51 protein-coding genes (1 of these 51 only partly in view) are annotated in these 56,111 nt (G+C 54.1%); 14 read left to right on the top strand and 37 right to left on the bottom strand.

The genetic code is table 11. The features are described 5' to 3' along the window. Positions 1–268, top strand: a 268-nt coding sequence (locus tag ACF8D4_RS07060; protein ID WP_392466727.1) for a hypothetical protein, incomplete at its 5' end; no start/stop codon positions are given. 112 nt (positions 269–380) lie between these two features. Here ACF8D4_RS07060 and secA read toward each other — a convergent pair. Both secA and ACF8D4_RS07050 read right to left on the bottom strand, forming a co-directional pair. Then, positions 381–3,104 carry a preprotein translocase subunit SecA gene (gene secA, locus ACF8D4_RS07055; RefSeq protein WP_025010898.1) on the bottom strand — a complete coding sequence of 908 codons (2,724 nt, stop codon included), beginning with the start codon at positions 3,102–3,104 and terminating at the stop codon, positions 381–383. Positions 3,105–3,162: 58 nt separating this feature from the next. Continuing rightward, the gene (locus ACF8D4_RS07050; RefSeq protein WP_028781130.1) at positions 3,163–4,062 is read right to left on the bottom strand and encodes a M23 family metallopeptidase; all 900 of its coding nucleotides are present in this window, start codon (positions 4,060–4,062) and stop codon (positions 3,163–3,165) included. 28 nt (positions 4,063–4,090) lie between these two features. On the opposite strand from ACF8D4_RS07050, the gene ACF8D4_RS07045 reads away from it, so the two are divergent. Then, positions 4,091–4,543: a DUF721 domain-containing protein gene (locus ACF8D4_RS07045; protein WP_025010897.1), complete on the top strand. Its 453-nt coding sequence runs from the start codon at positions 4,091–4,093 to the stop codon at positions 4,541–4,543. Between the two features lie 8 nt (positions 4,544–4,551). Here the strand turns inward: ACF8D4_RS07045 and lpxC are convergent, their stop codons facing one another. From lpxC to mraZ, 15 genes are all read right to left on the bottom strand, one after another. After that, complete coding sequence (gene lpxC / locus ACF8D4_RS07040) at positions 4,552–5,472, bottom strand: UDP-3-O-acyl-N-acetylglucosamine deacetylase (protein ID WP_025010896.1); 921 nt, start codon at positions 5,470–5,472, stop codon at positions 4,552–4,554. A 185-nt stretch (positions 5,473–5,657) separates the two neighbouring features. Beyond that, positions 5,658–6,830: a cell division protein FtsZ gene (gene ftsZ / locus ACF8D4_RS07035; protein WP_025010895.1), complete on the bottom strand. Its 1,173-nt coding sequence runs from the start codon at positions 6,828–6,830 to the stop codon at positions 5,658–5,660. Between the two features lie 35 nt (positions 6,831–6,865). Continuing rightward, on the bottom strand, positions 6,866–8,101 hold the full coding sequence (gene ftsA, locus ACF8D4_RS07030; RefSeq protein ID WP_025010894.1) for a cell division protein FtsA: 1,236 nt from the start codon (positions 8,099–8,101) through the stop codon (positions 6,866–6,868). A 3-nt stretch (positions 8,102–8,104) separates the two neighbouring features. Continuing rightward, positions 8,105–8,869 carry a cell division protein FtsQ/DivIB gene (locus ACF8D4_RS07025; protein WP_101058279.1) on the bottom strand — a complete coding sequence of 255 codons (765 nt, stop codon included), beginning with the start codon at positions 8,867–8,869 and terminating at the stop codon, positions 8,105–8,107. Positions 8,870–8,965: 96 nt separating this feature from the next. Then, on the bottom strand, positions 8,966–10,435 hold the full coding sequence (gene murC / locus ACF8D4_RS07020; protein WP_101058280.1) for a UDP-N-acetylmuramate--L-alanine ligase: 1,470 nt from the start codon (positions 10,433–10,435) through the stop codon (positions 8,966–8,968). Next, positions 10,432–11,535 (bottom strand): undecaprenyldiphospho-muramoylpentapeptide beta-N-acetylglucosaminyltransferase, encoded by a 1,104-nt coding sequence (gene murG, locus ACF8D4_RS07015; RefSeq protein WP_037437115.1) that lies wholly within the window; start codon positions 11,533–11,535, stop codon positions 10,432–10,434. Before murG ends, murC begins: the two co-directional genes overlap by 4 nt. Next, complete coding sequence (gene ftsW, locus ACF8D4_RS07010; protein ID WP_096142774.1) at positions 11,532–12,749, bottom strand: cell division protein FtsW; 1,218 nt, start codon at positions 12,747–12,749, stop codon at positions 11,532–11,534. The genes murG and ftsW overlap by 4 nt, the downstream gene beginning before the upstream one ends. Continuing rightward, complete coding sequence (gene murD, locus ACF8D4_RS07005) at positions 12,739–14,058, bottom strand: UDP-N-acetylmuramoyl-L-alanine--D-glutamate ligase (RefSeq protein ID WP_392466735.1); 1,320 nt, start codon at positions 14,056–14,058, stop codon at positions 12,739–12,741. Before murD ends, ftsW begins: the two co-directional genes overlap by 11 nt. A gap of 6 nt (positions 14,059–14,064) precedes the next feature. Next, positions 14,065–15,147, bottom strand: a complete 1,083-nt coding sequence (gene mraY / locus ACF8D4_RS07000; protein WP_071237737.1) for a phospho-N-acetylmuramoyl-pentapeptide-transferase — start codon at positions 15,145–15,147, stop codon at positions 14,065–14,067. Next, positions 15,148–16,524: a UDP-N-acetylmuramoyl-tripeptide--D-alanyl-D-alanine ligase gene (murF, locus tag ACF8D4_RS06995; RefSeq protein ID WP_392466738.1), complete on the bottom strand. Its 1,377-nt coding sequence runs from the start codon at positions 16,522–16,524 to the stop codon at positions 15,148–15,150. After that, a complete protein-coding gene (gene murE / locus ACF8D4_RS06990) occupies positions 16,521–17,990 on the bottom strand; it encodes a UDP-N-acetylmuramoyl-L-alanyl-D-glutamate--2,6-diaminopimelate ligase (protein WP_101058283.1) in 1,470 nt (489 codons plus the stop codon). The genes murF and murE overlap by 4 nt, the downstream gene beginning before the upstream one ends. Next, positions 17,987–19,723 carry a penicillin-binding transpeptidase domain-containing protein gene (locus tag ACF8D4_RS06985; protein WP_109247715.1) on the bottom strand — a complete coding sequence of 579 codons (1,737 nt, stop codon included), beginning with the start codon at positions 19,721–19,723 and terminating at the stop codon, positions 17,987–17,989. Before ACF8D4_RS06985 ends, murE begins: the two co-directional genes overlap by 4 nt. Then, the gene (ftsL, locus tag ACF8D4_RS06980) at positions 19,720–20,034 is read right to left on the bottom strand and encodes a cell division protein FtsL (RefSeq protein WP_025010887.1); all 315 of its coding nucleotides are present in this window, start codon (positions 20,032–20,034) and stop codon (positions 19,720–19,722) included. The genes ACF8D4_RS06985 and ftsL overlap by 4 nt, the downstream gene beginning before the upstream one ends. Positions 20,035–20,042: 8 nt before the next feature. After that, positions 20,043–20,984, bottom strand: a complete 942-nt coding sequence (gene rsmH, locus ACF8D4_RS06975) for a 16S rRNA (cytosine(1402)-N(4))-methyltransferase RsmH (protein WP_025010886.1) — start codon at positions 20,982–20,984, stop codon at positions 20,043–20,045. A gap of 29 nt (positions 20,985–21,013) precedes the next feature. Further along, positions 21,014–21,472: a division/cell wall cluster transcriptional repressor MraZ gene (mraZ, locus tag ACF8D4_RS06970; RefSeq protein ID WP_025010885.1), complete on the bottom strand. Its 459-nt coding sequence runs from the start codon at positions 21,470–21,472 to the stop codon at positions 21,014–21,016. Between the two features lie 603 nt (positions 21,473–22,075). On the opposite strand from mraZ, the gene ACF8D4_RS06965 reads away from it, so the two are divergent. Then, on the top strand, positions 22,076–22,375 hold the full coding sequence (locus ACF8D4_RS06965; RefSeq protein ID WP_044733543.1) for a hypothetical protein: 300 nt from the start codon (positions 22,076–22,078) through the stop codon (positions 22,373–22,375). Positions 22,376–22,406: 31 nt separating this feature from the next. On the opposite strand, the gene ACF8D4_RS06960 is transcribed toward ACF8D4_RS06965, so the two are convergent. From ACF8D4_RS06960 to ACF8D4_RS06910, 11 genes are all read right to left on the bottom strand, one after another. Next, positions 22,407–23,987 (bottom strand): nicotinate phosphoribosyltransferase, encoded by a 1,581-nt coding sequence (locus ACF8D4_RS06960; RefSeq protein ID WP_144134393.1) that lies wholly within the window; start codon positions 23,985–23,987, stop codon positions 22,407–22,409. A gap of 12 nt (positions 23,988–23,999) precedes the next feature. Further along, on the bottom strand, positions 24,000–24,866 hold the full coding sequence (prs, locus tag ACF8D4_RS06955; protein ID WP_208189737.1) for a ribose-phosphate diphosphokinase: 867 nt from the start codon (positions 24,864–24,866) through the stop codon (positions 24,000–24,002). 152 nt (positions 24,867–25,018) lie between these two features. Beyond that, positions 25,019–25,732: an NUDIX domain-containing protein gene (locus tag ACF8D4_RS06950; RefSeq protein ID WP_208135266.1), complete on the bottom strand. Its 714-nt coding sequence runs from the start codon at positions 25,730–25,732 to the stop codon at positions 25,019–25,021. Between the two features lie 89 nt (positions 25,733–25,821). Then, on the bottom strand, positions 25,822–27,327 hold the full coding sequence (gene glpK / locus ACF8D4_RS06945) for a glycerol kinase GlpK (protein WP_144167666.1): 1,506 nt from the start codon (positions 27,325–27,327) through the stop codon (positions 25,822–25,824). 26 nt (positions 27,328–27,353) lie between these two features. Further along, positions 27,354–27,824, bottom strand: a complete 471-nt coding sequence (locus ACF8D4_RS06940; RefSeq protein WP_096142780.1) for a nuclear transport factor 2 family protein — start codon at positions 27,822–27,824, stop codon at positions 27,354–27,356. A gap of 180 nt (positions 27,825–28,004) precedes the next feature. Further along, positions 28,005–29,351 (bottom strand): outer membrane protein transport protein, encoded by a 1,347-nt coding sequence (locus ACF8D4_RS06935; protein ID WP_062793509.1) that lies wholly within the window; start codon positions 29,349–29,351, stop codon positions 28,005–28,007. Positions 29,352–29,859: 508 nt separating this feature from the next. Continuing rightward, the gene (gene leuD / locus ACF8D4_RS06930; RefSeq protein ID WP_208133928.1) at positions 29,860–30,465 is read right to left on the bottom strand and encodes a 3-isopropylmalate dehydratase small subunit; all 606 of its coding nucleotides are present in this window, start codon (positions 30,463–30,465) and stop codon (positions 29,860–29,862) included. A gap of 1 nt (position 30,466) precedes the next feature. Next, on the bottom strand, positions 30,467–31,876 hold the full coding sequence (leuC, locus tag ACF8D4_RS06925) for a 3-isopropylmalate dehydratase large subunit (RefSeq protein WP_392466749.1): 1,410 nt from the start codon (positions 31,874–31,876) through the stop codon (positions 30,467–30,469). Then, on the bottom strand, positions 31,876–32,970 hold the full coding sequence (gene leuB / locus ACF8D4_RS06920) for a 3-isopropylmalate dehydrogenase (protein WP_028781115.1): 1,095 nt from the start codon (positions 32,968–32,970) through the stop codon (positions 31,876–31,878). Before leuB ends, leuC begins: the two co-directional genes overlap by 1 nt. Beyond that, the gene (gene leuA, locus ACF8D4_RS06915) at positions 32,967–34,535 is read right to left on the bottom strand and encodes a 2-isopropylmalate synthase (RefSeq protein ID WP_044733534.1); all 1,569 of its coding nucleotides are present in this window, start codon (positions 34,533–34,535) and stop codon (positions 32,967–32,969) included. The genes leuB and leuA overlap by 4 nt, the downstream gene beginning before the upstream one ends. A 254-nt stretch (positions 34,536–34,789) precedes the next feature. After that, complete coding sequence (locus ACF8D4_RS06910) at positions 34,790–34,993, bottom strand: hypothetical protein (RefSeq protein WP_208142416.1); 204 nt, start codon at positions 34,991–34,993, stop codon at positions 34,790–34,792. A gap of 20 nt (positions 34,994–35,013) precedes the next feature. Between ACF8D4_RS06910 and ACF8D4_RS06905 the strand changes: the two genes are divergently transcribed. Next, positions 35,014–36,777, top strand: coding sequence for a diguanylate cyclase domain-containing protein (locus ACF8D4_RS06905; protein WP_221051593.1), 1,764 nt, complete (start codon positions 35,014–35,016; stop codon positions 36,775–36,777). Here ACF8D4_RS06905 and recQ read toward each other — a convergent pair. Beyond that, entirely contained in the window at positions 36,759–38,546 is a 1,788-nt protein-coding gene (recQ, locus tag ACF8D4_RS06900; protein ID WP_372239372.1) for a DNA helicase RecQ, read from the bottom strand. The genes ACF8D4_RS06905 and recQ overlap by 19 nt on opposite strands. A gap of 204 nt (positions 38,547–38,750) precedes the next feature. Here recQ and ACF8D4_RS06895 point away from each other — a divergent pair, with 204 nt between their 5' ends. Continuing rightward, entirely contained in the window at positions 38,751–39,215 is a 465-nt protein-coding gene (locus tag ACF8D4_RS06895) for a thioesterase family protein (RefSeq protein WP_025888143.1), read from the top strand. 106 nt (positions 39,216–39,321) lie between these two features. After that, complete coding sequence (rarD, locus tag ACF8D4_RS06890) at positions 39,322–40,206, top strand: EamA family transporter RarD (RefSeq protein ID WP_025888142.1); 885 nt, start codon at positions 39,322–39,324, stop codon at positions 40,204–40,206. A gap of 54 nt (positions 40,207–40,260) precedes the next feature. Here the strand turns inward: rarD and ACF8D4_RS06885 are convergent, their stop codons facing one another. The 5 genes from ACF8D4_RS06885 to radC form a co-directional block, all read right to left on the bottom strand. Next, on the bottom strand, positions 40,261–40,791 hold the full coding sequence (locus tag ACF8D4_RS06885) for a PH domain-containing protein (RefSeq protein ID WP_044733530.1): 531 nt from the start codon (positions 40,789–40,791) through the stop codon (positions 40,261–40,263). 115 nt (positions 40,792–40,906) lie between these two features. Beyond that, positions 40,907–42,226, bottom strand: coding sequence for an amino-acid N-acetyltransferase (gene argA, locus ACF8D4_RS06880; protein WP_028781111.1), 1,320 nt, complete (start codon positions 42,224–42,226; stop codon positions 40,907–40,909). Positions 42,227–42,705: 479 nt separating this feature from the next. Further along, complete coding sequence (gene rpmG, locus ACF8D4_RS06875; RefSeq protein ID WP_025010872.1) at positions 42,706–42,879, bottom strand: 50S ribosomal protein L33; 174 nt, start codon at positions 42,877–42,879, stop codon at positions 42,706–42,708. A 6-nt stretch (positions 42,880–42,885) separates the two neighbouring features. Next, a complete protein-coding gene (gene rpmB, locus ACF8D4_RS06870; RefSeq protein WP_028769274.1) occupies positions 42,886–43,122 on the bottom strand; it encodes a 50S ribosomal protein L28 in 237 nt (78 codons plus the stop codon). A gap of 122 nt (positions 43,123–43,244) precedes the next feature. Next, on the bottom strand, positions 43,245–43,922 hold the full coding sequence (radC, locus tag ACF8D4_RS06865) for a DNA repair protein RadC (RefSeq protein ID WP_025010870.1): 678 nt from the start codon (positions 43,920–43,922) through the stop codon (positions 43,245–43,247). A gap of 128 nt (positions 43,923–44,050) precedes the next feature. Between radC and coaBC the strand changes: the two genes are divergently transcribed. The 5 genes from coaBC to folE all read left to right on the top strand — a co-directional run bounded on the left by coaBC (position 44,051) and on the right by folE (position 49,263). Continuing rightward, on the top strand, positions 44,051–45,247 hold the full coding sequence (gene coaBC, locus ACF8D4_RS06860) for a bifunctional phosphopantothenoylcysteine decarboxylase/phosphopantothenate--cysteine ligase CoaBC (protein ID WP_186295592.1): 1,197 nt from the start codon (positions 44,051–44,053) through the stop codon (positions 45,245–45,247). Further along, positions 45,244–45,702, top strand: a complete 459-nt coding sequence (gene dut / locus ACF8D4_RS06855; protein ID WP_025888140.1) for a dUTP diphosphatase — start codon at positions 45,244–45,246, stop codon at positions 45,700–45,702. Before coaBC ends, dut begins: the two co-directional genes overlap by 4 nt. Before the next feature lie 24 nt (positions 45,703–45,726). Continuing rightward, the gene (slmA, locus tag ACF8D4_RS06850) at positions 45,727–46,320 is read left to right on the top strand and encodes a nucleoid occlusion factor SlmA (RefSeq protein ID WP_025010868.1); all 594 of its coding nucleotides are present in this window, start codon (positions 45,727–45,729) and stop codon (positions 46,318–46,320) included. Positions 46,321–46,449: 129 nt separating this feature from the next. Beyond that, positions 46,450–48,420, top strand: coding sequence for a S9 family peptidase (locus tag ACF8D4_RS06845; protein ID WP_028781153.1), 1,971 nt, complete (start codon positions 46,450–46,452; stop codon positions 48,418–48,420). 192 nt (positions 48,421–48,612) lie between these two features. Then, complete coding sequence (folE, locus tag ACF8D4_RS06840) at positions 48,613–49,263, top strand: GTP cyclohydrolase I FolE (protein WP_025010867.1); 651 nt, start codon at positions 48,613–48,615, stop codon at positions 49,261–49,263. Positions 49,264–49,363: 100 nt separating this feature from the next. Here the strand turns inward: folE and pyrE are convergent, their stop codons facing one another. Beyond that, positions 49,364–50,005, bottom strand: coding sequence for an orotate phosphoribosyltransferase (pyrE, locus tag ACF8D4_RS06835; protein ID WP_025010866.1), 642 nt, complete (start codon positions 50,003–50,005; stop codon positions 49,364–49,366). Between the two features lie 104 nt (positions 50,006–50,109). Then, positions 50,110–50,823, bottom strand: a complete 714-nt coding sequence (gene rph, locus ACF8D4_RS06830; RefSeq protein WP_025010865.1) for a ribonuclease PH — start codon at positions 50,821–50,823, stop codon at positions 50,110–50,112. A gap of 180 nt (positions 50,824–51,003) precedes the next feature. On the opposite strand from rph, the gene ACF8D4_RS06825 reads away from it, so the two are divergent. The 3 genes from ACF8D4_RS06825 to ACF8D4_RS06815 all read left to right on the top strand — a co-directional run bounded on the left by ACF8D4_RS06825 (position 51,004) and on the right by ACF8D4_RS06815 (position 53,730). Continuing rightward, complete coding sequence (locus tag ACF8D4_RS06825) at positions 51,004–51,867, top strand: YicC/YloC family endoribonuclease (RefSeq protein WP_392466761.1); 864 nt, start codon at positions 51,004–51,006, stop codon at positions 51,865–51,867. A 256-nt stretch (positions 51,868–52,123) separates the two neighbouring features. Beyond that, the gene (locus tag ACF8D4_RS06820; RefSeq protein WP_186265257.1) at positions 52,124–53,353 is read left to right on the top strand and encodes a site-specific integrase; all 1,230 of its coding nucleotides are present in this window, start codon (positions 52,124–52,126) and stop codon (positions 53,351–53,353) included. A 74-nt stretch (positions 53,354–53,427) separates the two neighbouring features. After that, a complete protein-coding gene (locus tag ACF8D4_RS06815) occupies positions 53,428–53,730 on the top strand; it encodes a hypothetical protein (protein WP_186265256.1) in 303 nt (100 codons plus the stop codon). A 27-nt stretch (positions 53,731–53,757) separates the two neighbouring features. On the opposite strand, the gene ACF8D4_RS06810 is transcribed toward ACF8D4_RS06815, so the two are convergent. Continuing rightward, a protein-coding gene (locus ACF8D4_RS06810) for a DUF499 domain-containing protein (RefSeq protein ID WP_335924162.1) crosses the window boundary here: on the bottom strand, positions 53,758–56,111 show its 3' portion. The gene runs 478 nt beyond the window's last position; only the last 2,354 of its 2,832 coding nucleotides appear in the window; its start codon lies off the right edge, out of view; the stop codon is at positions 53,758–53,760.

The raw sequence follows: 56,111 nt of genomic DNA, 5'->3' as shown, positions 1-56,111 counted from the left end.
TTCTCATCAGGTCAGGGCTGCGTATTCTACACATCCCTTTTTCAGCGTCAAGCCCTTTTTTATCTGGTTTCGAGCGAGTGATGTTTTTAACTTCACACCGTTGAAACCAAGGCTTGTTGCCGCGTTACCGGCTTTGAATTTGAACAGATATTTGTTCTCGTTCGCCGTGTCAGTGGGTGCGCATTATAGGGAGCCAAAACTTTTGCGCAAGGGCTTTTTTCAGTATTTTGCGATCTTTTTTGAGGCCATAGGGTTAGTCACACGTTAAGCACTTTTTACCCCCAGAGTTATCCACATTTGTGAGTTTGTGGAGCAAAAAACGCGTTTTTAAAGCAACAAAAAAGGCAATCCGGAGATTGCCTTTAATGACTTACAGTGTGTTAGCTCAGTTTGCCATGACACTGTTTGTATTTTTTACCTGAGCCGCAAGGACAAGGATCGTTGCGTCCAACTTTCTCACCATCACGCACAACTGGAGTATGTGCAGCAACTTCAGCATCGTGTTCGGCTTCATTCAAAGCTTCAGATGTGGCGTGCTGATATTGATGTTGGATCCGTGCTTCTTCTTCACGACGACGGGCTTCCATTTCATCTACATCTGATTGAGCCTGTACCTGAACCTTGGACAGAATACTGATCACATCGTGCTTGAGTGACTCCAACATCTGCTGGAACAGCTCAAAGGACTCACGCTTATATTCCTGTTTGGGGTTCTTCTGAGCATAACCACGCAGGTGAATTCCCTGACGCAGGTGGTCCATGGCAGCCAGGTGCTCTTTCCACAAACCATCCAGAGTCTGCAGCATCACGGCCTTTTCGAACTGGCGCAGCACCTCAGGGCCTACCATCTGCTCTTTGGCTTCATAGGCCTTGAGCCAGGATTCGATGATCCGCTCACGCAGGGTCTCTTCGTGCAGGTCTTCTTCTTTATCCAGCCACTCCTGCAGCGGCAAGTCCAGAACAAATTCCTGCTTGAGTCGCTGCTCGAGGCCGGGAACGTCCCAGAGCTCTTCAACTGACTGTGGTGGAATGTATTGATCGATAACGCCTGTGATCACGTCTTCCTGAATAGTCTTGATGGTATCTTCAATGCTTTCGGCATCCATCAGTTCGTTACGCTGAGCGTAAACCACCTGACGCTGGTCGTTGGCGACATCATCAAATTCCAGCAACTGCTTACGAATATCGAAGTTACGGGCTTCCACTTTGCGCTGGGCATTCTCAATCGCACGAGATACCCAAGGATGTTCGATGGCTTCGCCTTCTTCCATGCCCAACTTCTTCATCATGTTGGCAACGCGATCTGAAGCGAAGATCCGCATCAAGCTGTCTTCCATCGACAGATAGAAACGTGATGAACCCGCATCACCCTGACGGCCGGAACGACCACGCAACTGGTTGTCGATACGACGGGACTCGTGACGTTCTGTGCCCAGAATGTGCAAACCACCGGCAGCAACCACGGCATCGTGACGCTCTTGCCAGTCGGCACGGATCTTGGCGATCTGCTCCTCGGTTGGGTTTTCCAGTTCCTCAACTTCCGCTTTCCAGCTGCCACCCAAGACGATATCCGTACCACGACCGGCCATGTTAGTGGCTACGGTTACCGCTCCACTACGTCCGGCCTGAGCAACAATTTCAGCTTCTTTTTCGTGGAATTTGGCATTCAGTACCTTGTGAGGGATCTTTTCCCGGTCCAACAGGTTGGACAGCAGTTCAGACTGTTCGATGGAAACTGTACCGACCAATACCGGCTGACCGCGCTCACGGCAACCCTTGATGTCCTGGATAATGGCGGCGTACTTTTCTTTGGCGGTGAGATACACCAAGTCAGCCATATCGTTACGGATCATAGGCCGGTTGGTGGGGATCACTACGGTATCCAGACCATAGATATGCTGGAATTCAAAGGCTTCGGTATCGGCAGTACCTGTCATACCGGCCAGTTTTTCATACTGACGGAAGTAGTTTTGGAAGGTGATAGAAGCCAGGGTCTGGTTTTCATTCTGGATCTTCACGCCTTCTTTGGCTTCCACCGCCTGATGCAAACCTTCAGACCAACGGCGCCCCTGCATGGTACGACCTGTGTGCTCATCGACGATGATCACTTCGCCGTCCTGCACAACGTAGTCAACATCACGTTCAAACAGGGTGTGAGCGCGCAGCGCGGCGTTGACATGGTGCAGCAGAGAGATATTGGCAGCCGAGTAGAGCGAATCCCCTTCGGCCAGCAGTCCGGCCTGGATCAACAGGAGTTCAATTTTTTCCTGGCCACGTTCAGTCATGTGAACTTGCTTGGCCTTTTCATCAACACTGAAGTCACCCTCACCGACATAGTCGTCCGAGTCTTCTTTATCCTGGCGGATCAGATTAGGGATCAGTGTGTTGACCTTGATGTAGAGCTCAGAGCTGTCTTCCGCGGCGCCGGAGATGATCAGCGGTGTACGGGCTTCATCAATAAGAATGGAGTCGACTTCGTCTATCAGAGCATAATGCAATGGACGCTGTACCCGCTCCTGTGGTGAAAACGCCATGTTGTCGCGCAGATAGTCGAAACCAAATTCGTTGTTGGTACCGTAAGTGATATCTGAGTTATAGGCAGCTTTCTTTTCCAGCTGACCAAGACCGGCGACGTTAACCCCAACCGTCATTCCAAGGAATTCAAACAGTGGGCGGTTAGTGTCGGCGTCACGGCGAGCCAGATAGTCGTTCACTGTAATAACGTGAACGCCCTTACCGGTCAGTGCATTGAGATAGGCCGGCAGCGTGGCGGTCAGAGTCTTACCTTCACCGGTGCGCATCTCGGCAATGCGGTTGCTGTCCAGCACCATACCACCTATCAACTGCACGTCGAAGTGGCGCATCTCGAACACCCGCTTGGAAGCCTCTCGCACAGTGGCAAAGGCTTCGGCCATGATGTCGTCAAGGGTTTCCCCTTTTTCGAGCCGATCACGGAACTCCTGGGTTTTGGCCTTGAGCTGCTCATTGCTGAGTTGCTCATATTCACCTTCGAGCGCGTTGATCTTGTTGACTATCTTGCCCAGGGTTTTAAGGGTGCGGTCGTTACGACTACCAAATACTTTTGTCAGTAATTTACCTAACATCTGAATCACTTATTCTGTTGTAGGCCAAGCCTCTTGCGAGTCTGGCGGCCAGTTCCAATTAACCTGCTTTGCGGTAGACGTACTTCTTGGGATCTATCTGCTGTCCACCCCGCAACACTTCGTAATGCACATGAGGTCCTGTCGAACGCCCAGTGCTTCCCATGGTGGCAATTTTCTCGCCCTTGGCGACCACATCACCTACAGTTACTGACAAAGCTTTATTATGGCCATAGCGGGTGCGCAATCCGTTACCGTGATCTATCTCCACCAACTCACCATAGCCAAACATATTCCCGGCCCATGTCACCACACCACCACCGGTGGCGATCACATCGGCTCCTTCTGTACCCGCAAAGTCTATGCCTTTATGCACAGTTCTGCGGCCATTGAAAGGATCATTACGTAAACCGTAGGGCGAAGATAACCAACCTTTATTGATTGGCCGCCCTGATATATAACGCTCTTCATCTATATGGAGATTGGAAGCCACTGTTTCAAGCAGTGACAACTGAGCATTATTGCTATCAATTCCTGATGCCAGCCGATCCATATCAGAGATCAGCTGCTCCAGCTCTATGCTGGTACCCAGCTCGCTCAAACCACCCAGACCTACCTCGGCGCCGAAATCGAACTGTTCTTCAAGTTGGTAATTCTGGGCAAGAGTTTGCCCGAGAGCCTCAAGCCGGGTCAGTTTGGCCTGCATTCTGGCGACATGCGCCACCAGAGTTGCCAACTGAGTCTCTGTTGCTTGCTTGAGTTCTTTGACTTGTTTCTGTTGCTGCTCACGAGCCTGACGCTCGTTGTCGACGTTAGCCTGTTGCGACTCAAATCGCTCGGCGTTGTAATGATAGAGCCCAGTGCCCGCAGCGAGGAGCAAAATAGGCAACAGCAACCAGCGTTTGCCCGGTTGCCAGCGCGTCACGCCATTCCGACCTTGAATAAAAACTGTTACACTCATAGCCTAATTCAGCCATCTTATTATCGTAATGAAGAAGCTCCCTCAGCACCTCAGCCAATTACTGCATCAGTCGGGACGTTTGCCCGATCTGGCCGAGAAAGCGGAGCTTTTGTTGTATCTGAACCAGCATGTCAAACAACTGCTGTCAGGCCCTGTCAGCGAACAGCTGAAAGTTGCCAATCTGCGCCAAAGTGTGTTGGTTATTGAGACCCCTTCCGCCGCTTGGGCCGCCAGGATTAACTTTCAAAAAACCAAACTTCTTGCCCAACTTCAGGCAGAAACGCTCCCAATGCTTACCGCTATTGAGGTTAAAGTCAACCCGGCACTGGCAACATCGGGGGCAAAACCCCAAGTGGTTCACAGACAGCTGAGTGAAACTGCAGCTTCACATATTAATGCACTGGCCGAACACACCGAGGGCGAGCTGGGCCAGAAACTAAAACGGCTGGCTGCATTAGCCAGCCGTAAAAGGCAGTCCTAGTTTTACGATTAAGCCATCACGACATTGGATGGCATCATAAAGCTGACAGGCACATCCGCTTCTTTTTCGAAGCTGACCAACTCCCAGGCATCCTGCTGGGCAAGCAATGCCCGCACCAGCTGGTTGTTCAGGGCATGCCCCGTCTTGTAGGCACAGAACTCTCCGACTATGGCGTGACCCGCCACATACAGGTCACCAAACGCATCCAGAATCTTGTGCTTAACAAATTCATCCTCATAACGCAGGCCATCGGGGTTGAGGACACGATATTCATCAAGCACAACCGCGTTTTCCATACTGCCACCCAATGCCAGGTTGTTGGCACGCAGATACTCGATATCACGCATAAAACCAAAGGTTCTGGCACGACTGATATCTTTCACAAAGGCAGAAGAGGAAAAATCCATCACCATATGCTGTTGACTACGGGCGATTTCAGGGTGATTGAAATCGATGGCAAAATCGACTCTGAAACCTTTGAAAGGTCGCAGTTCAGCCCACTTATCACCGTCTTCAACACGCACTGTGCGCTTGATTTTCAGATATTTCTTGGCCGCTGACTGATCTTTGATCCCCGCGCTTTGCAGCAGGAATACAAAAGGGCTGGCACTGCCATCCATGATAGGGATCTCGGGAGCATCCACTTCAATAACGGCATTGTCGATTCCCAAACCCGCGAGTGCAGCAAACAGATGCTCAATCGTTGAGATGCGAACACCTTCATCATTGACCAGAGCCGTACACATAGTCGTTTCACGCACCTGCTCTGCCTTGGCAGCAATCTCCACTGCCGGCTGCATATCGGTGCGCACGAGTACGATCCCTGTATTGACTGGTGCGGGCTTGATAGTCAAAGTCACCTTATTGCCGGAGTGCAAACCGACACCGGTGGTCTTTACCATTTTTTCAACAGTTCTTTGAAAAATCATTTAGTTACCCGTATTCATCTCAACAAAAAGCCCTGCCTTTGACGATAAAATCGACACTCGACACTCGTCAGGCGCGGCTGGTCGGATATCCTAGCATAAATTGGTAATTTCACAAAAATTTACCTGCCTTTGCTTAACAGAAACAAAGGAGATCACCCAATTTACACCAGCGATAACCGCCAGTATCAGTCGGCTTGCTTACGCAAAAACGCCGGAATATCCAAATAATCAAGCTCGTTCTTGTGCGGGTTGGGCGCAGGCTGTGACGCAGGAACCGCATTGCTCTTGTGAGATACAGGCGCAACGGCTTCTTCCTGAGGCACGTAAGCTTCGACCTTAGGCTCTGGTACAGGTTCCTGACGTGGAGCAGGTTTGGATACCAGCTGAATGTCAGGTTTTCTTTCCGAACCTATGCCGGTAGCAACTACAGTGACTCGCAGCTCATCGCTCATTTCCGGATCGATAACAGCACCAACTACCACTGTCGCGTTGTCAGAAGCGTAAGCCTTGACGTGGTTACCCACAGTCTCGAACTCTTCGATGCTCATATCCATGCCGGCAGTGATGTTGACCAGTACGCCGCGGGCGCCTGCCAAGTCGATATCTTCCAGCAGCGGACTGGCTACGGCCGCTTCGGCAGCTTCTTCGGCGCGGTCTTCACCACGAGCCACCCCTGTGCCCATCATGGCGTTACCCATTTCGGACATAACGGTTTTCACGTCGGCGAAGTCGACGTTAATCAGACCGGGACGGGTGATCAGCTCAGCGATACCCTGCACCGCGCCCAAGAGTACGTTGTTGGCGGCAGCGAAGGCATCCAGCAGTGATGTACCACGGCCCAATACCTTGAGCAGCTTCTCGTTGGGGATAGTGATCAGCGAGTCAACATGTTTGGCCAGCTCTCCAATACCCTGATCGGCATAGGCCATACGCTTCTTGCCTTCGAATGGGAAAGGCTTGGTGACCACGGCCACTGTCAATATCCCTTCTTCGCGGGCAATCTGCGCCACCACAGGAGCAGCACCTGTACCCGTACCACCGCCCATACCGGCAGCGATGAAGATCATATCCGAGCCCTTGATGGCCTCACGGATATTTTCACGATCTTCTTCGGCAGCAGCGCGACCGACTTCCGGGTTGGCACCGGCGCCCAGGCCCTTGGTGACATCACGTCCCAGTTGAATTGTGGTGCCCGCGGCAGACTTACGCAGTGCCTGGGCATCTGTATTGGTGGCAACAAACTCAACACCTTCGATGTTGTGTTTCACCATATGTTCGACGGCATTACCACCGCCACCACCGACGCCGATGACCTTTATCACCGCCTCGTCAGAATGAGTATCCATGATCTCAAACATGGTTGAATTCTCCGTATTACCTGCGTTTACGTAAGTTAAAACTCACCTTTAAACCAACTCTGAACCCGATTCCAGAGACTGGTCACCCCTTGACGCTCGGGTCGTTCAAACTGACGTTCGATAACCCTGCGCGCGCCGTAATGTAACAGCCCAACACCTGTGGAGTAGATGGGCTGATCCACATATTCATACAAACCTTTCACCGGCAGCGGTGATGCCACCCTGACCGGCATGCCGAACGTGGCTTCGGCAACATCCACAGCCCCTTCGATAGAGGCTGTGCCACCGGTCAACACTATGCCGGCGGCAATTTGATCTTCTAGGCCACTGTCCTTGAGCTCTTTGAATACCAACTCGAACAGTTCCTGATATCTGGGTTCAACCACTTCGGCCAGAGTATGACGCGACATGGTTCTTGATGGCCGACCACCTACGGACGGAACCTCTATGCTGTCCTCACGGCTCACCATGGAGCTGCGGGCACTGGCATGCTGCACTTTAATCTGCTCGGCATGCGACAGCGGCGTGCGGAAAATTTTGGCGATATCACTGGTTACCTGATTGCCGGCCACCGGCACCACGGCGCAGTGACGCAGAGCGCCATTGGTATACACAGCGATATCTGTGGTACCGCCACCGACATCCACCAGACAAACACCCAGATCTTTTTCATCATTGGTCAGTACCGCATCGGCCGAAGCGATACCGGAAAACACCAGGTCGTCCACCTTGAGGCCACAGCGCTCAACACTCTTGGTGATATTCTTGGCCATATCATTGGCGCAGGTGACTATATGCACCTTGGCTTCCATCCGCATGCCGGACATGCCAATAGGGCTGCGGATCCCTTCCTGAACATCTATGGCATATTCCTGCGGCAGTACGTGCAAAATGCGGCGCTCGGTGGGGATCTTCACCGAACGGGCCGTGTGAATGACGTTGTCCACGTCTTCCTGGGTCACCTCTTCATCATTGATGGAGACCATGCCGTTTTCGTTCTGACAATCGATATGCTTGCCGGAAATGCTCAAATACACCGAAGACACCTGACAGTCTGCCATCAGCTCGGCCTGATCCAGGGCCCGCTGCACACTGCGCACGATAGAATCGAGGTCGTTGACCCCGCCTTTATCCATGCCGCGTGATGGATGATTACCCAGACCGACGACACTGATTTCGCCATCGGGCAAGACTTCACCTATGATCACAGCGACCTTGGATGTCCCTATGTCCAATCCGACGATCAGATTTCTATCTTGGTTCTTGGTCATTAATTAACGGCTCTCTTCTTGTGCGTCTTCCCAGCCTACTGCCAGACCCGTGTCATAGCGTAGATCCACTCTGGCGACACTCTTTTCCTGTTTAACCAACTCGGGATACACGTTGATAAAACGCTGTATCCGCGCCATCTTGTCCTCTCGTCCCAACTCCAGCATGATGCCGTTGCCCAAAGTCGCCTCCCAGGCATGTCTCGGGCTGAGACTCAATCTATCCAGCTTGAAGCTGTTTATCCGCAGCAGTTCATCCATCTGCCGAAAGGAGATTAATACCTCCTTCGCCATAGGTTCAGGTCCCGCCAGCCAAGGCAGATTTTCCAGCCCGGGTTGCGGTGGCGCCAGGAACACCTCGCCGTGTTCATTGAGCCATTCATCCTGATTCCAGTGCGCCACGGCGACCTGCTCCTGCAGATAAACCTTCAGCTTGGCCGGCCATTCGCGCCGAACCGAGGCCCTGTATACCCAAGGCAGGGCCTCCAGCGCCTGCTGCACCTCGGCCACATCAGCGCTGAAAAAGCTACGCTGCATCAAGTCCTGCAAGGCGCCACGGATTTCCGCATCCGTGGTGTACTGGCGCTCGCCTTTTATCGCCACTGCCTCAATGGGCAAGGCCTCGGCATCATTCAGCACCAGTCCCAATTTCCAAGCCGCCAAGCCGAATGCCGCCAGTACCAACAGCAGAAAGCCAATCCCGCTGCAGAGATACCAATTGACTCCGGCTAGCCTTGCCCGGCCCTTGTGCAACCTGTCCTTCAGCGCCATGGTCCTGCCCGTTAGCTTGGCGGAAAACCGGCCATTATATAGGGCTGGTTTTCTTGGTCAAAAGATACTGTTTTCAAGCTATTAAGCGGCGAAAATCTATTCAGCAATCGTATCTTTCTTATCATCACTAAACCCCAGTTTGCTGCTCGCCAGTTGGCGCGCCAGGGCGCCTATATTGCCTGCGCCTTGGGTCATCAGCAGATCGCCGTCCTTGAGCACATCCGGCAGTATCTCCTGCAACTGCTCCGGCGTAGCGACATAGATAGGGTCGACCTGACCACGCAATCTGATGCTGCGGCACAACGCGCGGCTGTCTGCTCCCGCGATAGGTGCTTCACCGGCGGGATAGACCTCCAGCAGCAATAGGCCATCGACCTGAGACAATACTTCGACAAAGTCCTCGTACAGATCCCGGGTGCGGCTATATCTGTGTGGCTGATAAGCCATCACCAGGCGCTTATTAGGCCAACCGGCACGAGCCGCCTTGATAGTGGCGGCGACTTCGCTGGGATGATGGCCGTAATCATCAACCAGCATCACCTCGCCCTTGGGAGTATCGAAGGCCCCCAAGTGCTGGAAGCGGCGGCCAATTCCCTGGAACTCCGCCAGCGCCTGCACTATGGCGGCATCATCTATATCATCTTCACTGGCCACGGCAATCGCCGCCAAGGCGTTCAGCACATTGTGCCGTCCAGGCAGATTCAGCAGTAGCTCCAAGTCATCCCGCCCCTTGCGACGCACGGTGAAACGGCATTGATGCCCTTCCTGGCTAAAGTTGAGTGCCTGCACATCGGCCTCATCACTGAAGCCATAGGTCACCATGTGGCGACCAATACGCGGCATGATCTCTTTCACCACAGGATCATCGATACAGAGCACGGCCACGCCGTAGAACGGCAAGTTATGCAGGAAGTCCACAAAGGTGGTTTTTAACTTCTCAAAATCGCCGCCATAAGTATCCATATGGTCGGCTTCAATATTGGTTACCACACTCACCATGGGCTGCAGATGCAGGAAGCTGGCATCACTCTCATCGGCCTCGGCGATAAGGTAACGGCTGTGCCCCAAGCGAGCATTGGTGCCGGCACTATTAAGCAGGCCACCTATTACAAAGGTCGGATCCCGCTCGGCCTGGCCATAAACACTGGCGATAAGGCTGGTTGTAGTGGTTTTGCCATGGGTGCCGGCAATCGCCACCCCATGACGGTAACGCATCAGCTCGGCCAGCATCTCGGCACGGCGCACTATCGGAGTGCGGCTGGCTCTGGCGGCCGCGACTTCCGGGTTATCCGCTTTAATCGCGGTGGAAACCACCACCACATCAACGTTCACCACAGCCTCGGCACTGTGGCCGATAATGATGCGAGCACCCAGAGCCGCCAAACGTTCAGTCACGGCATTTTCGGCAATATCCGAACCACTGACCTGATAACCTTCGTTAACCAGAACCTCGGCAATGCCCCCCATGCCAGCACCACCTATGCCAACAAAGTGAATGCGACGCACCCGGCGCATTTCCGGGATCATGGCGCGAAGCTGGGCGTATTTCTCTGCTCTGTTATTCATCTATTTCCTTTCTCTGCCAGTTCGATACAGACTTGGGCGACTTTATCGGTCGCATCCAGCACGGCGGCCGCTCTGGCTCTTTGCCCCATCAGGGCCAATTCATTTCTATCACTGCCAAGCAAGGCCAGCTTATTCGCCAGCCTGGGCACATCGACAATCGGCTGCGGCAACAGGAAGGCCGCACCCGCATCCACCAACACCTGGGCGTTGCGGGTCTGGTGATCATCCACCGCATGGGGATAAGGCACCAACAGGCTGGGCAGGCCAACGGCCGCCAACTCGGAAACGGTTAACGCTCCGGCGCGGCAGATGACCACATCGGCCCAGCGATAGGCGGCTTCCATATCATCGATAAACTCGGCCACTTTGACTCTGCCGTCTTGTCCCAGCTGCTGATATTCGGCTTCCACCGGCGCCTGATTGCCCTTACCCACCTGATGCCAAACCGTCACCGACTGTGACTTGCTGACCTCGGCAACCACGGCCGGCATAAGGTCGTTGAATACCTTGGCCCCCAAGCTGCCACCGACGACCAGAATTTTCAGCGCATCCTGATGCTGGGCTCTGGGCTGCCCACCCAGAGTGATAAGCTCCTGGCGAATAGGGTTGCCCACCACTTCGGCCTTACCCGGCTCGAAGGTGTTGGCAAAGGCGCACAGCACCTTAGTGGCGATACGGGAAAGCAGCTTATTGGTCATCCCCGGAATGGCATTTTGCTCATGCAACACCAACGGAATACCACTGAGCTTGGCGGCAACGCCGCCCGGACCGCTGGCAAAGCCACCCATGCCCAACACCACATCCGGCCGAAATTCGCGGATGACCCTGCGCGCCTGAATAATCGAGCGCAGTACCTTGAAAGGCGCTGCCAGCTTGCGCACTATGCCGTTACCGCGCACGCCCTTGATGTCAATAAAATCTATGTCAAAGCCGTGTTGAGGCACCAAGCGCGCCTCCATCCGGTCTGCCGTGCCCAGCCAACGCACCTGCCAGCCCTGCTGTGCCAGGCGTCGGGCCACTGCCAACGCCGGGAAAACGTGACCGCCGGTACCACCGGCCATCACCAAAATACGTTTGTTATTCACATTATTACCTTTCATGACTTCAGCCTCCCCTGTACCGCCTGGATCAGGCTGAGACGCCGCTCATGATCTATCCGGATCAGCATCATGACAGCAGCCGTCATCACCCAGAGACTACTGCCGCCATAGCTGATAAAGGGCAGTGTCAGCCCCTTGGTCGGCAAAATGCCGATACTGGCGCCCACGTTCACCACAGTCTGGAAACAGATCCAGATCCCTATGGCGTAAGCCAGATAACCCTCAAATGCCCGATCCATGGCCAAGCATTGACTGCCGAGACGAATTGCCCGCAGCGCCACAAACAGCAGTACCGCCAGCACAGCGATAATGCCCATAAATCCAAGCTCTTCCCCTATAACGGCAAAGATAAAGTCAGTGTGCGCCTCCGGCAGGTATTCCAGTTTCTGGATACTGTTGCCAAGCCCCTGACCAAACCAGTCGCCGCGGCCATAGGCCATCAGCGACTGAGTCAACTGGTAACCACTGCCGAACGGATCCTGCCAGGGGTCGAGGAAGGAAGTTACCCGCCGCATCCGGTAGGGCTCCCGCAGAACCAAAGCCACAAAGGTCATAACCCCTGCAAGGATCAACGCAAAGAAGTCCAGCAAACGGGCGCCGGCCAAAAACAGCAGCCCGACTGTGCCAACAAACAGCACCACCACAGTTCCCAGATCCGGTTGCATCAGGATCAAGAAGGCATAGACGGCAAAAACCGCAATCGGTTTGTAAAAGCCCTTGGCGTTTTCACGCACTTCCTGATGCCGCCGTACCAGATAACCGGCCATGTAGACCGCAAAAGCAAACTTGGCTATCTCGGCTACCTGAATTCTCACCGGCCCCAGAGACAGCCAACGGGTCGCCCCGTTTACCGTGGTGCCTACTATCAATACCGCCACCAACATGACGCCGACCAGCAACAACATCAGTGGACTCAGTTGCTGCCAGCGCTGCATCTCTACCTGCAACACCACTGCGGCTATCACCACGCAACCCACCAGATAAAACAGATGCCGGGTCACAAAGTGAAACGGATTACCTGTCAGGCTCTGGGCTTCCGGCATAGAAGCCGACATCACCATCACAAAGCCAAAGGCGATAAGCGACAAAACGGCAAGCAGCAAACGCCGGTCATACAGTTGCATGCCCTGCGATTGCTTCTCACCGAACCAGTTGGGCCAGCGCCATTTGAGGCTGGTCCCGAACAGGCTGAGTTGTCGCTCCTCACTGCTCATCCAGTGCCTCCACCAGTTGGCGGAAATCATCGCCCCTGGCCATAAAGTTGCTGTACATATCCAGGCTGGCGCAGGCCGGTGACAATAAGACTATGTCTCCGGAACTCGCCAGCTCGGCGGCCTTGCTTACAGCTTCTGCCATGGAGCCGACCTTGATGGCGCCCTCTTTCAATGCCGCTATCTTGTCACCGTCTCGCCCCAGGGTAATAAGGTGAGTCACTGTACCCAGCGCACTGGCTAGCGGCCGGAAATCGGCTCCTTTACCATCGCCACCTGCGATCAGGATCACATCACCGAGATAGTCACTGAGCCCTTCGAGCGCAGCCACGGTAGCGCCCACATTGGTGGCCTTGGAATCGTTGAGCCAAGTGGCGCCATTCTTGACGGCTACCAGTTCACATCTGTGCGGTAGTCCCTTGAACTCGCGAGCCACTCTGGCCATGGCTTCCTTATCCACTCCGGCCGCATCGGCCAACGCCATGGCGGCCAGCAAGTTGGAATGGTTATGGCTGCCAAGCAGCGCCACATCCATTAGATTCATGATTTCACTGCTGCCGTGGAAAATCTTGCCGTCGGTGATCCCCCACTCATCCCCTTCGGGGTTACCCAGACCAAAGCTGTTGTTGTTCATGGGTGACATGGGCTGCGTTTGCGGATCATCCCGATTGAAAATCGCCAGTCGACTCAGTTCATAGAGCCGCAGTTTGGCCTGGCGATAGGCTTCCAGGTCGCTGTATCTGTCCATGTGGTCTTCAGAAATATTCAGGCAAGTGGCCACCAAACATTTGAGACTATGGGTCGTTTCCAACTGGAAACTGGACAGCTCCAGCACATAGTGACTAACGTTTTCGCCCAAAAGCTCCAGCGCCGGTACCCCTATGTTGCCGCCGATAGCCACCTGCTTGCCACCGGCTTTGAGCATTTCACCGACCAGAGTCGTCACAGTCGACTTGCCATTGGAGCCGGTAATCGCCAGCACACATGGACCCTTGTCGGCGATGGCGCGGGCAAACAGTTCCACATCGCCGATCACTTCTATGCCCATATCCAACGCCGCCCTTACTTCGGGGGTATCCATGGGGATCCCTGGACTGATGATGATCTGCTCGGCCTGCACCAGACCACGGCAATCGAAACCACCGAAGCAAAACTCCAGATCCGGAAACTCATTTTTCAGCGCCTCAGCACCGGGTGGATTGCGGCGGCTGTCCATCACCATAGGGGCATGCCCCTGAGCCACCAGATAGCGCACCACAGACAAGCCTGTGGCCCCCAATCCCAACACTATGTGCGAACAGCGACTCATCATGACTGTTTACCTCAACTTCAGGGTGGCCAATCCCAGCAGAACCAGGAACAAAGAGATAATCCAGAAACGCACTATCACTCTGGGCTCGGGCCAACCTTTCAATTCATAGTGGTGGTGTATGGGGGCCATACGGAAAATCCGTTGGCCACGCAGCTTATAGGATCCAACCTGAAGGATGACTGACACAGTCTCCATTACGAATACACCGCCCATAATCACCAGCAAGATTTCCTGGCGTACCAGCACAGCCATGGTGCCGAGCGCAGCGCCCAGTGACAACGAGCCCACGTCGCCCATAAACACTTGTGCCGGATAGGTGTTGAACCAAAGGAAACCAAGACCGGCACCGACTATCGCGGTGCAGACAATCACCAGTTCACCGGCGCCAGGCAGATGCGGAATATGCAGATAGCCGGCAAATTGCGCATGGCCGGAGAGGTAAGCAATAAGCGCGAACGCCGCCGCAACCATAACGGTCGGCATAATCGCCAAGCCATCGAGGCCGTCGGTCAGGTTAACCGCATTGCTCGAACCCACTATGGTGAAATAGGCCAGTACCACAAAAAATAGCCCCAGCTGCGGCATCACATCCTTGAAGAAAGGCACCACCAATTGGGTTTCACCCGGCAGGGCCGCGGTGGCGTAGAGATAAAAGGCCACAGCAATTGCCGCCAGCGACTGTAAAATGTACTTCCAACGGGCCACCAGCCCCTTGGGATCCTTACGCACCACCTTGCGGTAATCATCGAGGAAACCGATGAGGCCAAAGCTGCCCAGAACGAATAACATCACCCAGACATAACGGTTACCGAGATCGCCCCACAGCAGGACACTGATAAAGATCCCCGCCAGCACCAGCAATCCACCCATTGTTGGGGTGCCACGCTTACTGAAATGTGACTCAGGGCCATCGTTACGCACCACCTGGCCTATCTGCAAAAGCTGCAAACGTTCAATCAACTTGGGCCCCCACCAGAGCGCGAAGCTGAGGGCGGTCAACAACCCCAGAATCGCTCTGAAGGTCAAATAGGAAAACACGTTAAACCCGGTATAAAACTGGGTTAGATACTCCGCCAGATACACCAGCATCTACACTAACTCCCCACGCCCGAAGGCTGATTTAAGGGCCTCGACCACACGCTCCATACGCATGCTGCGTGAACCCTTGACCAATACAGTGACACTCCCTGACAACTGATTGATATATTTGATTAAACTTTCCACCAAACGCCCTTGGGTATCCGGATGTTCCGTACCAAACCCCTGGCTGGTGTTCTGGGTTAATTGACCGCAGCAAAACAGGGCATCTATCCCGGCCTCCCGGGCATACTCACCCAGCTCGCGATGCAAAAGGGGGGCATTGTCGCCTAATTCCCCCAAATCGCCCAGTACCAGAATGCGATTTCCGTGAATTTCGTGAAGCCAGTTGATCGCAGCCTTGACCGAGGCCGGATTGGCGTTATAGCTATCGTCGATCAGCTGCACTCGCCCAAGCTCAGTGGGCAGCATGCGTCCCTTGACCGGCTGCATCTGTTGCAAGCCAGAGATAATGCTTGCCATATCCAGGCCCAGCGCCAGGCAAACCGAAGTTGCCGCCAGGGCATTGGCCACCTGGTGTCGGCCGGCCAGCGGCAGCGCCAGCGAATACTCCTGTTGCTGCCAGCAAAGAGTGCAGCGATAACGCCCCGAGGCATCGGCCTGTAAATCTTTGGCTGTCAACTCGGCTGCTGCGTCAATGCCATAGCTTAACTGACGGTAGCCTAACGCAGCCTGACGCATTACCTCGGCGTATCTGTCATCGGCATTGATAATGGCGCAGCCGTCCGGGGCCAAGTGATTGAAAATCTCGGATTTGGCCGCCGCCACACCGGCCTCTGAGCCAAACCCTTCGAGGTGGGCGCTGGCAACATTGTTCACCAGGGCAACATCCGGGCGCACTATGGCCGAGGTGTAATCAATTTCACCCTTGTGGTTGGCACCAAGCTCAAATACCGCGTATTCGTGTTCAGGCTCCAGTCGCAAGGCTGTCAGCGGCACGCCTATATCGTTGTTGAAGTTACCGGCGGTGTAGAGCACCTTGGCATGTTGCGACAATATGGTCGCCAACATCTCCTTGACGCTGGTCTTGCCGTTGGAGCCAGTCAAGGCAACACACTTGAGTGATACCAGGCTGCGTACCATAGCCGCCAGTTGCCCCAGGGCCTGGTGAGGGTCGGCCACCAGCAGCTGCGGCACATCGAGTGCCAACTCGCGGCTGACCAGGAGCGCTGCGGCGCCATTTTTGACCGCCGTTGGCGCAAACTCATGGGCGTCGAAGCGCTCACCCTTGAGGGCGATAAACAAACCTTTGGTGCCTATATCGCGGCTATCTGTGCTGACACTCTCAACCAGCTGCTCTGCGGCAGTCGCTGGAATCAACTTGGCATTTAGCGCCGTGGCTATCTGTTGCAGAGTTAAAGGGATCATGCCTTGCCTCCGCTAAGTTCCAGCGCCAAGGCCCGCTCATCGTAGTGATGACGGCTTCCTGCCACTTCCTGATAGGTTTCATGCCCCTTGCCGGCCAGCAAAATCACATCTCCCGCCTCGGCCTGGGCGCAAACCTGTTTAATGGCTGTCACCCTATCGACACAGGAGAATGCCGCCTCGGGTTGAGTCAGCCCGGCCATGACTTCATCAATGATGGTTTGCGGCTCTTCGCTGCGAGTATTGTCACTGGTGACCATCAAGCGGTCGGCAAAAGCCTCGGCAGCGCGGGCCATCTGCGGCCGCTTGCCCCTGTCACGATCGCCGCCGCAGCCAAAGACACACCAGAGGCTGTTGTCGGTATGCAGCCGCAGCGCCTTGAGCGCTTGCTCCAGCGCATCCGGGGTGTGGGCATAATCCACCACCAGCGAAAAACCTTTGTTCGACGGGAAACACTCCATCCGTCCGGGCACGGGCTTCAGGGCCGGTGACAGCGACAGCAGCTTTTGCAGCGGATACCCCATGGCATAGAGCGCCGTCAGCGCCGCCAACAGATTGGAGAGATTGAATTCGCCCAGCAGCGGGGTCTCCAGCACGCCTTTGCCTTCCGGCCAGTGGATCTCGGCGCGCACGCCCTTGGCGTGATATTGAGGATTAACAGCAACAACTGCCGCTCTGGGATCTTGCTTAATGCTATAGCCGAGCAACTTGGCCTTGGGCAGCTCCTCGAACCAGGCCTGCCCTGTGGCGTCATCCAGGTTAATCACCGCGTGTTTGAGACAGGCAAACCGCATCAGCCTCAATTTGGCCGCAGCATAAGCCTCCATGGTCAGGTGGTAATCCAGATGATCCCGGCTCAGGTTGGTAAACACAGCCACTTCAAAGGGCGCGGCTTCTACCCGCCCCTGCACCAAACCGTGGCTGGACACTTCCATGGCGCAGACGCTGACATCCATCTGCTCAAAAGCCTTGAGCTGGGCCATCACGGCCAAGGCATCACTGGTAGTATTGGTCGCTTCCTGGAGCTCCCCCAGCAAACCGTTCCCCAAAGTGCCCATAACACCGGCCTTTTCGCCGAGCAAAGACACCCACTGGGCGACAAGCTGGCTGACAGAAGTCTTGCCATTGGTGCCGGTAATCCCCACCAGGCGAGGCTTGACTGCGTGAATGCCATAGAACTGGGCCGCCAGCGCCGATAGCTGCCGACTCAGTTGAAAAAAGTAGATGGTTAAGCCTTGCTCCCGCTCCACCTTGCCGTGGGCATCCGGATCATCCGTATGCAGCAAGGCGGCCGCGGCTCCCTTGTTGAAGGCGGCGGCAACATACTCCCTACCATCGGCCTGATGTCCGGGAACGGCCACGAAAAGGCCACCTTCAACCACTTTCCGACTGTCTAGACAGGGCTCGGCCACCGCCTCCGCGCCGGAGTAATGAAACCAGGGAGCCAGCAGATCCCGCAATAACATCATTCTGCTCTCCTAGGTACCTGAGCCAGTTGCACGCGAGTATCATCACTCACAGGCTCCACATTCAACATCTGCAACGCGCCGGACATCACCTTGCCAAACACAGGTGCCGCCACCACGCCGCCATAATATCTGTCCCCTTTGGGCTCGTTGATCACCACTACCATGGCAAGCCTGGGGTTATTGGCCGGCGCGACACCGGCAAACAGGGCAACATAATCATCGCCATAGCCACCGGCTATCGCCTTACGACTGGTGCCCGACTTACCGGCAACCGGATAGCCTTCAATATGCGCCCGAGTACCTGTGCCGCCCTTCTCGGTCACGCCCACCAGCATGTTGATCACATCGCGGGCCACGTCCGGGGCTATTACCCGGGCGCCTTCCGGCGGTTGCTTCAGTTTAAGAATCGATACCGGGTAAAGCATGCCGCCGCTGCCCAGAGTGGCGTACATACGCGCCAATTGCAGCGGGGTAGCGGTCAGGCCATAGCCGAAGGACAGAGTCGCCCGTTCAAAGTCGGACCATCTGTGTCTGTCCTGCACCAAACCGGCACTCTCGCCGGTCAGGTTGATCCCTGAATAGTTGCCGAGCCCCATGGACTGATAGGTGCCCAGCAGCTGCTGCACCGGCATTTCCAGTGCCAACTTACTGATCCCCACGTTACTGGACTTGATCAAAATCTTCGCCAGTGACATATCGCCATAGTTGCGAGCATCCCGCACCTGCCGACCACCGATACGCATCCAACCGGGTGATGTCGGGATTAGCTCATCGCTCTTGACGATTCCGGCTTCCAGCGCTGCTACCACCACAAAGGGTTTCACCGTCGAACCCGGCTCGAAGGTGTCTGTCAGGGCGCGGTTACGCATCCTGTGGCTCTGCAGATTTTCCCGCGAGTTGGGGTTATAGGAGGGGGTGTTGACCATCGCCAGCACTTCACCCGTGTGCACATCCAGCACCACCACAGAACCGGATGTTGCCTGGTTCATTTCGGTGGCACGCTTGAGCTCACGGTAAGCCAACTGTTGAATACGCTGATCTATGCTGAGCACCAGATCATTGGGGCTCTCGCCCTCCTGGATGATATCCAGCCGCTCAACCACCCGGCCGTCACGGGACTTGCGCACCTTCTGCTTGGAGGGAGTACCGGTCAGCCAGCTATTGTAAGTGTTTTCAATGCCTTCGATGCCGACATCATCAATATTGGTGATCCCGACCAGCTGAGCGCTGATCTCACCGGCCGGATAGTAACGGCGTGATTCAGACTTGAGGTAAATACCAGGTAGCTTCAGTTGTTCGATATAGTGCGCTACCGCCGGGGTAACCTGGCGCTTGAGGTAGGTAAAGCGTTTCTTGGGGTTGGACTGCACCCTTGCCAACAGGTCATCCAGCGGCTCGTGCAATACATCGGCCAGCGCCCGCCAACGGCGCATATCATTGAAGCCATCCTTGTCGTGAACCACCTTGGGGTCGGCGTAGACGGCACGTACAGGCACGCTGACGGCCAGCATCTCGCCGTTGCGGTCAGTGATAAGCCCTCTTTGCACCTCGTTGGAGGTGGTTCGCAAAGTGCGCATATCACTTTCATGACGCAGTTTTTCCGGTTCTATCACCTGGATGTAGGCGGCACGTCCAACAAGCGAGACAAACAACAGGCAAACAAACGCCACCACCACCTGCAGTCGCCAGTGGATCAGTTGGGGCTTTTGAATCCTTTTAGCCTGTTTTCTCATGGGAGTCTCACTACCACCTCTTCATTGGGTAAGGGCCTTATCATGTCCAATTCCTTGGTCGCAATCCGGGTTATCCGGCTGTGCTCTGCCTGCGACTGTTCTTCCAGCAACAGGTTGCGCCACTCGATATCCAAGCGATCCCTTTCCTGTAATAGCTTGTCCAACTCACTGGTTTGGGTACGGCTGATGTGGCTGGTATATACCACGGCAACCGCATTACCCAGTACCAGCATGCCCAGCAAGAGGATCCATTTGTGCTGCCAAAGATCCTGCAGCACTATGCGCGCCAGATTGAGTTGCGACTTACTCACCGTCAACCTCAGTAAGGCAAACGCTCGGCAATTCTGAGTACAGAACTGCGGGCCCGGGCATTAACGGCAATCTCTTCATCCGACGGTTTCATCGCCTTGCCTATGGGCAACAGCTGCCGCGAGCGGTTGAGCTCGGCCTCGGTCACCGGCAAGCCGTAGGGCACTTCCTCGCCTTTGCTGTGACGGCGGATAAAACGCTTCACCATGCGATCTTCCAGGGAATGGAAGCTGATGATCGACAGCCGTCCCTTGGGCGCCAGTACTTGCAGTGCCCCTTCCAATGCTTGATCTATCTGATCCAGCTCGCTGTTGATATAGATGCGAATCGCCTGAAACACTCGAGTTGCCGGATGCTTGTTGCGCTCTTTGTGTTTGGTGATCCTTTCGATCAAGCCGGCCAAATCTTTGGTGCGCAAAAACGGCTTCTCATCACGGTCGGCGGCGATACAACGGGCGATATGGCGGGCGTTTTTCTCTTCACCATAGGTCTTGAATACCCAAGCCATATCTTCGACTTCGGCCCTGGCGAGCCACTGAGCCGCCGTTTCGCCCTGGCTGTTATCCATCCGCATATCCAGTGGGCCATCACGCAGAAAACTAAAGCCTCGTTCGGCATCGTCCAGTTGCGGTGATGACACACCGAGATCCAGTAAGACACCGTCTATCTTGCCCACCAGCCCAAGTTGCTCAACATAGTCGGCCAACTGGCCAAAACCGCCATGGACTATGGTGAAACGCGGATCATCGGCAAACTGTTTGGCAGCTTCAATGGCCGCCGGGTCTCTATCGATGGCAATCAGCCGCCCCTGTTCACCCAGGCGGGAAAGGATCTGACGTGAGTGTCCGCCTCGACCGAAAGTACCGTCGATATAGATGCCATCTGGGCGGATATTGAGCCCGTCTACCGTTTCTTGAAGCAGGACAGACAGGTGGGCAAAGTTTTGGCTCATCACTCTCTTCTTTAATCTGGTCTCACTCATCAGAGTGAGAAATCCGCCAGCCGCTCACTGGCGGTCAATCCCTGGCTCTTAATCATCTCCAGGCTGTCGGCCAGCTGCTGCTGCCAGACCTGCTCATCCCAGAGTTCGAATTTGTTCAACTGCCCGACCAACATGGTCTTCTTTTCCAAAGAAGCGTATTGCCTGAGCGGCGGAGTCAGCAAAACCCGGCCGTTGGCATCCAATTCACATTCCTGGGCATAGCCCAACATCAGGCGCTTCATCGCCCGCTCCTGTGGTTGAAAATCAGACAGACCGAGCAGCTTGTCGGCGACTTTGTTCCATTCGTTTATCGGATAGATCAACAGGCAGGGAGATTGGATATCCACAGTGATTACCAGCTTGCCTTGATGATCGGCATGCAGAGGCTCGCGGTATCGCGTTGGCATAGCGATCCGCCCCTTGGCATCCAGATTCAAAGCACTTGCGCCGGAAAACACTTGGTTTCATCCTTGCTCAGTTAATAGATCCACAAATATCCACAAATTCCCACAGATGCTAAGTTTAGGGATAGTCAACAAGGATTGTCAAGCAATGCAAACTCGAATAAAGCCAGTCACCAAGCGGGTTAGCAGCGTGTCACAACATTTTTTGAACAGCCGAATTCCAAGTGGCAAAAAGTGGTACTACCGCCCCTGGCAGTGGAAAATTTCAACACTGACAGGGGAGATTTTCACAGTGAAAAGAAACGATTGTGGAGAAGTTTCCCGGATCCGGGCATTCAGGAGTGCGATCCAGTGCAAACTTCTGTGGCGGCAAAACTCGGCCAGGATAAACCACTATGCCAACCTTACAGCTGTATCTGAGGGTTAAATGTTAAATCATGGTTAACTAAAATTTCTTGCCCATATCAGAACGACAGGCTTTTCCTACATAGTGTTCAGAGCCTGAGTCAAAGATTTCAGCACTGTTTTGATACAGCCGGAACCCCAAAGGATAAATTCAGTCTAACTTTTAGGCGAAACAGGCCGATAAAGGATACAGAATAGGCTAACAGTTAAAGCATCTAACCGGCGCAAAAGCCGCCGGCACGGGGAACTCTAATGGGATTGGACAGCATTTACGCCATGTTGGCACGCCCGGTCAAGGCGGTATTTCAGCCCAAACGCGAAGTGGAGCAGGTCAAGACCAGCTCCGCCATAGCGCCCGACAGCCACGAAGCCCCGCAATCGCAACTGCCTCCCGAAATAGACAAGCGTGAAAAAGTCGCTGATCGCCGCAAAGAGCAGAAAGGCTTTGCCCACGAGCGGCGTAAACATAACCGCCGCCAGGAAGATGAAGAAAGGGATGACTCCAGGGCGCAGGAAGAAGGCAAGGGTCAGATCATAGATATCGATGTCTGACCCTGCCGGTGAATGTCATTGAATCAAGGCTTCACAGCTGCGCCGCCACCCGCTGGCGTATCTCGGCCAAATTGGTTTCGCGAAGTAGTTTGCCATCCTCATAAACGGTTTGCAGCAGCCCCTGGGCTTCTTCAGTCACCGAAACATCGTCTTTCAGCACCAGCTCCCCGTCTTGCATAACCACTTGCAGTAACCCCTTGGCGGAACGCTTTTGGCTATCAGTCTTGGGTGCCTTGAAAATCGCCAGCGGTTCGCCGTCTTTTATCACGTGGGTCGCCTTGACTGCCGAGCCATGGGTATCTCGGGTGACATATTGATAGCTGTATGAGCCAATCCCCAGCACGACTTTGGAAGCAAAACCTTTGTCCATCAAACGCTGCAGTATTTGTCGTTGGCGCTCGAGCGTGATGGCATCGCCATAAATGGCACCCACATGGTTATCCAATAACTTGTAACCCTTGTCGGTCAAGGTGCCACCAAAAATGTCCCACAGGCACTCGATAAGCCCCTTCACCTCGCAGGCCATCAGGGTTTGCCGCTGCAGACCGATAAACTCACCATGCCAACTGATCGCCTCATAACCGTTATCGGCTGCCTTTTGCAATGCTTCATCCAGGCCACATTCGCGGATAAGTGATTCAGGCGCCAGCTTATAACCGCTGAGAATGGTCACAGGATCGCCGGAGTCGGGACGGATCACCAGGGTGCCGTCACGCTCGAGGATCTCCTGCTTGAGTTCAGGTAAGTATTGAGTCACCAGAGTCCAGAAATCCCAGGTATCAGACACCACACTAAGGATCCCCTTGGGAGACTGGGTCTGCATCAGATAACGGAAGAAGGCGATCTCCCCTTCGAGGATCCAGGAACAGGTCACCGAGTGCTCGGTGGCATCCACTGAGGCGCCGACCAACTCCTTATCGACATCGGCACCATAGTACTTCTCGGCAAACAGCACCGCCGGAATGGTGTCGGTTCCAACAAAACCGCTGGCCAAATGGCCAAAACCACTCATGGCAGCGGCCTGCTTACCGAACATGCCGCGAAAACTGAAGTCATGCCCCTGAAACGCTACCATCTCGGCAGGCAGACCTGTCTTGTCGGCGAACTCTTTAAAGGTGCGCAGGTAAGCTACGGCCGTGGTGGCACTGGTTTGTATCGGCCAGTTTTCACAACTGAGCACAGTTTCTATCATGTTGGTCAACCAGGGGAAATCCGGATGGGTGTTGACTATGGTCAACGGCGGCACCAGATAAGGCACCAGAGTCCCCTCTTCCAGCGCCTTGATCCTCAGCGGTAAATACCCAAGGTCGTGGAGTTTTTCCAGATAAGAGACATCGACGCTGTACCCCAGCATGGCACTGAGTATGCGCTTATGGGCGGCCACGGCCTGCGCCTTGGGCTGACGAAAGAAGCTGTCCCACTCCTCCATCAAATAGCTCTTGATAAAATACTGCAGTCCAATAAAGGCGACTTTGTCATTGTCCATTATGTTGGCATTGCGACCGCTGCGGGAAGTGAAGTTGGCATACACCTCGGTCACCTGAGGATGATAGGCGCGACCATGAAACTCTTTGTAGACATCCTTCTGCATTGAGGGGGCGATGATACTCATAATAAACTCCTTTTATTCAAACAGTTTCAAGGTGTGCAGCTCGACAATTTGCGACTCAAACGGATGCAATGGACACACAGAATCTGTGGTAAACACGGCATCAATCAAACCTTCCAGCGGTTCGATTCCGCGGGAAAACAGGCCATGGGTCACATAGAGTCCCACTCGGGCGGCGCCTTTTTGTTTCAAAAGCCGCGCCAGCTCGATAAAGGTTCTGCCACCGTCACAAATATCATCCAGGATCAGCAGACTGCGGCCAGCGACATCGGCGTCCAACTCGGATGCCAATATTGTGCCCGTCGCCGGATCCCGGCGTTTACTGGCCTGAAAAACTTCGGCCTCAATCCCGGCGGCACTCAGCGCATCGGCAACCTTGGCTATCTTGTGGCTTGCGCCCTTGTCCGGCGCAAGCAGTGCCGCCTGGTGGGTTTGCAGCCACTGCTTCAGCTGCGCAAACTGACAAACCAACTGCGCCTGATGTACCTGCTCGGCCTCCAGCAGTTGCTCACTGACCGCCGAGTGCAGATCCCAGCAGCGGATCTGGCTGAAGCCGGCATTTCGCAGCAACCCCGCCATCACGGCGGCGGAAAAGGCCTCACCGGCGACGCAAACCCTGTCTTGGCGGGCATAGGGGAAATAGGGAAGTTGCAGTGAAACCTGAATGCCGGGTGCAGCGCGGTCCAAAGCATCTTTGATCAGCAGCAGCTGCATGATGGCATCACTGCTCTGCAACCTGGCGCAGATAATCGCGCTCTCTACCTGTTGTCCATCAAAACCCGCCAGACGCACATGTTGCTCACCACCGGCAAACTGCCATTGCTCAACAGTCAAAGCCTGTCTGGTCGCATCTTTGTTTACTAGCTCAATACTGATATCCATATCGCTCACCATTAAGTGTCTTAGTGACACTTAATCTAAAGCAACAGCTTGGAGTGGTCAAGCTTATTTCGAGTCAAAAGGACACTTATCTAAAAAGAAGAATTAAAATAATGGATAAGATAGTGGTAAACCAAAGAAGCTCGAATGGAGTTTCAAGCTTCCAGGTTGCGTACAAAGCGATAATCGGCAGCTTCAGGCAATACCCGGTAGAGCTGGGGTGGGCGACCGACTTCGACCCGGCCCTCTCCACAGGGGGCGAGCACGCCGGCCTGCTCGATTCGCCGCCGGAAAGATTTCTTCTGCAGTGGCTTGCCCAAAATGGCCTCATGCACTCGCTGCAACTCGGCCAGGGTAAACAATTCCGGCAGGGCAAAAGCCGCCACCAGGCTGTAAAGCGCCTTTTGGCGTAAGCGCTCCTGTGCCAAGGCTATGATATCGGCGTGATCAAAGGCCAAGTGTTCGGGCAGCGACTGCAAGCTGAACCAGCGGCTCTCTTCAGAACCTTCCATGACGGGTTCAAGATGAGGCATCAGCGCATAATAGCTGATGGTGACCGACCAGCCTCTGGGATCCCGGCTGCCATTGCCTATACTCTGTAACTGCTCCAGGTAGGGTGGCACTATGCCGGTCTTTTGCTTAAGTTTGCGCTTGGCCGAAGCATCGATATCCTCATCCTGCTGCAGATCGATAAAGCCTCCCGGCAATGCCCACATCCCTTTGCAGGGAAACCCGGAACGCTTGACCAAGAGCACACACAATTGCCCTTCTCGCACACAAAGCAGCACGCTGTCGACACTGGTCAGCGGCAGCGGGTAGTCATGGATATTGTATTGCGCCAGATATTCGGCTTCGGTCGTCACTGTCATGGCGGGCTCACTTTGGTGTCTTTGGGGCACTATTTTGAGTCACTATTCAATGGGAGACAATAACAGCCGACAAGAAACCGCCCGGCACATCACAGTTCGTCGGTTTCATGCCAGTGGCGACAACGGTCCACCGCCTTCTGCCAACCGCGGTAATAAAGCTCCCGCCGTCCTTCATCCATGGCCGGCTCGAAGTAACGTTCAACATCGCTCCGGTGAGAAAGATCTTCCACCGAATCCCAGAAACCACAGGCAAGACCGGCCAAAAATGCCGCTCCCATGGCGGTAGTTTCGGTCAAGGCCGGCCGCAGTACTTGAGTATCTGTGATATCGGCCTGAAACTGCATCAGGAAGTCATTACTCACGGCGCCGCCATCCACCCTCAGCTGCTTGAGTGCAACCGCGCTGTCTTTACTCATGGCATCCAGCAGATCCCGGCTCTGATAGGCGATGGATTCCAGCGCCGCACGTATGATGTGGTTGCGGTTTACGCCGCGGGTCAATCCTTGCAAGGAGCCGCGGGCGTTGGCGTCCCAGTAAGGGGCTCCCAGCCCGACAAATGCCGGCACCAGATAAACCCCATTGGTATCTTCTACCTTGGAGGCAAAGTACTCTGTGTCCTGGGCATCACGAATAAGCCCCAACTCGTCCCTCAGCCACTGTATGGTCGCGCCGCCCATAAATACCGAGCCTTCCAGCGCGTATTGCACCTCGCCCTTGGGGCCTACAGCCACGGTTGTCAGCAACCCATGCTCTGAGCGCACCGCCTTGTCACCTGTGTTCATCAGCAAAAAGCAGCCTGTGCCATAGGTATTCTTGGCCATGCCGGGTTCGACGCACAGCTGGCCGAACAGCGCCGCCTGCTGATCCCCGGCCATGCCGGCGATGAGAATTTCACTGCCCTCACCGGCAATCCGGGTTGTGCCATAGACAGCCATCGACGGCTTGACCTCGGGCAACAACGAAGCTGGGATGTCCAGCGCCTGTAACAGGGTCTGATCCCAGCATTGTTTATGGATGTTGTAGAGCATGGTGCGCGACGCATTGGTGGGGTCGGTCACATGCACCTTGCCCTCGGTCAGCTTCCATACCAGCCAGCTGTCGATAGTACCAAAGAGCAACTCGCCTCTTTCGGCCCGCTCGCGGGCACCCTCGACATTATCCAGCAACCACTTAATCTTGGTGGCCGAAAAATAGGGATCCAGCAACAAACCTGTATTGTCGCGGACATAGTCCTCCAGCCCCTCGGCCTTGAGCTGCTCACAGATCTCCTTGCTGCGCCGGCACTGCCAAACAATGGCGTTGGCAACTGGCTTACCTGTGAGCTTATCCCAGATGACAGTGGTTTCCCGCTGATTGGTAATGCCGATGGCCGCCACTTCATCACTGTGGATCCCGGCGCGGGCGATGACCTCTATCAGTGTCGAACTCTGGGATGCCCAGATTTCCATGGGATCATGCTCGACCCAACCGGGTTGCGGGTAGTGCTGACTGAACTCTCGCTGGGAGACGGCTACGATATTGGCCTGTTGATCGAAAATAATCGCCCGTGAGCTGGTAGTGCCCTGATCCAGGGCAATAATATATTTCTTTTGCACGTGAAAGCTTTCTTGGGTTGGCTGAATTAGTTTTGCTGCCAAGGCTGATCGCCTCGGGGTAAGCCGATTTCCGCTTTGGGAATATCACACTCCTGCGCCGGGTAATACCAGACAGCGGCAATCTTATCGCCCCTTAAGGTATAAACGCCCATATTACATTGGCTATTTTGCTCGCCATCCTGCTGCCAGCTGACCTTTTCCAGGGTGCTGACATAGTTACCCGAGCTCAGCGAGCCAAGAATACTGGCCTTGGCCCCCGGCAAAGTTTGAAAATAGTCGGTCATAGCCGCGCCCAATTCCGAATGCCCGGAAGCCTGCAGATCGACCTTGGTGATGCTGACATTAAACCAAGTCACGTCTTCCGTGGTTTGCGCCAACATCAGCTCAATCTTTTGCTCATTGAAACCTTGAATAAACATACTGACAGGATCTGACTCGGCCAAACTCGGCATTGAAATCAGTGAAATAGCACTGGCAAACAGGAATGGATATTTCATGGGCTTATTATTTTTTGTTGGCAATAGCATGAATATAAGCCCTGAGCTCGGCCACGCCAAGTATAAAACAGCCCTGAGTGCAGCCGCGCCAAGTTTAACACCGCCTTGAGCCAGACTAGGCCTGATATGAAAAAGCCCCGCTTGGCGGGGCTCTTGTCTCATTCCTTGGCCGGAATGGTATTACATCTTGTAGGTCACTTGCAGACCCGCCAACCAGACGTGGCCGCTGGCATCGCCCTGGAAGGCAACCTGAGCCAGGCCCATCAGATCCTGAGTCTCGTTGATAGGGGCATCACCGTGGGCGCGGATATAGGTCAGCCCCAGATCCACTGTCAGGTTCTTGCTGGGGGCATAACCGGCACCCACACTGAACCAGAGACGGTCGGTATCTGGAATAGTGATAGTACGGTATTCATCGTCAACCGCTGTCTTATCCAAGGCCACACCGGCACGCAACAACCACTCGTTGTTCAGCTGATAGCTGGTACCCAGAGCAAAGCGCCAGTTGTCTTTGAAGTTTTCTTCCTTCACCAGATCGGATTCCAGGCCGCCGATAGGCTTCTGCTCACCAGGGAAATAAGCCACCAGCTTGTTGAACACACTCCAGTCGGTCCAGTTGATGCTGGCGTGCATCGCCCAGTTGTCAGTCAACTGATGGTAAGAAGCCAGCTCGGCAAATGCCGGCAGCTCCAATGGCAGGTAGCCTTCAACCTCGGCTGTACCGCCGGTATAAAGGGCGCCACGGGCTTGGCCGTCCAGATCCAGCTCAACGTGGCTGTGATAGGCGATACCCAGGCGGTGATTAGCATTGATCTGCCAGCTGGCACCTAGCTGCCAACCATAACCAAAGTCATCACCTTCCAGATGCTTGAGCTCGGTGCCGGCGGCAGGCAGACGAGAAGTTACCTCTGCTGGCAAGCCAGGGATAGCACGAACACCTTCTATCCAGCCAGGAACCGAAGCACCGATCTCACCGTCACCATACACACCGCGCAGACCGGCACCCACAGTGAAGTGCTCATCAATGCGGTAAGCAATATTGGTGTTCAGCTCTACAGTAGTCACCGCTGTCTTGTTACCAAAAATGGAGGCAGCATGGGCTGCCGGCAGTTCGGTAGACAAACCATAGTTGGAGTTCAGTGCCAAACCCCAAGTCCAGCTGTCGTTGAGCTGGTTGGAGTAATAGAAGTTAGGCACTAAAGCGTTGTCAGCCACATCCAATGCATCGGCATTCATGGTCATGGCCTGAGGCAATAAAGGCGACGCCAACGAAACCTGACCCAAGGCGTCAACTTCCGGCATCACATAGATGGCACCGGCAGAGATCTGCCGACCTTCAAGATAGCTGAGCATGGCAGGGTTACGCCCCTGAGCCGCAGGGTTATCGGCCATGGCCGCTTCACCGGCGAAGGCACGTCCAAGTCCGGTCGCTGAAGATTCTGCCAGTTGGAAACCCGCCGCTTGTACCTGAGTCGTTGCTCCCACAAAGCTGGCCGCAATGGCGACAGCAATAAGTTGTTTCTTCATTGTTATTCTCTGTCTGTTTATTTAGCAATTTCTGAATAGAGTAATAACTCCATTTTGTTGCGGCGCAGTTTACTGACACAGAATATCTTTGCAAGCAGCAAGCAAAAAACAGGATAAACAACCACAAAAATCAACAAAGAAAGACGCAAAAGTGACACTTGTCACGCTATCAGTGCTTAAAACAGAGAGGAAACGGCATTGATGTTTGCTGAAAAGTATTGAAACCCAAAAGAAAACAAAAACTATCAACTTGAAAAATAACTATAAATTATCAAGTAACCATAAAAACACTTGTTCACTTAATTTAAACCAGACAAACAGCATAAATCACTAAGCATTCAAAGTTGCAGTCTACCTCCCTATGAGCAAAACCCATAACCAAATGTTTTTAAAAAATAAATTATAGGTAATTACAGTCAACATGCTTGTTTTGAACACAAGAGAGCAGACCAGCTACCAAGCCACTGGTCTGCTCTTGTACAAGTGTACGCTGAAATAACGGACGGGATTAGGCGCGCCATCCCGGCAACCCGGCTTCATAATCGGCGATGGCCTGCTCATGGGACAGAGTCAAGCCGATGGCATCCAATCCATTGAGCAGCTTATGACGGGCAGATTCAGCCAGTTGAAATGCAAAGCGTTTCCCGGATGGTGAAACGACCAGGCACTGCTGCAGGTCGACTTTGATTTCACTGCCTTCGGTCGCCGTTACCTCGTCAAACAACTGCTGCACCTCAGCGGCCTCAAGGATCACCGGCAATAACCCATTATTGAAGGCGTTGCCGTAAAAGATATCGGCAAAGCTGGGCGCAATAATCACCCGCAAACCATAGTCGGCCAAGGCCCAAGGCGCGTGTTCACGGCTGGAGCCACAACCAAAGTTTTCCCGCGCCAGTAAAATAGAGGCTCCCTGATATCTGGGCTGGTTCATCACAAAGGCAGGATCCGGCTGCTCACCGGCATCATCCAGATAACGCCAGTCGTGAAAGAGATGGACACCGAAGCCATCCTTGGTGACCTTGGATAGAAACTGTTTGGGGATGATCTGATCCGTATCCACATTGGCGCTATCCAATGGCACCGCAATTCCCTGATGAATAGTAAAAGCCTGCATTTTATTTCTCCTGGCCAGAGTGGCGGATATCGACAAAGTGACCGGCAATGGCGGCAGCGGCTGCCATGGCAGGACTCACCAGATGGGTACGACTGCCGCGCCCCTGCCGCCCCTCAAAGTTGCGGTTACTGGTTGAGGCGCAGCGATCGCCGCTTTCCAGGCGATCATCATTCATCGCCAGGCACATGGAGCAGCCCGGCAAGCGCCATTCAAACCCGGCCTCGACAAACAGTTTATCCAAGCCTTCGGCTTCGGCCTGAGCCTTTACTTGTCCCGAGCCCGGCACCACTATGGCGGTCACGCCGTCAGCCACCCGCCGACCGCGGATCTGCGCCGCGGCGCTGCGCAGATCTTCGATACGTGAATTGGTGCATGAACCGATAAAGACCTTGTTGATGGCCACATCCGTCATCAGGGTACCCGGCGTCAAACCTATGTAATTCAGCGCCTTTTCCATACTGCCGCGCACTGTGGCATCGGCCTCATCGGCGGGGTTGGGCACAGGTTTATCTATGGCCACCACCTGGCCAGGATTAGTGCCCCAGGTCAGTTGCGGCGCGATTTCACTGCCTTCCAACTCCATATAGGCATCGAAGATGGCATCTTCATCGGACTTGAGCGTCTTCCAGGCTGCCAGGGCGGCATCCCAATCGGGGCCCTTGGGCGCAAACTGGCGCCCCTCAAGATAGGCGAACGTGGTTTCATCCGGCGCGACCATGCCCGCCTTGGCCCCCATCTCAATCGCCATGTTGCACAGCGTCATGCGCCCCTCCATCGACAGGGCGCGAATCGCGTCACCGCAAAACTCCACCACATAGCCGGTGCCGCCATCCATGCCTATCTTGCCGATAATCGCCAGTACCACATCCTTGGCGGTAATGCCCTCACCCAGTTGCCCCTTGACCTCGACTCTCATGGTCTTGGCCTTAAGCTGCCGCAGCGTTTGGGTGGCCAGCACATGCTCCACCTCCGAGGTGCCAATACCGAAGGCCAGCGCGCCAAAGGCACCGTGGGTAGCGGTATGGGAATCGCCACAGACAATAACCGTACCCGGCAGGGTAATGCCCAGCTCAGGCCCCATCACATGCACTATGCCCTGATTGGGGTGGTGAATGTCATACAAACGCACACCGAATTCGCGACAGTTCTGCGCCAAGGTTTCAACCTGAGTGCGCGCCATGGGGCTCAAGGCGTCCAGACTGGCGCTCTTGGTCGAGGTGTTATGATCCATGGTGGCAAAGGTCTTGTCCGGTGCCCGAAGTTGGCGCCCGGCCATCTTCAGGCCACTGAAGGCCTGGGGTGAGGTCACTTCGTGCACCAGATGACGGTCGACGTAAATAATCGGCGCTTCTCCCGCCGGCGTCGCCACCAGGTGGGCATCCCACACCTTTTCATACAATGTCTTGCCCATTACACCCCCTCCCGAATCGCATTGGCGATATAGTCGCCCATCTCTGCCGTGGTCTTGGCATTATCCCGCTGCTCCGGCGCCAACAACTCACAGGTAAAGAAGCCATCTGCCAGCGCCTTGCCTACGGCGCGCTCTATCGCTGCCGCCGCCTCTTCCTGCTGCAAGCTGTGGCGCAACATCAAGGCCGCCGACAAGATCTGCGCTACCGGGTTGGCAATCCCCATGCCGGCAATATCCGGGGCACTGCCACCGGCCGGTTCATAGAGACCAAAACCACTGCTGTTGATGGAAGCCGATGACAACAGCCCCATGGAGCCGGTCAACATGGCGATTTCATCGGAAAGTATGTCGCCGAACAGGTTGGAGCACAGCATCACATCAAAATCCCAGGGGCGACGCAGCAGTTGCATGGTGGCATTGTCAATATAGATGTGTTCCAGTTCCACATCCGGATACTCGCTCGCGACCTGCTCGACCACTTCACGCCAAAGTACCGAGCAGGCCAGCACGTTGGCCTTGTCGACCGAAGTCACCTTGCCGCGGCGGCCGCGGGCGGCCTCGAAGGCGATATGGGCGATACGGCGGATTTCGGCGCGGCTGTATCTCATTGTGTCAAACGCCTCTTCGCTCTCGCCCTCCCCCTGACGCCCCTTGGGTTTGCCAAAGTAGATACCGCCTGTCAGTTCACGCACGCACAGCACATCAAACCCTTTGGCCGAGATATCGGCGCGCAGCGGCGACAGATGTTCCAGCCCCTGATGTAACTTGGCCGGTCTGAGGTTACTGAATAAGCCGAAATGGCCCCGCAGCGGCAACAGCGCGCCGCGCTCGGGCTGTTCATTGGGAGGCAGTTTTTCCCATTTGGGGCCGCCTACCGAGCCGAACAGAATTGCATCCGCCGCTTCACAGCCGGCCAGGGTCGATGCCGGCAACGGGCAGCCATGGTTATCTATCGCTATGCCGCCGACATCATATTCGGCGTACTCCATTGCCAGACCAAAGCGTTGCTCTACCGCCGTCAGCACCTTACGGGCCTGGGCCATGACTTCCGGGCCTATGCCGTCGCCGGCCAATATCGCTATCTGATAACTCATACGCCACCCAACTCCTTTCTCTGTTGTATTTTCTGTTTATGATCCGCCACCTGGTCGGCGCGCTGAATAAGGTTCATCACATGCACCAGGGCCGCTGCCGAAGCCTCGACCACATCGGTAGCCAAGCCGACACCGTGGAAATTGCGCCCCTGGTACTGAGCCGTGATATCCACCTGCCCCAGCGCATTCTGGCCTTCGCCTTTGGCGCTCAACTTATAGCTGCAGATATCTACGCTCTGGCCGCTGGCACGGGCTATCGCCTTATAGGCGGCATCCACAGGGCCATTGCCGGTGGCGGCTTCGGTCACTACCTCACCGGCGGCTTCAATACGTACAGTGGCGGTGGCCATGCCCTCGGTAGAGTCGGATTGCACCACCAGCTGTTGCAACTGGAAGTGATCGTCGGCCGCCGCCCGGCCCTCCATATACACCAAGGCTTCCAGGTCATAGTCGAACACCTGGCCCTTCTTGTCGGCCAGTTTCAGGAAAGCGTCGTACAGTTGGTCCAATGAATAATCCTGCTCTGAATAACCCATCTGCTCCATTCGATGCTTGATCACATGGCGGCCGGAGCGTGAGGTCATATTCAGGTGATTGCGATTCAGGCCTATGCTCTCAGGAGTCATGATTTCATAGGTGTTTTGCGCCTTTAACATGCCGTCTTGATGGATACCGGATGAATGGGTAAAGGCATTGGCGCCCACTATCGCCTTGTTGGCCTGGATCGGCATATTGCATAACTGGCTCACCATGGAGGAGGTGCGGTGAATTTCCTGAGCCTTGATGCCAGTCTCCAGCCCCAGGATGTCTTTGCGGGTCGCCAGGATCATGGCGATCTCTTCCAGTGAACAGTTCCCGGCCCGTTCACCTATGCCGTTGATTGTACACTCAATCTGCCTGGCCCCCTGTTGCACCGCCATGATGGAGTTGGCGACCGACAATCCCAAATCGTCGTGGCAGTGCACAGAGATCACCGCCTGATCGATATTGGGTACCCGGTTGAACAGGGTTTGAATAATGCCGCCGAACTCGCTGGGAAGGGTATAGCCCACTGTGTCCGGAATATTGATGGTGCGGGCACCGGCTTCGATGGCCGCCTCAACCATGCGACACAGATTATCTATCGGGGTCCGGCCGGCATCTTCGCAGGAAAACTCCACATCATCAGTAAAACGCCTGGCATACTTCACCGCCCCTACCGCCATCTCCAGTACTTGGTCGAAGGAGCGCTTCAACTTGCTCTGCACATGGATATTTGAGGTTGAAATAAAGGTATGAATGCGGAACTGATCCGCGACCGATAAGGCCTGGGCCGCGGCGTCGATATCTTTCTCCAGTGCCCGCGACAGGGCGCAGACCCGGCTGTTTTTGATGGTACGGGCTATGGTCTGTACCGACTCGAAGTCGCCGGGAGAGGAAACCGGGAACCCCACCTCCATGATGTCGACCCCCAGGCGCTCGAGAGCCATGGCTATCTGCAGTTTTTCTTTCACTGTCAGACTGGCTGCCAGCGCCTGCTCGCCGTCCCGTAAGGTGGTATCGAAAATAAACACTCTGTCAGACATCTGGATTCTCCATTCAGGGGTTTCGATTGATTTTTCCCGTGCCAGAAACAAAAAACCCCGCGGTTTCTGGCGCGGGGTTTTGAGTTCTGGCTTGCTAATCGACGTGCAAGTCTAGCTCCTCCGCGCAGGGACTGCGAGAGTAAGGAGGAGGAGAGACAGTTGCATTTGTGGGTTCATTTAGCAGTTCTATACCAGATAAAAATTCGTTTAAAGTGGGTTTATATTCTTCCCACCGGGTTCAAGAAGTTCAATAATTAACTGCCTACTTGCTCGCTGTCAAGCCTATATTTCTCAGCATCAGTTGAAAATTTCGGCTTAAAGTGCTGATTTGCACCATTCAAGCCTTGGTGATCTAAAGCTAAATAGATGAATAAAATCTTGCCGATAGCATCATTTTTGTGCCAAAAATGATAAAAAATAGTTATTATCCCAACACGGTTTCGCCCGGCAAAACTCACCTTCACTCAGCGGAGAAAAAATGGATTTTCGCCTCTTGGCACTGAGCTTGCTTCTGTGGTCATTTTCTTGTGTGCTTTGGGCCGCGGAGCGGTTGGACACACTGGCCAACACCCTCTATCAATATCCTACGCTGGCGCTGACCCAAATCAACGAGCTTGAGCGTCAGGCCTCAGAGTTGAGCCAGGCCCAAGTGCTGAGATTACAGTTATTTAAATGTGAAGCACTACTGCAATTAGGAGACAACGGCGCCGCCATCAATCTGGCCGAACTGGGAGAAGCCAGAGCCAAGCAGCTAAGGCTGGAACAGGCAGACAGTTATTTTCAAATTTGCCGCGCCGATGCCTATGCCAATTTCGACGATCTGAAACAATCACTGCTGTTACTCGACGGCGCCATTGAGCAGGCCAAACGCCACAACCAACCCCAGGCTCTGGTCAACGCCCTGAGACTCAAGGGCCAGCTGGAAAACGACCTTGGCAACTATGGCACCGCCATCGAAGATCTGCGTCTGGCGCTGGACATCTACCCGGATATCAGCAGTCAAAATCCATCCTGGCTATGGCCACCTCTGGCCTATGTTTACGGCGACATGGCCAGCCTGATGTATTCCACCGGCGACCTGCGCCAAGCGGCCTACTATCTCAAGTTGGCACTGGACACAGATGAAGCCAAAGGCAAGGTGCGCCATGTGCTGTTATTAATGGCCGCCAGAGTCGCGCTGGCGCAAGAGGATATGGCCCAAGCCGACAGCCTGCTGAAACAGTCCAAAATACTGCTGCCTGAGATAGGCTCACCGCTGGAGCTTGCCAACAGTTACAGCCAGATAGCCGTGATAGAACTCGCCAGGGGCAGAACCGAGATTGCCGATGAGTTAGTGGGTATTGCCCTGCAGACCTATGAAAAACAAGGCAAAGTAAACAACTATATGCGTGCGACCCGACTGTTGGCCAGGGTACGTCTCGCCCAGCGCAACGACGATGAAGGCATAAGGCTGCTGATGCAGGCGGCGCAGCAGGCCGAGCAACTGCAACTGGCCGATGAAGTGGCTTATACCCAACAGCTTATCAGTGACTATTACGCCGAAAGAGCAGAGTTCAAACCGGCATACGAGGCGATGAAACTGGCGGCCCAGGCCGCGGCCGAGGCCCAAAAGCAGCTCAACAATACCCGCTTTATGCAATACAAGGCCAGGCTCAGCCAGCAGGAGCAGTTGCAGGTAGAAACCCAGCAGAACATTCGTCTTGCCAGTGCCAATCAGCGCTCCAAACTGAGCCAGGCCTACGGCACCATCTCTGTGCTGACACTCGCCATCATAGGTGCGCTGATCTGGTTGGTCAGTCGCCGTAACCGCTGGCAACAACCGAGTACCGTGGCACTGGAAAAACTGCCTGCGGCCCAGCAGCTGGATGCCATGCTCAGCAGTGCCAAGAAGGGCAACTACCCCTTGAGCCTGTTATTGCTGAGTACCAGCCATATACGTCAGGTGGATCTTTCCGCCCTGCAGCGGGCGCTGGAACAGAAACTCAGAGAGCAAGACAGACTGCTGCGCTACAGTATGGATGAGATAGTGATCCTGCTGCCCTACACCTCGGTCCAGGGCGCCTTGCAGGTCAGCGAGCAACTCAAGCCGATAGTGCAGAGCTGGCAAGTGGCTCATGCCGTGCGCATTGGAGTGGCCTCGCTGCAGCAGCCCGATAACCTGGATAGCCTGGTGAAGCGTGCCGGCGTCAACCAACTCAGTCAGCAGAAAGCCGCCGAGCAACATCAGTCACCGGCGAGATAAGCCTCTATCTCGTCGAGGAACTGATCGCCAAAGCGGGCCAACTTGCGCTCACCAACACCATTGACCGCCAACATCTCGCCCTGGCTGGTAGGCAAAATCGCCGCCATTTCCGCCAGGGTTGCATCGTTGAATACCAGATAGGGCGGTACGTCCTGCTCTTCGGCTATGCTGCGCCTTAACTGCTTGAGGCGGGCAAACAGCTTGCGATCGTAGTTGAGTGGCGCCTTGCTGCTGACGTTGCGCCTGCGGGTAACATGCAAGTCAATTCTGGGTTCGGCCAACATCAGTGCAACTTCGCCCCTGAGCACAGGCCTGGCGGCCGGATTCAGGCGAATACTCGATCCGCGGGTAATATCCTGGCTCGCCAGCCCCAAATGGATAAGCTGCCTGGTCACACTGAGCCAGTGTTCATGGCTCTTGTCTTTGCCGACACCCCAGGTGGATAACTTGTCGTGCCCCCGGTCGACCACGGCGGCCGATTTGGAGCCTCTGAGCACCTCTATCAGCTGGTTCATGCCAAACTTCTGCCCCAAGCGATATATGCAGGACAACACCTTCTGTGCATCCTCGGTGCCGTTGTAGCGTTTCGGCGGGTCCAGGCAGATGTCACAGTTGCCGCAGGGCTCCAGCGCCGGCTCATCGAAATAGTGCAGCAACACCTGGCGGCGGCAGGTCTGAGCCTCGGCAAAGGCCGCCATGGTATTGAGTTTATGCAGTTCCACCTGTTGCTGCGGCCCGGGTTCACCCTGCTCAATCAGGTGGCGCACCCGGCCGATATCGGCGGGCTCGAACAACATAAAGGCTTCGGCCTCGAGACCATCTCGCCCAGCGCGGCCGGTTTCCTGATAGTAGGCCTCTATGCTCTTGGGCAGATCGTAATGCACCACAAAGCGCACGTTGGACTTGTTGATCCCCATGCCAAAGGCGACCGTGGCCACCACTATATCCAACTGTTCCTTGAGAAATCTGTCCTGGACACTGGCGCGCTCGTCGCTGCTCATACCGGCATGATAGCCTTCGGCGGCATAGCCCTGTAACCGCAGCCTTTCGGCCACTTCATCGACCCGGCGGCGGCTGGAGCAATAAACAATCCCGGCGGCGCCGTTTTGCGCGGCGATAAACTGGCGCAATTGATTGGCGGCGTTAAGCTTTTCCGCCACTGTGTAGCGAATATTCGGCCTATCAAAGCTGGAAAGAAGCACATAGGGGGCGATATTGAGCCGCTGGCAGATATCATCCCGGGTCGCCTTATCGGCGGTGGCGGTCAGCGCCATTACAGGCACGCCGGGAAACAGCTGTTTCAGGCGGCCAAGCTGGGCATATTCGGGGCGAAAATCATGGCCCCACTGGCTGATACAGTGCGCCTCATCCACGGCAAACATCGACAGCGGCAGGGATTGCAGCCGCTCAATAAACTCATGCTGCAGCAAGCGCTCCGGCGAGACATACAGCAGGCGGATCTCCCCCTGATGCAACTGGCGCAGCACCTTGAGGCTCTGCTCCCTGGGCAAGGATGAGTTGAGATAAGCAGCATTGACCCCGGTCTGCAGCAGGCTGTCGACCTGATCTTTCATCAGGGAGATCAGCGGCGAAACCACCAGGGTCAGCCCTGGCATCAACAATGCGGGCAGTTGGTAACACAGACTCTTGCCGCCGCCGGTGGGCATGATCACCATGCAGTCTTCCCCGGCCATCACACGTTCAATCACCTGGCGCTGCCCTTCACGGAAAGTGCGGTAGCCAAATACCTGCTGCAAGGCTTGCTGCATAGGGTCTTGGGGATGATTTAGGCTCTCGGGAGCGATACTCAGCGGCTGATCCATGACTGTCTGTGTCCAAAGAAGAGGCCGCTATTCTAAATGAAGCCAACACCAGAGTGCCAGCCAAGAGGGGATTTTTCCGCCCGGACTAGGCAAACGGCCATATTAGCGTTAGATTGATTGCTCTAAAAAACAACAACAGCAGGAAGCCCTATGAGCCAGGACATTCAAGCCGAGGTACTCGCCAAGGTAGCAGAAGTATTTGATAAACATGTGCCTTTTCACAATCTTCTCGGCCTTGGGATCCGCCGATACGACGCCTCTGGTGTCGAAGTGGAGATCAAAATGAAGCCGGAGCTAATCGGCAACATACATCAAAAAATACTCCATGGCGGGGTTACCGCAACCGTGCTGGATGTGGTTGGCGGCCTAACGGCATTCTCCGGCTTAGTTATCAGTCGCGACAACTGGACAGTGGAGCAGCTGCAACAGCGACTGCAAACCCTGAGCACCATAGATCTCAGGATCGACTATCTGCGCCCCGGCTGGGGAGAAGTCTTCAGCGGCACAGGAACAGTGATCCGTGCCGGCAACAGGGTCTCTGTCTGTCGAATGGAGCTGCATAATGAAAAAGGCAGCCATATCGCTTTTGGTACAGGGACTTACATGGTCGGCTGAGTAGCTGTTTAAAACTCAAACACTGAATCTGTTGTCGATAACTTGAGCCGAGGGGCTTTGCCCCCTACAATCGCCCTTCTCTCCTTTTCGTCATTGTGTAGTACCTATGCCTGAAACCGAATACCGCAAGGGGGTCATTCTCGCCCTTTGCGCCTATATTTTTTGGGGCTTTGCGCCGCTGTACTTCAAGTTGTTGCATCATGTCTCGGCCCCCGAGATCTTGCTGCACCGCATCATCTGGTCCTTCGTCTTTATGGGGATCCTGATGCAGTTTATCGGTGGTTTCGGACAGCTCAGGCTGTTGCTCAAGCGCCCGAAACAGTTGGCGGTACTACTGCTGACTTCGATTCTTATCGCCGGCAACTGGCTGCTGTTTATCTGGGCGGTCAACAATGATCATATGCTGGATGCCAGTCTGGGCTACTTTATCAACCCGCTGTTCAATGTGTTGCTCGGCATGCTGTTTCTGGGGGAGCGGCTCGGGAGACTACAATGGGTGGCGGTAACGCTTGCCGCCGCCGGGGTGGTGATCCAGCTGGTTTCTTTCGGCTCGATTCCGCTGGTATCCCTGGGGCTCGCAGCCTCCTTCGGTTTCTACGCCCTGCTGCGCAAGAAGGTCAATGTCGACGCCAAGACTGGCCTTTTGGTCGAAACTGCGGTGTTAATGCCGGCAGCACTGGGCTTTTTACTGCTGGGCACTGGTGAAGCCGGCGCCAATATGCTCAGCAACAGTTGGGATCTCAACCTGCTGCTGATGGCCGCCGGTATCATCACCACCATCCCCTTGCTGTGCTTTGCCGGTGCAGCAGTGCGGATCCCGCTGATCATGCTGGGCTTCTTCCAGTACATAGGCCCAAGCATCATGTTTATCATGGCAGTGACCCTGTTCGATGAACCCTTCGATATCGAAAAGAGTATTACCTTCGGCTTTATTTGGGCCGCCTTGGTGGTGTTTACTTTGGATATGCTGCGAAAACGCTCTCGCAGGTAACAAATACAACCGGCCCGGATGGGGTTTCCGGGCCGGTTAAGCAATATTCAACATTTATCCCGGCAGGTTCTGCCCCAGCCCCTCAAGCAAACTCTCCGCCTCGGGCATACTCAGCAGCAGGCTGTAACCAAGGTCGGTCGGCAGTAACAAGACGCTATCTTTTTCCGTCAGAACCACAAACGCTTTGCTGCCATCGTTGAGCCGATACCACCCCAGGGTGTAACCGGGCAGACCTATGCCCTGGGTACGCATGCCAAGCCTGGGGCCGCTGGCATCGCCGAGATTAATCACTTTCGCCTCTGAGATACGCAGATGCTCTGGAGCCAGGCTCTGGCCGTAGAATGGCACCTCGACCACCAGGCTCTGAGCCGTCAATTCCACCTTGGATGCCTGCGCCTGCCAAAATACCCATACAGATCCCGCCAGTGTTACCAACAGCAAACCCGAGGCGGCGCTCTTGGCCGTTGCCGGCATCTTCCGAATGCGGATCAGCAGCAAGATGGCCGCCAACATCAGTATCAAGGCGATAAAACTGCCACTGGCGACGCCGGTCAATGGCGCCAACTCGTAACTTCCACTGTTCATCTCTTGCTCCTTAATGGATAGGCATAAGTGGGCTTAGCTTAGGAGCTAAAGACATAATATGTCAACAAATGGAATATACCTGCTTACAAAAAGCCCCGCTGAGCGGGGCTGGTTTTTACAGGTCAAGCGCCAAAATTTTGGAGCGACGCTGGTAGTTATAGAGCTGCTTCTTCTTATTCGGCAAGGCATCTACCTCCACCAGCTCAAAGCCGTGTTCCAGGAACCAGTGAATGCTGCGGGTCGTCAGCGCAAACAGCCTGGAATAACCACGCACCTTGGCCTGGCCTATGATGTTCTGCAACAGCAGGCTACCGCGATCGGCGTCGCGATAGTCAGGATGCACTACCAGACAGGCAAACTCGCCGGCGTTGTCCTCTTCAAAGGGATAGAGCGCCGCGCAGCCTATCACCAGGCCATCACGCTCAATCAGCATAAACTGCTCTATTTCTATCTCCAGTTGCTCGCGGGAGCGACGCACCAGGATCCCCTGTTCTTCCAGCGGGCGGATCAGGTTGAGTATGCCGCCAATATCGGCAATGGACGCGCGCCGCAAGCGCTCGGCACTCTCTGTGACTATCTGGGTACCTATGCCCTCACGGGAGAAGAGTTCCTGCAACAGGGCACCATCTTCCAGATAGCTGACCAGATGGCAACGGGGCACGCCACTGCGACAGGCATCAATACTGGCCTTGAGAAACGCCATGGTGCCGACACAGCCTTCACCCTGGCCAGCCAGTTTATCGAGAATTTTTTGGGCATCGTTGGGCATCAGCTCGGCAATCACATCACCGTTGCGATCCAAAATACCATTCTGGGAGCTGAAGCCGATCATCTTGTCGGCCTTGAGCTTGATAGCCACCTGAGTCGCCACTTCTTCGGCGGTGAGGTTAAAGCTCTCGCCAGTGACCGAGGCCGCTATCGGCCCCATCAGGATGATGCAGTTGTTTTCCATCTGCCGTTTGAGTCCCTGAACATCGATACGGCGCACCTTGCCTGAGAGGCAATAGTCAATACCATTGTCGACCCCCAAAGGCTGGGCGATGACAAAGTTACCACTGACCACGTTGATCTGTGCGCCCTGCATCGGCGTGTTCGACAGGCTCATGGACAACCTGGCAGTAATATCAAACTGCAAAGAACCGGCTACCTGCTTAATGACCTTGAGAGTGGCTTCATCGGTGATCCGCACGCCTTGATGGTAGGCAGGCTCAATCTGATTGTTAGCCAAGGCTTCGTCTATCTGTGGCCGGGCGCCATAGACCAATACCACCTTGATCCCCAGGCTATGCAGCAGAGCAACATCATTGATGATGGAGCGAAACTTAGGCTGAGCCAACGCCTCGCCCCCCAACATCACAACAAATGTCTTGCCCCTGTGAGCATTGACATAGGGAGCAGAATGACGAAAACCATCAACCAATTCTGTGGTACGCACCTTGGGATTTACCTCACACTCGTTAAAGCCGACAGAAAAATGAATGCCACCCCCGTGGCACGGATAACATATTAATGCATTTAAATTCACTTAAAAAGAATTTATTTGCACATATACTTATTTTAAATCTCTAACTATTCACATGAAGGGTAAGCCATATCCAGCGTCTTCCCCCCTGAGACTCAAACCGAGTAAATATTCGCCGCTGCGGTTCAAGTGATTGCATAGAAAGGTATAGCAGGGATCTGTTTAGAAAGTATGAATCCACCTGAACCGCAGAAGGCCAGCAGCCGGATCCTTACGCGGAATAACTCAGGACTAAAGTGGATTGAAGGTGATAGAGGCAGCTTGGTGACAAAGGAGATAAGCTTAAGGGCAACGAGAGCCAAACCGGCTCGACTACGGCCGCGGCGGCCAAATTCAAATCAAAAAAAAGCCCCTGCGAGAGGGGCTTTCCAAGAATTCAAATACCAAGTGAATTACTTGATTTTGGCTTCTTTGTAGATAACGTGCTGACGAACTACGGGATCAAACTTTTTGATCTCCATTTTCTCAGGCATGTTACGCTTGTTCTTGTCGGTAGTGTAGAAGTGACCAGTCTTGGCGCTTGAAACCAGCTTGATCTTCTCACGATTGCCTTTAGCTTTAGCCATTTTCTATTACACCTTCTCGCCACGGGCACGAAGTTCAGCAACAACGACTTCAATACCTTTCTTGTCGATAATGCGCATACCCTTGGTAGAAACGCGCAATTGTACGAAACGCTTTTCGTCTTCTAACCAGAAACGGTGGTTCTGCAGGTTAGGTAAAAAACGACGACGAGTTGCGTTTTTTGCGTGCGAACGGTTGTTACCAACCATTGGTCGCTTGCCAGTAACTTGGCATACTCTTGACATGTCAATCTTCTCCAAAAAACAATTTTAACGCTCGAGCATTAATGTGCCTCGTATGGCCGTCGCCCGAGGCACAAAGAGGGCGCATGTTATACAGGATAACTGAGGAAAGATCAAGCGATGGATCAATCCATCCATCCGCGTTCTGCGAAGGAAACTATCTCGCAATCCCCTACAACCATATGATCCAGAAGTGAAACATCTATGGTTGCGAGCGCACATTTCAACCGCTCAGTAATTCGCCTGTCAGCCTGGCTGGGCTCAGCCACGCCGGACGGGTGATTATGGCAAACTATGACCGCCGCGGCCTGTTTTTCCAGCACCAGCCTAACCACCTCTCGTGGGTAGACAGATGCAGAGTCCAGGGTGCCATGGAATAATTCCACGAATTGGATCACTCGGTGCTGGCTGTCCAGCAACAGAATCGCAAACACCTCGGTGGCACGGTCCGCTAATTGTCTCATTAAATAGTCGCGAGTCAAATCAGGATTTGTCAAAACCGTCCCTCTTTGCAGCTTTTCCCGGGAAATTCGCCTCGAAAGTTCAGCAGCCGCCTGCAATTGGGTATATTTTACCGGTCCCATTCCCGGAATTCGGGCAACCTGATTCAGTGGTGCCACCAAGAGTTGCCGCAGTGAACCGAATGCCGCGAGCAAATCTCTGGCCAATTCGACCGCACTCTGCCCCGCCAGGCCGTTACGCAGCAATACTGCCAGTAACTCGGCATCACTCAGGCCCTTGGCTCCCTGCTGCAACAACTTTTCCCTCGGTCCCTCGCCCGTTGGCCAGTCTCTGATCCCCATCCTTGGCTCCCATCCCTGTGCCCTATACTTTGTTTCAATTATGGTCGAGATTTTTGAAGCTGCATCCTGCCAAGTCGGGGGAGCTTTGTGATATCTTAGCCGCCAATTACCATCAGTTGATTGTTTCTATGAGCCTGAAGCATAAAAAAATCCTCTTGGGGATTGGCGGTGGCATTGCCGCCTACAAGAGTGCCGATCTGGTGCGGCGCCTGCAGGACAGAGGTGCCGAAGTCAGGGTCGTCATGAGCCAGAGCGCCATGGAATTCATCACCCCGCTGACCTTGCAGGCGTTATCCGGCCATCCGGTGGCCTCAGATCTGCTGGATCCTGCGGCTGAGGCTGCCATGGGGCATATCGAATTGGCCCGTTGGGCCGATCTGGTTATCATTGCCCCCGCTACCGCCAACCTGTTGGCCCGCATTCGTGCCGGTATGGCCGATGAACTGATCACCACCACCTGCCTGGCAACGGCGGCTAAGGTGATGCTCTGCCCGGCGATGAACCAACAGATGTACCAAAACGTAGCGACTCAGGAGAACCTCAAGGTGCTGGCCGAGCGCGGCTATGGTATCTGGGGCCCAGATAGCGGCAGCCAAGCCTGTGGTGAAGTCGGCCCGGGGCGTATGCTGGAACCCAATGATATCGCCAAGCGAGCCGCCGCTTGCTTTGAGCCTCAGCTGTTGGCAGGCCAAAAGCTGCTGCTGACTGCCGGACCGACCCGCGAAGCGATAGATCCTGTGCGTTATATATCCAACCACAGCTCAGGCAAGATGGGGTTTGCACTGGCCACCGCTGCGGCGCAGATGGGCGCCGAAGTGACTCTGGTCAGCGGCCCGGTTAATTTGGCGACCCCGGCAGGGGTGACCCGAGTCGATGTGCAATCGGCCAAAGAGATGCTCGATGCCGTGATGCACCGGGTGGAACAGCAGGATATTTTTATTGGCTGCGCTGCAGTGGCAGACTATCGTGTCGCCGATGTCGCCGAAGCCAAGATAAAAAAATCTTCCGAAACCATGGCATTGGCACTGGTGCGTAACCCGGATATTCTGGCCACGGTCGCCAGCCATCCTATCCGGCCCTTTACCGTGGGTTTTGCGGCAGAAACCCATGAGGTGGAGACCTATGCGCGTGACAAGCTCAAGCGCAAGAAACTCGATATGATTGCCGCCAACGATGTGTCTGTTCCGGATCAGGGTTTCAACGCCGACCGGAATGCCCTGAAAGTATTTTCTGCAACAGGTTGTGATGAACTGCCGGCCACCGACAAGTTGAGCCTGGCCAAACAGTTGCTGATCCTGATAGCGAAGCATAAAAACAACTCATGAAAACACCCATAGAACTGAAAATTCTCGACTCACGTATTGGCAGTGAATTTCCGCTGCCAAGCTATGCGACCCCAGGCAGTGCCGGCATGGATCTACGCGCCATGCTGGACACCAGCATCACCATAGCCCCGGGTGAAACTGTATTGATCCCGACCGGAATTGCGGTTCATGTGGCCGACCCTTCTCTGGCGGCGGTGATCCTGCCCCGCTCGGGTCTGGGCCACAAAAACGGCATAGTACTCGGCAACCTGGTCGGCCTGATCGACTCTGACTATCAGGGCCCGCTGATGGTTTCCTGCTGGAACCGCAGCCAGACACCTTTCACCCTGGAGATAGGTGACCGCTTGGCCCAATTGGTGTTTGTGCCCGTCGTTCAAGCCCAGTTCAAACTGGTGGATGAATTTGACACCTCGGACAGAGGCGAAGGTGGCTTCGGCCATTCAGGCACTCAATAATTCCTGCCACTGACAGAGCGAAACATGGCTGTAAAAGAAAAAATCAATCGTCGTGAACACATACTCCAATCCCTTGCCAGAATGCTGGAAACCAATCCGGGGCAAAGGATTACCACCGCCAAGCTGGCCTCGGAAGTTGGCGTGTCGGAAGCGGCGCTCTATCGCCACTTTCCCAGCAAGGCGCGGATGTTTGAAGGCCTGATTGAGTTTATTGAAGACTCTCTGCTGTCACGCATCAACCTCATCATGGATGAGGAGAAAGACACCATGAAACGCTGCCAACAGGCACTGCAGCTGTTATTGGTGTTTGCCGAGCGCAACCCAGGGATCTCCCGGGTACTGAGCGGTGATGCCCTGCTGGGCGAAAATGAGCGTCTCAGAGAAAGGATCAACCTGTTGTTTGCCAAGTTGGAAACCCATCTGAAGCAGATCCTGCGGGAAAAATCCCTGCGAGAAGGGCAAAAATTCGCCCTAGATGAAGCCATTCTGGCAAACCTGCTGTTGGCCGTGGCCGAAGGCCGTATTGCCCAGTTTGTTCGCAGTGAATTCAAGCTCAAGCCAACGGCTCACTTCGAGGAGCAGTGGCAGTTTATTCAAAGCCAGTTATTACAGAGCTGAGCCCCCTGTTTTCGGGATCAAGGACGGTAAAAACCGTCCTTTTTTTATGGATTTAGCCTTGTCCAAACCCAAGCATTTCATTAACATCAAACAAACATAAACCGCCAATAATAAATACAAGGATGTCAAATGAAGTTCCAACCTTTGTTGGCTAGCACGTTACTGCTGGCACCCACTCTCGCTTTGGCCCAGAGCAATCAAGCACCCACGCCGGCAGAAATTTTCAGCCAGGGTGCGCAATACACCAATGTCAAAATCTCCCCCTCAGGTGACTATCTCAGCGTGATCATGAATCACGAAGGAAAAGATAAGCTACTGATCCTCAATACTGAAGATCTCAGTGCCAAGCACATTGTTTATTTCCCGGGCAATGCCCAAGTGGGCAGTTATTCCTGGGTCAACGATGAACGTGTCGTGGTCGCCAAGGAATACCTCAAGGGCTGGGATGATCGCCCGCTCTACTATGGTGAGTTGATGGCGGTGAATGCCGATGGCTCCAAGGCCGCCTATCTGTTCGGTTACAATTCGGGCCAGCAGCAAACCGGTTCCCACCTGAAGAAAAACACCGCTATCCAGGCCACGGCCTATGTACTCGATCCCCTGCCGGATGATGACCGCTACATGTTGGTCAACGCCATCCCCTGGAACGGCGGTCGCAGCCTGGATTATGAACAGTTGCAGGATGTCTATCAGGTTGATGTCTACCGCGGCACCCGCAAGAAAATCACCCGCTCTCCCATAGGTATGGCCAGCTTCATGACAGATGATGACGGTGAAGTGCGCTTTGTTGCCGGTCAGGACAGAAGCAACAACACCCGGATTTTCTACCGTAACGACGGCGAATGGATTGACACAGACAAGCTGAACATAGGTCTGAAGGACTTTACCCCTATCTCCTTTACCGAAGATCCCAACAGTGTCTATGCCTCCGCCTCCCTGGCCGGTGAGCCCAAGGCCGTATATCGGGTCAACCTGAAAACCGGTGAAAAACAGCAGATAGTCAGTGATGCCAGAGTCGAGCCGGACAACTTCTGGATCAACGGCCAGAACAAACAGCTCTACGCGGTGGAATTTGCCAACGGTTACCCAACCTACGCCTTTGTTGACTCTGAAGATCAGCATGCCGTGTATCTGAAGCAACTGTTGGCCAGCCTGCCGGGGCACCAGGTGCGCATCGTCAGCGAGACCCGTAACGCCGACAAGATGATTATTCTGGCCTTCAACGACCGCAACCCGGGTGACTACTATCTGTTTGACACCAAAGCGGTCAAACTCAGACACCTGCTGCGCACCATGGGAAGCATAGATCCGGCCAAAATGGCCGAAGTGAAACCCATGGACATCAAGGTGCGTGACGGTATGACAATTCAGGCCTACCTGACCTTGCCACCCGGCAAAGATCCCAAGCAGTTGCCTCTGGTGGTCAACCCGCACGGCGGCCCACACTATGTCAGGGATAGCTGGGGCTTTGATCCTCAAAACCAGATGCTGGCCAATCAGGGCATAGCCGTACTGCAGGTTAACTTCCGCGGTTCGGGTGGTTACGGCGAAGCCTTCCAGCAAGCGGGCTACCGCAAGTGGGGCAGTGAAATTCAGTACGACATCATAGACGCCACCCGCCATTTGATAGACCAAGGCATAGTGGACAAGAAGCGCATCTGTATCGTCGGCGGCAGCTTTGGCGGCTACAGCGCGCTGCAAAGCTCGGTCATGGAGCCGGATCTGTTCAAGTGCGCCATCGGCTTTGCCGGGGTGTACGACCTGGAAATGATGTTTAAAGAAGGTGACGTGCAGGAACGTGACTCGGGTACCAGCTACCTGCGAACTGTGCTTGGTCAGGATCAGGCCGTGCTGCGTGCCATGTCGCCCACTCGCAACGTCGACAAGCTCAAGGCCAATCTGCTGCTGGTACACGGTGGCAATGATGAGCGCGCTCCGATAGAGCAGTTTGAAGCCCTGGAAGATGCGCTCAAGAAGCGTAACTACCCCTACCAGAAAATCATCATGGATGATGAGGGCCACGGTTTCTACGATGAAAGCCACAGAGCCATCTATTATCAGAAAATGCTAAACTTCCTGAAGCAGAATCTGGGCGTTTAAGTTTAACAGCCGTAAACAAAGCCGCTCTCCAGGGAGCGGCTTTTTTCGTGCTATGGGGCTTTTCTGGTATGAATTTACAGCAAATAGCGGTATCCTCCGCTTCCCGCAGATAAATGTGAAAAGCGTCACAGCTTGCGCGGACAGTAACAAACGGAAGGCACTGGCTTGGCGCCTATCCGCCGGAGGAAAACAATGGCATTGAGTGAAGCAGCTTTGATGGTTCAGACCGCGCTCCTGGAGCGAGGACTCGAGACCCCCATGGTACCCTGTGGCTTGTCGGCCGAGGAGCGCAAGGAAAAAATAGAGGCCCATATGAAGGCCATTTTGACCTTGATGTCGCTGGATTTGAGCGACGACAGCCTGATGGATACGCCGAAACGTATCGCCAAGATGTATGTCGACGAAATTTTCTCCGGCCTCGACTATGCCAACTTCCCCAAGATCACTGTTATCGACAACAAGATGGGCTTCGATGAAATGGTGCGGGTGCAGGACATCAGCCTCACCAGCACCTGTGAGCACCATCTGGTGACCATAGATGGCACTGCTACTGTGGCCTATCTGCCGCGGAAGAAGATCATCGGCCTGTCGAAGATCAACCGCATAGTGCGTTTCTTTGCCCAGCGGCCACAGGTGCAGGAGCGCCTGACCCAGCAAGTACTGGTTGCGTTGCAGACCCTGCTGGAAACCAAAGATGTGGCGGTAAAAATGGATGCGGTGCATTACTGCGTTAAATCCCGCGGTGTGATGGATTCCACCAGCTCCACCACCACTACGGCTCTTGGCGGCGTATTCAAGTCCAACCCGGCCACCCGCGCCGAGTTTCTGCATCAGGCCAAATAGCCTCTCCGCCATAAAAAACGCTGCCAAGGCAGCGTTTTTTATGGACTGTACAGAAAGTTACTCAAGCTTCTGTAAGAGCCGATATCTATCCTGGACGGCATTAAATACCGTACTGTTCACGATAGGCGCTAACGGCGGCCAACTCCTGCTCCATCCCCGGTTTCTCGGCCAAGTAGGCAATCAAATCGGCCAGCTTGATGATGGCCACTATCTGGCAACCAAAGTCGCGCTCCACTTCCTGAATGGCAGACAGTTCGCCCTTGCCCTTCTCCTGACGGTCGAGGGCAATCAATACCCCGGCCAGAGTCGCGCCATTGGCCTGAATGATCTCCATGGACTCGCGAATAGCGGTACCTGCGGTGATCACATCATCCACCAACATCACCTTACCCTTGAGCTCGCTGCCAACCAGATTGCCGCCTTCGCCGTGGTCTTTCTTCTCTTTGCGGTTAAAGCAGTAAGGAATATCCAGATCATGGTGCTCGGCCAAGGCTACAGCCGTGGTTGTTGCGATGGGGATCCCCTTGTAGGCCGGGCCAAACAGGAGATCGTAGTCGATACCGGCATCCACCAACGCAGCAGCATAAAAACGGCCCAGGCGGGCCAGATCCCGCCCAGTGTTAAACAGACCGGCATTGAAGAAGTATGGGCTCTTGCGGCCGGACTTCAGGGTAAACTCACCGAATCTCAACACCTGACGCTCAAGGGCAAATTCAATAAACTCGCGCTGATAGGCTTTCACGATCTCTCCTCTTGTGATTATGGGTAAGCCCTTAAGGCTCACGGGTACGAACAAGTACTCTCTGGAGTACGAAAAAAAGGACCCTCATGGGGTCCTTAAAAAACTTAACTCAATGCGGCCTTCTGTACATCGATAATCTCACGAATGCCATGCTTGGCCAGCTCCAGCAGACTCAGCAACTCTTCATGGCTGAATGGCTCGCCTTCGGCGGTGCCCTGGATCTCGATGATCTTGCCGGTTTCTGTCATCACCACGTTCATATCGGTTTCGGCGGCGCTGTCTTCAATATATTCCAGGTCACAGATAGGCTCACCTTCAAAAATCCCCACGCTCACGGCGGCGATCAGGAACTTGAGCGGATTGGCCTTTAGAATACCCTTGGCACGAGCCCAATTAAGCGCATCCACCAAAGCCACACAGGCACCAGTGATGGCCGCAGTGCGGGTACCGCCGTCGGCCTGAATCACATCACAGTCGATCACTATGGTGTTTTCACCCAGCAGCTTCATATCCACTGCAGCGCGCAAAGCACGGCCGATGAGGCGCTGAATTTCCTGGGTACGACCAGACTGCTTGCCCCGGGCCGCTTCGCGATCCATACGGCTATGGGTAGAACGGGGCAACATGCCATATTCTGCCGTCACCCAACCTTGGCCCTGGCCTTTGAGAAATCTCGGCACCCCTTCGGTAAAACTGGCGGTACAGAGTACTTTGGTATCGCCGAACTCGACCAGCACGGAACCTTCCGCATGGGCGGTAAACTGGCGAGTGATTGAAATGGGGCGGGTTTGAGCCGGAGTTCTGTTGCTGGGACGCATAGTGAATTCCTGTATTTTGTCGTCTGGACTGAATTGGCTGCATATTATAGGGCCTTGCGGCGCTTGACGCTATGGCGGATCCGTATCGAACCGACAAAGTGTATACACTTCACTTTAACCCCGGGGGCAAGCTGTCTATAATCCTCTGCTACACCCGTCTTCAAGCAACTGGAATATCTGATGATCCACAGCATGACCGCCTACGCCCGTATCGAGCATAAAGCCGACTGGGGCACAGCCTCCTGGGAAATCCGCTCAGTCAACCAGAGATATCTGGAAACCTATCTGCGCCTGCCGGAACAGTTCCGCAGCCTGGAGCCTGTGCTGCGAGACAGACTGCGCAAGCGTCTCAATCGCGGTAAGGTAGAAGTCAACCTGCGCTACGAGCTAAGCGATCAACAAGGTACCCAGCTGAATATGAATCAGGACTTGGCCCTGCAACTGTTGCAGGCCGCCCACTGGGTAAGACAGCAAGCCGGCCAAGGTGAGCTCAATCCAGTGGATATTCTGCGCTGGCCAGGGGTCATGTCCTCATCCGAGCAAGACATGGATGCCATTGCCGCCGAACTGCTCAAAGCCTTCGACGGCGCCGTCGATCAGTTTATCGAAGCCCGCGGCCGTGAAGGCAGCGCCATCAAAGAGATGCTACTGACCCGCCTGGATGCCGTTGAAGCCCAGATCGCCATAGTCCGCGAGCACATGCCCAAGGTCATGGAATGGCAAAGGGAAAAACTCAGCAACCGCCTGGCCGAAATCCAGGGCGAACTGGACCCAGCCAGACTGGAACAGGAAATGGTATTGCTGGCCCAAAAACAGGACGTGGCCGAAGAGATGGACCGCCTCGAAGCCCACGTGGTCGAAGCCCGCCGGATCCTCAACAAGGGTGGCAGCGAAGGCCGCAGACTGGACTTCATGATGCAAGAGTTCAACCGCGAATCCAACACCCTGGCCTCCAAGTCAATCAGCAGCGAAATCACCGCCGCCGCAGTCGAGCTTAAAGTGCTGATTGAGCAGATGAGAGAGCAGATCCAGAACGTGGAATAGAATCCATCAGTGTCAAACATTGACATTAACAACTTGTTTTTAATGGACTATAAGTTAAATGCCGTCTATTGGCGTCCAATGACACCCACCAACTTCCACAGCCAATTGGTGGGTATATTGGTGGGTAAATAGGACTTAACAGGATAGTGATGTGGTGGGTAAATAGGACTTAACAGGATAGTGATGTGGTGGGTAAAATGATGAACAGTCAACTTCACCCACCACGGCTGATACAGTGCAAAGGGAGGTCGCCACAATGGGCTCACTGACGGTAAAGGAAATTGAAGCAAAACTGAGGCAATCAGCTATTGGCCGCCATGCCGATGGCGATGGGCTCTATCTGGTGATCCCCAAGTCTGGTGACCCATACTGGATGCTGAGATACAGTTATGCGGGCAAACGCAAGGAAATGACGCTCGCCAAGTATAGCGATCTCAAACTTGCTGATGCTCGCCTGAAAGCTGCAGAGCAGATGAAGCAAGTACGATTAGGTAGTGACCCGATACAGGTAAAGCGCCAAGCTGCCCAGACCAGAGTCGATACTGTGCAGGACCTGTTTGATGATTGGTACTCGGAGTTAGAAAAGCGCCTTAAACACCCCGAGATCCCACTCAGGATATTCTCAAAGGACATCGCACCTAAAATCGGAAAAATCCCACTCAATGATGTAACACCCATGGATATCAGAGATATTCTGAGAAAGATTACCGAAAGTGGTCGTCCAACCATTGCCAACGATGCGCTGATGTACTGCAAACAGCTTTTCAATCACGGCATCAAACTTGGGTTAATTTCCTTCAATCCAGCCAGTGCCTTTTCGGTGACCGATGCTGGTGGTATTGAAAAAAGTAAGGATCGAGCCTTAACCATCGAAGAGTTAAAGCAATTCTTTAAAGTTGCACGTGAAAATAGTGACAGCTTTAGTCGTGAAAACTATCTCGCTTGTGCATTGCTGGTTACATTGGGCATTAGGAAGTCTGAATTGGCTGAAGCGCCTTGGAAGGAATTTGATTTAGAAAAGCAGGTGTGGAACTTATCGAAAGAACGCAGTAAATCAGGAGTGGGGATAACGATTCCATTACCTGAAATAGTGATGACCTGGATACAGGAATTAAAGGTAAGAGCTTGTGGTTCTGAATATGTGTTCCCTAGCCGACGTTCAAGTAAAAATCCATACATGGGTAAAGACACCTTAAACAGAGCGATTACCAAGCTCTTCGGGCATGAAGCTGGCAAGAAGACACAACCACCAAACCTAATGGGAGAAATCCCACACTTCACCGTACATGATCTCAGACGCACCTGCCGTAGCTTGCTAGCGAGACAAGGCACTTCCGGGGATGTGGCCGAACGTTGCCTAAATCACAAACTCAAAGGGGTTGAAGGTATCTATAACCGACACGATTATCTGGAAGAGCGGCGCGAGGCTCTGACAAAGCTTTCAGAAACCGTTACCAAGTTCATCACATGCGTCATATGTGACTAACTCAGCACGCTTCCTAGCATTTCACTTGGTTTTGCAGTCCAATTGCGACCTAGAAATTAGCATACAGGCTCTATATGAAGCAGCTTAATACCTACGAAGACAAAGATGAAGCAGAAATTGCCTTGACCAAAATTCAAGGGCAAAAACGACTAGCCAGTGAGCGAGATGATACCGAAGTCATCTATAACCTTTTTGGCGAACCTACCTGGGGAAACTTCTATCGTCTTGGGATGTTCAACCTTATAGAGCTTCAGAACATCGTAAGCCAAAAACAAAACGGCCAACCTTATGATGAAAAAAAGCACCGTGAGATCATCACGATGCTTCAGTATGTCGCCAGGAATTTCGAGTTATCAATTCCAGAGCACTGGCGATAGCCGCTGCCAGAGCCCTGGCACTAACAGTTATTCATCAAACTCGGCGGCAGAGAATTTCAGCATACTGCAGTTCTCTTTAATAGCTCGCTGAAGGTTAGCGTCAAAGCCACTTTGGTTACGAGCGCGGATCTCGACCGAGATATCCACATCCACACCGTAAGCACTGGCAAAGTTCTGCACAACTTCATCAATTAAGGTTGCAAAATCCATCTTAGCGCGCAGAGGGTCAAGAGAAACCGAACCGTAAAAATGAGTTTTTGTCGTTTCTACCGGCTTAGTATTATCAGCGCCGACGCTATCTCCTTGTGCGGCATTAGAACCAGTATTATTACCAGATGAGCCCGATGGCTTTACTGGATCAGTATTTACCGCATCCTCTTTTTCGCGTTTCTCCTTCGCCAACAGCTCCTGATATGCCAAAGCTGCGTCTCTTGAAAGCAATAAACTATGCTCGGTTAAAATCACGGAGCTATTTTTGCCAAACACAAAGCCTTCAAAACGGCCGTCCCGCTCACTGGCAGCAAATGCAAAATAATCGGTGGTCGATATCGCTTTTTCGATGGCGCGGCGCAGTACCTGGTCATCCACCAATCGAGGCAAGTACAAGTATTGGCAGCAGTCTTGCCATAGCTTGCTGACAGATACTGAAGTAGCGCCATTTTTAAAGTAAAAACGCTCCACCAAGTTGCGCAAATGCACTTCGGACCATTCTTTGATGAGCCACTCTTCATCAATCAATCGAGACTCGATTTCAGCAATAAACTTGGGAGCAGCAGTCGCAAGTTGCGTCACTTCCCACTCAAGTTCATCACCCGGCTCCTGATGAGGCGCCAGCAACCATTTATAGGTATCGCGCATCAATTGGCTCACCTGGGTTTTGGCTGCATCTCTGTGGCCTTTCGCCTGAGTTAAGTGCGCCATATCCTGGTTAAGTACACCGTTCTCGATGTCATCAACAATCGACTGCCAGGCAAGGTAGGTTCTCCCCGCTTCTTTCAAACGTGCCAGGCTATCGTAGTCTGCCGCCAAAAACACCAAACGATTTTGCTTCACCCGTGGCTGTTCACCACGGCGCTGCAAAATACTCAATGCTGTTTTAAATGCTTGATTCGTCGCTGCTGCCCGGCTATAAGCCGAGAACGAATCTGCCGGTAACACGACTAATCTTGGGCCTTTACCAAACTCATCAGGTACATCTGAAGCTGGCGTAAATACGTGAATACCATCAATCAGCTGTGGGGTGCCAAAGCTCTTGGTGATAGTGCTTTTTAACAATGGAATAAGCTGTTCACGTTCACTGATGTTGGTTTTTCGGCTTTCCATCTCACGGCGCAGATTCGGCTTGGTATCCAACCACATCCGGCTCTTATCGGCGTATAGATAAGTCAGTTTATCCTTAAGCTTGGCCAGCACGTCTTCAAAGGTCGCCAGGGTTTGCTCAGGAGAGCATGACCCAAGCAAAATCCGCTCCGCCTCTAAGCCCCGGTGCATCTGATCACCACTGCTTGGGGCGCTGCCCAAAAACACTGTCCGCATCACTCGCCTGGCAGCATGGTATTGACCAAAACGGGTATCGTTTTTGTCGATGTCAGCGGCCATGGAACGGTTACCGTCCACTTCCTTTTCGATGACCGGTTCCCACCCTTGCGGCAGGTAGTGAATGCTCTTGCCACGCACGTTGCTGTCATCCAGCGGCAAGGAGCCGGGCATAATCAAGGCATCACGATTATCGGCCACCCATAAACGGTGAATAACAATCGCCATGTATTGCAACACCCCACGGGTTCGCTGAAATTTATCCAGGGTAGACCAGTCTTCATACAAGCGGTCAAACACCTCGGGATGAATGGGGTATGAGCGGCAAAGTCTGTCGTAATAATGGCTGGATTGGGTTTCGGCAGGGAACTTAGCCGCATTATGACGATAAAAATCGCTGTACTGCTGAGCAATCCCCTGCACCACACCAATATCACCAGCATGTTCAAACAAGCGCCGACGCACAATTTCAAAGGCTTCTTCGGTGGCGACTGGCTTCCAGATGGACTCGACACGGGCAAAGTATTTTTCCAGCGAATCCAACGCCTTTTGCCCCATAGTGCCACCCACTTCCAGTGCCGATTCTGGCAAAGATGCCAGCAACATTGCATTAGGCACGGCCTTCATCGCCTCAGTCAACGCCTGAATAAAGGTGATGTTCGAGTCAAAGGTACCGGCATTAAATTGCTTGCCCACCTCGAGTTGGCGCAAAAATGCCACCAGCTCATCCATCAGCACCACACAGGGGGCTGCCTTGGTCAGCAGTTGTACCAACACCTCTTTACCGGGAGAGGTGCCATCTCTATCACTGTCGGCCACCAGGGCATAGCCGTCTTCTTTCAGCA

Origin of the sequence: Shewanella sp. YQ_9, assembly GCF_043103185.1 — a bacterium.
Classification (GTDB): domain Bacteria; phylum Pseudomonadota; class Gammaproteobacteria; order Enterobacterales; family Shewanellaceae; genus Shewanella; species Shewanella algae.
Note: the sequence above shows the minus strand (reverse complement) of the source record. Positions and strands in the feature narration are given on the sequence as shown.

Coding starts and splice junctions, on each gene's coding strand:
- secA (WP_025010898.1), bottom strand. CDS start 3,104: ATGTTAGGTAAATTACTGACAAAAGTATTTGGTAGTCGTAACGACCGC.
- ACF8D4_RS07050 (WP_028781130.1), bottom strand. CDS start 4,062: ATGAGTGTAACAGTTTTTATTCAAGGTCGGAATGGCGTGACGCGCTGG.
- ACF8D4_RS07045 (WP_025010897.1), top strand. CDS start 4,091: ATGAAGAAGCTCCCTCAGCACCTCAGCCAATTACTGCATCAGTCGGGA.
- lpxC (WP_025010896.1), bottom strand. CDS start 5,472: ATGATTTTTCAAAGAACTGTTGAAAAAATGGTAAAGACCACCGGTGTC.
- ftsZ (WP_025010895.1), bottom strand. CDS start 6,830: ATGTTTGAGATCATGGATACTCATTCTGACGAGGCGGTGATAAAGGTC.
- ftsA (WP_025010894.1), bottom strand. CDS start 8,101: ATGACCAAGAACCAAGATAGAAATCTGATCGTCGGATTGGACATAGGG.
- ACF8D4_RS07025 (WP_101058279.1), bottom strand. CDS start 8,869: ATGGCGCTGAAGGACAGGTTGCACAAGGGCCGGGCAAGGCTAGCCGGA.
- murC (WP_101058280.1), bottom strand. CDS start 10,435: ATGAATAACAGAGCAGAGAAATACGCCCAGCTTCGCGCCATGATCCCG.
- murG (WP_037437115.1), bottom strand. CDS start 11,535: ATGAAAGGTAATAATGTGAATAACAAACGTATTTTGGTGATGGCCGGT.
- ftsW (WP_096142774.1), bottom strand. CDS start 12,749: ATGAGCAGTGAGGAGCGACAACTCAGCCTGTTCGGGACCAGCCTCAAA.
- murD (WP_392466735.1), bottom strand. CDS start 14,058: ATGATGAGTCGCTGTTCGCACATAGTGTTGGGATTGGGGGCCACAGGC.
- mraY (WP_071237737.1), bottom strand. CDS start 15,147: ATGCTGGTGTATCTGGCGGAGTATCTAACCCAGTTTTATACCGGGTTT.
- murF (WP_392466738.1), bottom strand. CDS start 16,524: ATGATCCCTTTAACTCTGCAACAGATAGCCACGGCGCTAAATGCCAAG.
- murE (WP_101058283.1), bottom strand. CDS start 17,990: ATGATGTTATTGCGGGATCTGCTGGCTCCCTGGTTTCATTACTCCGGC.
- ACF8D4_RS06985 (WP_109247715.1), bottom strand. CDS start 19,723: ATGAGAAAACAGGCTAAAAGGATTCAAAAGCCCCAACTGATCCACTGG.
- rsmH (WP_025010886.1), bottom strand. CDS start 20,984: ATGAGCCAAAACTTTGCCCACCTGTCTGTCCTGCTTCAAGAAACGGTA.
- ACF8D4_RS06965 (WP_044733543.1), top strand. CDS start 22,076: ATGGGATTGGACAGCATTTACGCCATGTTGGCACGCCCGGTCAAGGCG.
- ACF8D4_RS06960 (WP_144134393.1), bottom strand. CDS start 23,987: ATGAGTATCATCGCCCCCTCAATGCAGAAGGATGTCTACAAAGAGTTT.
- prs (WP_208189737.1), bottom strand. CDS start 24,866: ATGGATATCAGTATTGAGCTAGTAAACAAAGATGCGACCAGACAGGCT.
- ACF8D4_RS06950 (WP_208135266.1), bottom strand. CDS start 25,732: ATGACAGTGACGACCGAAGCCGAATATCTGGCGCAATACAATATCCAT.
- ACF8D4_RS06940 (WP_096142780.1), bottom strand. CDS start 27,824: ATGAAATATCCATTCCTGTTTGCCAGTGCTATTTCACTGATTTCAATG.
- ACF8D4_RS06935 (WP_062793509.1), bottom strand. CDS start 29,351: ATGAAGAAACAACTTATTGCTGTCGCCATTGCGGCCAGCTTTGTGGGA.
- leuD (WP_208133928.1), bottom strand. CDS start 30,465: ATGCAGGCTTTTACTATTCATCAGGGAATTGCGGTGCCATTGGATAGC.
- leuC (WP_392466749.1), bottom strand. CDS start 31,876: ATGGGCAAGACATTGTATGAAAAGGTGTGGGATGCCCACCTGGTGGCG.
- leuB (WP_028781115.1), bottom strand. CDS start 32,970: ATGAGTTATCAGATAGCGATATTGGCCGGCGACGGCATAGGCCCGGAA.
- leuA (WP_044733534.1), bottom strand. CDS start 34,535: ATGTCTGACAGAGTGTTTATTTTCGATACCACCTTACGGGACGGCGAG.
- ACF8D4_RS06905 (WP_221051593.1), top strand. CDS start 35,014: ATGGATTTTCGCCTCTTGGCACTGAGCTTGCTTCTGTGGTCATTTTCT.
- recQ (WP_372239372.1), bottom strand. CDS start 38,546: ATGCAGCAAGCCTTGCAGCAGGTATTTGGCTACCGCACTTTCCGTGAA.
- ACF8D4_RS06895 (WP_025888143.1), top strand. CDS start 38,751: ATGAGCCAGGACATTCAAGCCGAGGTACTCGCCAAGGTAGCAGAAGTA.
- rarD (WP_025888142.1), top strand. CDS start 39,322: ATGCCTGAAACCGAATACCGCAAGGGGGTCATTCTCGCCCTTTGCGCC.
- ACF8D4_RS06885 (WP_044733530.1), bottom strand. CDS start 40,791: ATGAACAGTGGAAGTTACGAGTTGGCGCCATTGACCGGCGTCGCCAGT.
- rpmG (WP_025010872.1), bottom strand. CDS start 42,879: ATGGCTAAAGCTAAAGGCAATCGTGAGAAGATCAAGCTGGTTTCAAGC.
- rpmB (WP_028769274.1), bottom strand. CDS start 43,122: ATGTCAAGAGTATGCCAAGTTACTGGCAAGCGACCAATGGTTGGTAAC.
- radC (WP_025010870.1), bottom strand. CDS start 43,922: ATGGGGATCAGAGACTGGCCAACGGGCGAGGGACCGAGGGAAAAGTTG.
- coaBC (WP_186295592.1), top strand. CDS start 44,051: ATGAGCCTGAAGCATAAAAAAATCCTCTTGGGGATTGGCGGTGGCATT.
- dut (WP_025888140.1), top strand. CDS start 45,244: ATGAAAACACCCATAGAACTGAAAATTCTCGACTCACGTATTGGCAGT.
- slmA (WP_025010868.1), top strand. CDS start 45,727: ATGGCTGTAAAAGAAAAAATCAATCGTCGTGAACACATACTCCAATCC.
- ACF8D4_RS06845 (WP_028781153.1), top strand. CDS start 46,450: ATGAAGTTCCAACCTTTGTTGGCTAGCACGTTACTGCTGGCACCCACT.
- folE (WP_025010867.1), top strand. CDS start 48,613: ATGGCATTGAGTGAAGCAGCTTTGATGGTTCAGACCGCGCTCCTGGAG.
- rph (WP_025010865.1), bottom strand. CDS start 50,823: ATGCGTCCCAGCAACAGAACTCCGGCTCAAACCCGCCCCATTTCAATC.
- ACF8D4_RS06825 (WP_392466761.1), top strand. CDS start 51,004: ATGATCCACAGCATGACCGCCTACGCCCGTATCGAGCATAAAGCCGAC.
- ACF8D4_RS06820 (WP_186265257.1), top strand. CDS start 52,124: ATGGGCTCACTGACGGTAAAGGAAATTGAAGCAAAACTGAGGCAATCA.
- ACF8D4_RS06815 (WP_186265256.1), top strand. CDS start 53,428: ATGAAGCAGCTTAATACCTACGAAGACAAAGATGAAGCAGAAATTGCC.